At 35.2% G+C, this 57,671-nt stretch carries 46 protein-coding genes and 1 tRNA gene (2 of these 47 cut by a window edge); 30 read left to right on the top strand and 17 right to left on the bottom strand.

Features of this window, described 5'->3' with window-relative positions:
• From IEW45_RS08235 to IEW45_RS08190, 10 genes are all read left to right on the top strand, one after another.
• Positions 1-1,677 carry the 3' portion of a tetratricopeptide repeat-containing sensor histidine kinase gene (locus IEW45_RS08235; RefSeq protein WP_188620748.1) on the top strand. Its footprint begins 354 nt before the window's first position, so the window shows 1,677 of its 2,031 coding nt (coding positions 355-2,031); the start codon falls outside the window, past its left edge; the stop codon is at positions 1,675-1,677.
• Positions 1,678-1,952: 275 nt separating this feature from the next.
• Positions 1,953-3,179, top strand: a complete 1,227-nt coding sequence (locus IEW45_RS08230) for a Glu/Leu/Phe/Val dehydrogenase dimerization domain-containing protein (protein ID WP_188620747.1) — start codon at positions 1,953-1,955, stop codon at positions 3,177-3,179.
• A 72-nt stretch (positions 3,180-3,251) separates the two neighbouring features.
• Positions 3,252-4,466 (top strand): bifunctional folylpolyglutamate synthase/dihydrofolate synthase, encoded by a 1,215-nt coding sequence (locus IEW45_RS08225; protein WP_188620746.1) that lies wholly within the window; start codon positions 3,252-3,254, stop codon positions 4,464-4,466.
• A gap of 94 nt (positions 4,467-4,560) precedes the next feature.
• A tRNA-Val gene (locus IEW45_RS08220) sits at positions 4,561-4,635 on the top strand.
• Between the two features lie 837 nt (positions 4,636-5,472).
• Entirely contained in the window at positions 5,473-6,243 is a 771-nt protein-coding gene (locus IEW45_RS08215; protein WP_188620745.1) for a response regulator transcription factor, read from the top strand.
• Positions 6,244-6,426: 183 nt separating this feature from the next.
• A complete protein-coding gene (locus IEW45_RS08210) occupies positions 6,427-6,636 on the top strand; it encodes an Fjoh_0651 family PID-CTERM protein (protein WP_188620744.1) in 210 nt (69 codons plus the stop codon).
• 10 nt (positions 6,637-6,646) lie between these two features.
• A complete protein-coding gene (locus tag IEW45_RS08205; protein ID WP_188620743.1) occupies positions 6,647-9,031 on the top strand; it encodes a RemA C-terminal-like gliding motility protein in 2,385 nt (794 codons plus the stop codon).
• A 32-nt stretch (positions 9,032-9,063) separates the two neighbouring features.
• Positions 9,064-11,031 (top strand): phage tail-like protein, encoded by a 1,968-nt coding sequence (locus IEW45_RS08200; RefSeq protein ID WP_188620742.1) that lies wholly within the window; start codon positions 9,064-9,066, stop codon positions 11,029-11,031.
• A gap of 451 nt (positions 11,032-11,482) precedes the next feature.
• Positions 11,483-11,911, top strand: coding sequence for a hypothetical protein (locus IEW45_RS08195; RefSeq protein WP_188620741.1), 429 nt, complete (start codon positions 11,483-11,485; stop codon positions 11,909-11,911).
• A 31-nt stretch (positions 11,912-11,942) separates the two neighbouring features.
• Positions 11,943-12,950, top strand: a complete 1,008-nt coding sequence (locus IEW45_RS08190; RefSeq protein WP_188620740.1) for an acyl-CoA dehydrogenase family protein — start codon at positions 11,943-11,945, stop codon at positions 12,948-12,950.
• Position 12,951: 1 nt separating this feature from the next.
• Here IEW45_RS08190 and IEW45_RS08185 read toward each other — a convergent pair whose 3' ends face one another.
• The 4 genes from IEW45_RS08185 to gldJ all read right to left on the bottom strand — a co-directional run bounded on the left by IEW45_RS08185 (position 12,952) and on the right by gldJ (position 19,579).
• The gene (locus tag IEW45_RS08185) at positions 12,952-14,643 is read right to left on the bottom strand and encodes an RluA family pseudouridine synthase (protein WP_188620739.1); all 1,692 of its coding nucleotides are present in this window, start codon (positions 14,641-14,643) and stop codon (positions 12,952-12,954) included.
• A 62-nt stretch (positions 14,644-14,705) separates the two neighbouring features.
• Complete coding sequence (locus tag IEW45_RS08180; protein ID WP_188620738.1) at positions 14,706-16,448, bottom strand: APC family permease; 1,743 nt, start codon at positions 16,446-16,448, stop codon at positions 14,706-14,708.
• A gap of 99 nt (positions 16,449-16,547) precedes the next feature.
• The gene (locus IEW45_RS08175) at positions 16,548-17,837 is read right to left on the bottom strand and encodes a UDP-N-acetylmuramoyl-tripeptide--D-alanyl-D-alanine ligase (protein ID WP_188620737.1); all 1,290 of its coding nucleotides are present in this window, start codon (positions 17,835-17,837) and stop codon (positions 16,548-16,550) included.
• A 71-nt stretch (positions 17,838-17,908) separates the two neighbouring features.
• Entirely contained in the window at positions 17,909-19,579 is a 1,671-nt protein-coding gene (gene gldJ / locus IEW45_RS08170; protein WP_188620736.1) for a gliding motility lipoprotein GldJ, read from the bottom strand.
• A gap of 218 nt (positions 19,580-19,797) precedes the next feature.
• Here gldJ and porU point away from each other — a divergent pair, with 218 nt between their 5' ends.
• The 10 genes from porU (at position 19,798) to IEW45_RS08120 (ending at position 35,913) form a co-directional block, all read left to right on the top strand.
• Positions 19,798-23,631: a type IX secretion system sortase PorU gene (gene porU / locus IEW45_RS08165; protein ID WP_188620735.1), complete on the top strand. Its 3,834-nt coding sequence runs from the start codon at positions 19,798-19,800 to the stop codon at positions 23,629-23,631.
• Between the two features lie 42 nt (positions 23,632-23,673).
• On the top strand, positions 23,674-24,894 hold the full coding sequence (porV, locus tag IEW45_RS08160; protein ID WP_188620734.1) for a type IX secretion system outer membrane channel protein PorV: 1,221 nt from the start codon (positions 23,674-23,676) through the stop codon (positions 24,892-24,894).
• Positions 24,895-24,897: 3 nt separating this feature from the next.
• A complete protein-coding gene (gene cdd / locus IEW45_RS08155; protein WP_188620733.1) occupies positions 24,898-25,380 on the top strand; it encodes a cytidine deaminase in 483 nt (160 codons plus the stop codon).
• 200 nt (positions 25,381-25,580) lie between these two features.
• Positions 25,581-26,582: a pyruvate dehydrogenase (acetyl-transferring) E1 component subunit alpha gene (pdhA, locus tag IEW45_RS08150; RefSeq protein WP_188620732.1), complete on the top strand. Its 1,002-nt coding sequence runs from the start codon at positions 25,581-25,583 to the stop codon at positions 26,580-26,582.
• A 9-nt stretch (positions 26,583-26,591) separates the two neighbouring features.
• Positions 26,592-28,271: a pyruvate dehydrogenase complex dihydrolipoamide acetyltransferase gene (locus IEW45_RS08145; RefSeq protein WP_188620731.1), complete on the top strand. Its 1,680-nt coding sequence runs from the start codon at positions 26,592-26,594 to the stop codon at positions 28,269-28,271.
• Between the two features lie 96 nt (positions 28,272-28,367).
• Complete coding sequence (locus tag IEW45_RS08140) at positions 28,368-28,994, top strand: alpha-ketoglutarate-dependent dioxygenase AlkB family protein (protein ID WP_188620730.1); 627 nt, start codon at positions 28,368-28,370, stop codon at positions 28,992-28,994.
• Positions 28,995-29,043: 49 nt separating this feature from the next.
• Positions 29,044-29,721, top strand: a complete 678-nt coding sequence (locus IEW45_RS08135; RefSeq protein ID WP_188620729.1) for an SDR family NAD(P)-dependent oxidoreductase — start codon at positions 29,044-29,046, stop codon at positions 29,719-29,721.
• Between the two features lie 27 nt (positions 29,722-29,748).
• Positions 29,749-30,345, top strand: coding sequence for a SprT-like domain-containing protein (locus IEW45_RS08130; protein WP_188620728.1), 597 nt, complete (start codon positions 29,749-29,751; stop codon positions 30,343-30,345).
• 79 nt (positions 30,346-30,424) lie between these two features.
• Positions 30,425-31,498, top strand: a complete 1,074-nt coding sequence (locus IEW45_RS08125) for a mannose-1-phosphate guanylyltransferase (RefSeq protein WP_188620727.1) — start codon at positions 30,425-30,427, stop codon at positions 31,496-31,498.
• Positions 31,499-31,638: 140 nt separating this feature from the next.
• The gene (locus tag IEW45_RS08120) at positions 31,639-35,913 is read left to right on the top strand and encodes a T9SS type B sorting domain-containing protein (protein ID WP_188620726.1); all 4,275 of its coding nucleotides are present in this window, start codon (positions 31,639-31,641) and stop codon (positions 35,911-35,913) included.
• A 63-nt stretch (positions 35,914-35,976) separates the two neighbouring features.
• Here IEW45_RS08120 and IEW45_RS08115 read toward each other — a convergent pair whose 3' ends face one another.
• The 3 genes from IEW45_RS08115 to IEW45_RS08105 all read right to left on the bottom strand — a co-directional run bounded on the left by IEW45_RS08115 (position 35,977) and on the right by IEW45_RS08105 (position 38,428).
• Positions 35,977-36,759: an ABC transporter ATP-binding protein gene (locus tag IEW45_RS08115; RefSeq protein WP_188620725.1), complete on the bottom strand. Its 783-nt coding sequence runs from the start codon at positions 36,757-36,759 to the stop codon at positions 35,977-35,979.
• On the bottom strand, positions 36,759-37,499 hold the full coding sequence (locus tag IEW45_RS08110) for an MlaE family ABC transporter permease (RefSeq protein WP_188620724.1): 741 nt from the start codon (positions 37,497-37,499) through the stop codon (positions 36,759-36,761). The genes IEW45_RS08115 and IEW45_RS08110 overlap by 1 nt, the downstream gene beginning before the upstream one ends.
• An 80-nt stretch (positions 37,500-37,579) precedes the next feature.
• The gene (locus IEW45_RS08105) at positions 37,580-38,428 is read right to left on the bottom strand and encodes a glycosyltransferase family 2 protein (protein WP_188620723.1); all 849 of its coding nucleotides are present in this window, start codon (positions 38,426-38,428) and stop codon (positions 37,580-37,582) included.
• 60 nt (positions 38,429-38,488) lie between these two features.
• Here IEW45_RS08105 and IEW45_RS08100 point away from each other — a divergent pair, with 60 nt between their 5' ends.
• From IEW45_RS08100 to IEW45_RS08090, 3 genes are read left to right on the top strand one after another with little or no spacing between them, the layout of a single operon-like run.
• Positions 38,489-39,364: a glycosyltransferase family 2 protein gene (locus tag IEW45_RS08100; RefSeq protein WP_188620722.1), complete on the top strand. Its 876-nt coding sequence runs from the start codon at positions 38,489-38,491 to the stop codon at positions 39,362-39,364.
• Between the two features lie 9 nt (positions 39,365-39,373).
• Entirely contained in the window at positions 39,374-40,825 is a 1,452-nt protein-coding gene (locus IEW45_RS08095) for a lipopolysaccharide biosynthesis protein (protein WP_188620721.1), read from the top strand.
• A 20-nt stretch (positions 40,826-40,845) separates the two neighbouring features.
• On the top strand, positions 40,846-41,391 hold the full coding sequence (locus IEW45_RS08090; RefSeq protein WP_188620720.1) for a hypothetical protein: 546 nt from the start codon (positions 40,846-40,848) through the stop codon (positions 41,389-41,391).
• A 43-nt stretch (positions 41,392-41,434) separates the two neighbouring features.
• Here IEW45_RS08090 and IEW45_RS08085 read toward each other — a convergent pair whose 3' ends face one another.
• From IEW45_RS08085 to gcvP, 3 genes are all read right to left on the bottom strand, one after another.
• A complete protein-coding gene (locus tag IEW45_RS08085; RefSeq protein ID WP_188620719.1) occupies positions 41,435-42,496 on the bottom strand; it encodes a 3-oxoacyl-ACP synthase III family protein in 1,062 nt (353 codons plus the stop codon).
• Positions 42,497-42,624: 128 nt separating this feature from the next.
• Positions 42,625-42,993: a group III truncated hemoglobin gene (locus tag IEW45_RS08080; protein WP_188620718.1), complete on the bottom strand. Its 369-nt coding sequence runs from the start codon at positions 42,991-42,993 to the stop codon at positions 42,625-42,627.
• Positions 42,994-43,084: 91 nt separating this feature from the next.
• The gene (gene gcvP / locus IEW45_RS08075; RefSeq protein ID WP_188620717.1) at positions 43,085-45,934 is read right to left on the bottom strand and encodes an aminomethyl-transferring glycine dehydrogenase; all 2,850 of its coding nucleotides are present in this window, start codon (positions 45,932-45,934) and stop codon (positions 43,085-43,087) included.
• A 134-nt stretch (positions 45,935-46,068) separates the two neighbouring features.
• On the opposite strand from gcvP, the gene IEW45_RS08070 reads away from it, so the two are divergent.
• Complete coding sequence (locus IEW45_RS08070) at positions 46,069-46,887, top strand: UbiA prenyltransferase family protein (RefSeq protein ID WP_188620716.1); 819 nt, start codon at positions 46,069-46,071, stop codon at positions 46,885-46,887.
• On the opposite strand, the gene IEW45_RS08065 is transcribed toward IEW45_RS08070, so the two are convergent.
• The 4 genes from IEW45_RS08065 to IEW45_RS08050 form a co-directional block, all read right to left on the bottom strand.
• Positions 46,882-47,784, bottom strand: a complete 903-nt coding sequence (locus tag IEW45_RS08065; RefSeq protein ID WP_188620715.1) for a TIGR01777 family oxidoreductase — start codon at positions 47,782-47,784, stop codon at positions 46,882-46,884. The two genes, IEW45_RS08070 and IEW45_RS08065, sit on opposite strands and share 6 nt — an antisense overlap.
• A gap of 352 nt (positions 47,785-48,136) precedes the next feature.
• Positions 48,137-48,955: a thiol-disulfide oxidoreductase DCC family protein gene (locus IEW45_RS08060; RefSeq protein ID WP_188620714.1), complete on the bottom strand. Its 819-nt coding sequence runs from the start codon at positions 48,953-48,955 to the stop codon at positions 48,137-48,139.
• On the bottom strand, positions 48,952-49,272 hold the full coding sequence (locus IEW45_RS08055; RefSeq protein ID WP_188620713.1) for a hypothetical protein: 321 nt from the start codon (positions 49,270-49,272) through the stop codon (positions 48,952-48,954). Before IEW45_RS08055 ends, IEW45_RS08060 begins: the two co-directional genes overlap by 4 nt.
• Positions 49,273-49,342: 70 nt before the next feature.
• Positions 49,343-49,849 carry a GbsR/MarR family transcriptional regulator gene (locus tag IEW45_RS08050; protein ID WP_188620712.1) on the bottom strand — a complete coding sequence of 169 codons (507 nt, stop codon included), beginning with the start codon at positions 49,847-49,849 and terminating at the stop codon, positions 49,343-49,345.
• Positions 49,850-49,950: 101 nt separating this feature from the next.
• Here IEW45_RS08050 and IEW45_RS08045 point away from each other — a divergent pair, with 101 nt between their 5' ends.
• A complete protein-coding gene (locus IEW45_RS08045) occupies positions 49,951-50,478 on the top strand; it encodes a hypothetical protein (RefSeq protein WP_188620711.1) in 528 nt (175 codons plus the stop codon).
• On the opposite strand, the gene IEW45_RS08040 is transcribed toward IEW45_RS08045, so the two are convergent.
• The 3 genes from IEW45_RS08040 to alaS all read right to left on the bottom strand — a co-directional run bounded on the left by IEW45_RS08040 (position 50,475) and on the right by alaS (position 55,011).
• A complete protein-coding gene (locus tag IEW45_RS08040; RefSeq protein WP_188620710.1) occupies positions 50,475-51,431 on the bottom strand; it encodes a GSCFA domain-containing protein in 957 nt (318 codons plus the stop codon). The genes IEW45_RS08045 and IEW45_RS08040 overlap by 4 nt on opposite strands.
• A 75-nt stretch (positions 51,432-51,506) precedes the next feature.
• A complete protein-coding gene (locus tag IEW45_RS08035) occupies positions 51,507-52,262 on the bottom strand; it encodes a hypothetical protein (protein ID WP_188620709.1) in 756 nt (251 codons plus the stop codon).
• A 121-nt stretch (positions 52,263-52,383) separates the two neighbouring features.
• The gene (alaS, locus tag IEW45_RS08030; RefSeq protein WP_188620708.1) at positions 52,384-55,011 is read right to left on the bottom strand and encodes an alanine--tRNA ligase; all 2,628 of its coding nucleotides are present in this window, start codon (positions 55,009-55,011) and stop codon (positions 52,384-52,386) included.
• A 155-nt stretch (positions 55,012-55,166) separates the two neighbouring features.
• On the opposite strand from alaS, the gene IEW45_RS08025 reads away from it, so the two are divergent.
• The 5 genes in view from IEW45_RS08025 to IEW45_RS08005 are tightly spaced (at most 12 nt apart) and all read left to right on the top strand, a layout consistent with a single transcriptional unit that may run on beyond the window.
• Positions 55,167-56,144 (top strand): M23 family metallopeptidase, encoded by a 978-nt coding sequence (locus IEW45_RS08025; protein WP_188620707.1) that lies wholly within the window; start codon positions 55,167-55,169, stop codon positions 56,142-56,144.
• Positions 56,144-56,473: a MerR family transcriptional regulator gene (locus tag IEW45_RS08020; protein WP_188620706.1), complete on the top strand. Its 330-nt coding sequence runs from the start codon at positions 56,144-56,146 to the stop codon at positions 56,471-56,473. The genes IEW45_RS08025 and IEW45_RS08020 overlap by 1 nt, the downstream gene beginning before the upstream one ends.
• Before the next feature lie 12 nt (positions 56,474-56,485).
• Complete coding sequence (locus tag IEW45_RS08015; RefSeq protein ID WP_188620705.1) at positions 56,486-57,079, top strand: LemA family protein; 594 nt, start codon at positions 56,486-56,488, stop codon at positions 57,077-57,079.
• Between the two features lies 1 nt (position 57,080).
• Positions 57,081-57,521 carry a TPM domain-containing protein gene (locus tag IEW45_RS08010; RefSeq protein ID WP_188620704.1) on the top strand — a complete coding sequence of 147 codons (441 nt, stop codon included), beginning with the start codon at positions 57,081-57,083 and terminating at the stop codon, positions 57,519-57,521.
• Between the two features lie 11 nt (positions 57,522-57,532).
• A protein-coding gene (locus IEW45_RS08005; RefSeq protein ID WP_188620703.1) for a TPM domain-containing protein crosses the window boundary here: on the top strand, positions 57,533-57,671 show its 5' end (the start). The gene runs 632 nt beyond the window's last position; 139 of the gene's 771 nt are visible here — the first part of the coding sequence; it begins with the start codon at positions 57,533-57,535; the stop codon falls past the right edge of the window.

The raw sequence follows: 57,671 nt of genomic DNA, 5'->3' as shown, positions 1-57,671 counted from the left end.
ACATTTTATGCAAAATCTAAAATAGATACTGCCTTTTATTATTACGATCAGGCTCAAAAATTTTATGAAAAGATTAATGAACCCGGAGACTTGGGAGAGGTTATTCTGTATAAAGCCTATATCTATTATAATATAGGAGAATATGTGTTTGCGGAAGTAGAAGGTATTAAGGCTTTATCAAAGTTACAAAACAGCAATAAACCCACTCAGGTATATAATTGTTATAACCTCATAGCTTCAGCTTTAGATGGGCAAAATAGTAATACACAAGCTATTAATTATTACAGGAAAGCTTTAAATCAAGTTGATAAACTTAGGGAAGAAGGTTATGGAGAAGGTATGATTAGGTATAACAAGGCTGCCTGTTATAATAATATGGGTGGAGTTTATGTTAAAGAAGGGAAACATAAAGAAGCTATTTCTCTTTATAGGAAAGCTTTAAATTTTCCTAATATCAGAAAAGATTACCCTTCTTTATATGCTAAGCTTCTTAATAATATGGCATATGCTAAGTTTAAAGCAAACGATGAAAGAGAACTTCCGGAGCTGTTTTATGAGTCTTTGGAGATAAGGGACAGCTTAGAAAACCAGTCAGGAATAGTAGCCAGTAATATACATTTAGGTGAATATTTTGCCAGTAAGAAGGATACTGCAAAAGCAATTTCCTATTTAAAATCAGCCTACCGTACAGCAAAGAAAATAAGAAGCCATTATGATATATTAAATAGTTTAAAACTATTGTCGGAATTGGATAAAGAAAATGGGATTTATTTTTCTAACAGATATATTAAAGTAAATGATAGTTTACAAGATATTGCCAGAGCAAATAAAGAAAAATATGCAAGGATAGAATATGAAACAGACAGGCTTATTGACGAGAAAGAAGAATTAGTTAAAAAGAACAGTTTTATAATAGGAGTTTCGGCAGTAATACTGTTGTTTATAGCAGCCATATTTATAATTTATTATCTAAACTCCCGTAACAAAGAGCTTCTTCTAATTCAGGAGCAGCAGGCTGCAAATGAAGAGATTTATTTATTAATGCAGGAGCAGCAAGCTAAAATAGATACTGCCCGTAAAGATGAAAAAGACCGTATTGCTATGGAACTGCACGATGGAATATTAAATAATATTTATGCAGTAAGACTTAACTTGGAATTTTCTAATAAAAAAGTTGATGAAGAGTCTATAGCAAAAAGAAAAGAGTTTATTAAAGAACTGCAAACAGTAGAAACAGAAATAAGGGCAATATCTCATGACCTGAGCAGAAATGCTATGTTACAACAAGAAAAAAGCTTTGAATATGCGTTGGAGTATATGATAACATCTCAAAAGAATGATTATGATACTTTGTTTGAAGCAGAAATAGATAAAGGTATAGACTGGGAAAACCTGCCAAGTACGTGTAAGGTAAATATTTACAGAATTATTCAGGAAGCATTGCAAAATATTAATAAATACTCTAAAGCCAATTATGCAAAAGCTGATATTAAACAGGTAAATAATCATATGGAGGTTACGGTTACTGATGATGGAATAGGTTTTGATGCTAAAACTGTTAAGGGAGGAATAGGAATTAAAAATCTTAAAAAGCGTGCAGCCGCATTAAACGGTAGTATAGAAATAGATTCTGAACCGGGAGAAGGAACAACTATAAAAGTTACTTTTCCTATTTAATAATAGAGATAAATTTTAAAGATGGAAAAATTTGTAAATGATTTTAGTATAGGTTTATTTTTATGGCAATTAATGGTATTGTTAATGGCAGTAGGTTTTATAATTACTATGGTTTTTCTTATAAGAAGAATTTTTAGAGCAACAAGAAAAATGTAGTACTAAAAACAATTAAAACAGTATTCTTCATTACAATATAAAACACCATATAATCCTACAGCTTTTTGTGGGGGTAATTTTTATATCTTTGTCACGCACAATTAACAAAACAACAAAAAATGAAAGATTTACTTAGTAAATTCGAAAATAAACAACCTGAAATAGTATTTAACTGGAAAGATAGCGAAACAGAAGCCGAAGGATGGACGGTTATCAACTCACTTCGTGGCGGTGCTGCCGGTGGTGGTACACGCATGAGAAAAGGGCTTGATATGAACGAAGTGCTTTCTCTTGCTAAAACTATGGAAGTGAAATTTACAGTTTCAGGACCTGCAATTGGAGGAGCTAAGTCAGGAATTAATTTTGATCCGGCAGACCCTCGTAAAAAAGGCGTTTTGGAACGTTGGTACAAAGCAGTATCTCCACTATTAAAAAATTACTACGGTACAGGGGGAGACTTAAATGTAGACGAAATACACGAAGTAATCCCAATGACCGAAGATTGTGGTGTATGGCATCCGCAAGAAGGTGTATTTACTGGACACTTTAAGCCAACAGAAGCTGATAAAATTAACAGAATAGGTCAACTACGTCAGGGAGTAATAAAAGTGATAGAAAACCCTTCTTTCTCTCCTGATGTAAACAGAAAATATACAGTAGCCGATATGATTACCGGTTATGGAGTTGCTGAAGCAGTACGACATTTCTATGATATATATGGTGGTAATGTTGAAGGTAAAAAAGCAATAGTACAAGGTTTTGGTAACGTAGGTTCGGCAGCAGCTTTCTATTTAGCAAAAATGGGTGCTAAAGTTGTAGGTATTATAGACAGAGATGGTGGTGTTTTAAACAAAGACGGTTTTAGCTTTGAAGAAATTAAAAACCTTTTCCTTAATAAAAATGGTAACCAACTGGTAGCAGATAATATGGTTCCGTTTGAAACTATTAACGAGGAAATATGGAAAATAGGAGCGGAAATATTTGCACCATGTGCAGCATCTCGTTTAGTAACTAAAGAGCAGGTTGAAAACCTAATTGATTCAGGTCTGGAAGTAATATCATGCGGTGCTAATGTTCCGTTTGCAGATAAAGAAATATTCTTTGGTCCTATTATGGAAGCTACAGACAGTAAAGTAAGTTTAATTCCTGACTTTATTTCAAACTGTGGTATGGCAAGAGTATTTGCATACTTTATGGAGAAAAAAGTAAGCATGACAGATGAAGCAGTATTCCAGGATACTTCAGATGTAATACAAAAAGCAATACAAAATGTACATGCACATAACGGAAGCAAAACAAACATAAGCAGTACAGCTTTCGAAATTGCATTAAAACAATTAGTGTAAGCATACATTAGCAGAAAAAACAATAAATTTAATGGCAGAATAATTTCTGCCATTTTTTTGTTATCATATTTTATGAATTATAAAGAAACTACCGAGTGGATGTTCAGCCGATTGCCAATGTATCAGCAACAGGGAGCATCTGCCTATAAAGTAGACCTTACTAATACCATACAGTTAACTAAACACCTAAATAACCCTGAACAAAAAATAAAAACAGTACACATTGCAGGTACTAACGGCAAAGGTTCAGTATCAAGCATGATAGCTTCTATATTACAGGAGGCAGGTTATAAAGTAGGTTTGTATACTTCCCCTCATTTGAAAGATTTTAGGGAGCGTATAAAAATAAACGGTAAGGATATATCTGAAGCATTTGTTTGTAACTTTATAGCAGAGAATAAGCCGTTTTTTGAAGCACAGCAACTTAGCTTTTTTGAAATGACCGTAGGCTTAGCGTTTGATTATTTTGCAAAAGAACAAGTTGATATTGCTGTTATAGAAACCGGTATGGGTGGCAGGTTAGATTCAACTAATATAATAACACCACTTGTTTCGGTTATTACTAATATAGGGCTGGATCACACTCAGTTTTTAGGCGATACTGAAGCCAAAATAGCTAAAGAAAAAGCCGGAATTATTAAAAAAGACATTACTGTAGTAATAGGAGAATATACCAGTCAAACAAAGCCTGTTTTTACTGACACAGCACAATCAGTGGGTGCCCCTGTTTATTTTGTGCAGGATAAAGACTGGCAAGTACCTCCGTCTGATTTGTTAGGAGAGTACCAGCAGCAAAATATAAAAACAGTACTACAAACGGTTGAATTACTAAAAAAACACTTTACAATTACTGATGGTATAGTAAAACAAGGTTTATTACATGTAAATAGTAATACAGGCTTCACAGGCAGGTGGTATAAAGTAAATAATAATCCCATAGCGATATGTGATACTGCCCATAATCCTCATGGGTTGAAATTAGTACTCAATCAGGTTTTAAAACAACCGTTTGAGACTTTGAGAATAGTTTTTGGCGTAGTGAATGATAAAAAACTCGATGAGGTTTTACCATTATTACCTAAAAATGCAAAATATTATTTTTGTAAGCCAGATGTTCCTCGCGGACTTGATGCAAAGGTGCTACAGGAGGAAGCAGCTAAGTTTAATATAGTAGGAGAGGTATTTAGTTCTGTATCAAAAGCCTACGAAGAGGCTTTGAAAGAAGCAGCTAAAAATGACTTTATTTATATAGGCGGAAGTACTTTTGTTGTGGCAGAAATTTTATAATTTTTTAAAATTATGTTTGCAAATAACAAAAACTAACCTATATTTGCACTCGCAATAACAAACAAGACAAGCCTTGAGAGTTAAAGCAACATAAGGGCGATTAGCTCAGTTGGTTCAGAGCATCTCGTTTACACCGAGAGGGTCGGGGGTTCGAATCCCTCATCGCCCACTTAAAAAATTCAAAGCCTGCAAGGAATTACCTTGCAGGCTTTTTCTTTGGTACAACATTCCCAATCAAATGATTTTTATAATATAGTCAATAATAAAGGTACTTTCAGGTTACCTTAATTCTTGTTTTCCCTAGTAATAATATTGATAAATATTTGAGTAATTATATTTTATTTTTTCTCTAACATAAGTTTCATTTTGATAAGCTTAAGCAGTATCAATATAGAAAAAAGGATAAGCATTTTCATCATTAAAACATATAGCCTAAAACCTAACTTTAATATTGTCTACTTGTTTTGCTAATTTAATAAGTGTTTAAAATGTATTAATAAGTTAGATGATTATTTGTTTTATGCTTTTTTTAGCTTTGTGTTATCTAATATACGAGGAAAATAAGGTTATATAGTCATTAAAAATAGAAATCTATAATAGATACGTAAATTTTAGATTATTGATAATCAAAATTATAATAATACAAAATATAGATATACTATAGACGTGTTACAGATATGCCGTATTTAAAAGCAAAACCTAAATAAAGGTTTTTAATTTGCGACTTAGAAACAACTACCCCTCTAAATAAAATAAATAATGTCTATTCTACTTAGTTTCCAAGTTTCAAATCAGTATATGTCTATCTGGTTAAAAATAAAACGGAGAATTAAATTGAACCGTGCCATAGTACTCACAAAAAAATTCTCAATAAAAAGTTTTTAGAAGCATTCATAAAATTGAATGCGAAGTCTCCGTAAATATATTTAATACTCTTCGGATACGCTTTTTCGTGTACTCCAATCACTTTAAATGTATCCAAACTACTTTCTAAAAAGCATAACTATTGAAAATTATAAAGGTACTTACAATTGAGGATAACTCAATAACAGCTAAATTACTTAGGGGAATTTTAGAAAAAGAAAACTACTTTGTTTTTGAGAACCTTTCTTCTGCAGAAGAAGCTATAGCTTTTCTTAAAGTTCATGAGCCAGAATTAGTAATTATAGACATAATGCTTAACGGAAAAGACGATGGTATTAAAATTGGTGAATACCTGTTGAAAAAAGATACCGTCCCATACATTTACGTTACATCATACAACCAAAAAGAAATTATGGCTAAGATAAAGCGCACACGCCCTCATGGCTTTATCGCTAAACCTTTTAAGCCTATAGATATTAAAACAACTGTTGATATAGTACTTAATAATTTTCAGTTTAAAAAAATTGATATTACCCGTTCAGACGATAATCAACAGCAGCTTACTACGAATGCACCTTTACGAATTAAAAAAGTTATTGCTTACATCGAAGAAAACTTAGAAGAAAAAATCGAAATCGAAAAATTGGCACGTATTACAGGATGGAACAAACACCATTTTATAAGAATGTTTAACAAATACATTGGTTTAACACCTTATAAATACATTGTAAAAAAACGCATTGATGTCGCAAAAACACTGTTGACTTCAACAGAACTTAATATTTCAAGTATTTCTATTGACCTGGGTTTTTCAAGTACCGCTAATTTTTGTACTTCATTCAAAGATAATACGGGAATCTCACCTATAAAATACAGAATAAAACAAAAAAACCTTAAGTCTTTAGGTTATTGATTATTGGATGTTATCTATCAGCACTAAACACGTAATTTAAATAATGGCTGTATTTTATGTAAATAATGTCACTTTTCTAAAATGCGGGTATATTTTAAGAAACCCATTTGCATACGGTTATGTTAGATTTACCCCAAAAATATAAACAATCTATTCTGTAAACTTAATTTAAAATTTAATGTGATGGGAAAAATATTTAAGCACCTTACTACTATGTGCATGTTTATAGCGCCTTTTATAGTATTCGCACAAGATGAAGAGGATCCGGATGGTCCACCTTTACCACCGGCTTCTATTGATAATTATATATATGGTTTAATCATCATAGCTATAACAATAGCCCTTTTTTACTATATGAAAAAAGGAATTCAATTTAAAACCAGCAACCAGTAAACTATTACTCATGGGGAAAAATTACATTATAAAAAAAATATTAAGTATTGCGTTTTTACTAATTGTCCTCTGTACAAATAATGTATTTGCGCAAATACATAATAATGGGTCTTTATATATTTCTGATAATGCGGAAATGTATATTGCATCAGGTAATATAAGCTTTGGCAGTAGCTCTGATATTACAACTTCCCGTACCGCTTCAACAAATGGAAAACTTTCTATTGGAGAAAATGTTGCCTTTGATAGTGCCTCGTTAACAAGCAATGTGGACGGTTATATTAAAATGTACGGAACTACCGATAAACTACTACCTACGGCACAACTTACTACTTATGCACCTGTTAAGGTAGCTCCCGGAACAGGAAGTAGTTTTGAAGTAGCATATTATGAAGCCAGCCCTGTTAGTGCTTTTGGTTCTGATGTGCAAAGCCCAATATTACAAGTCTCTGCTACACAGTACTGGGATATAAGTAGTAGTTCAGGCGATGCAGTAATAAGCGTAGGATGGAATAGCTCTAATAATGCTGAGTTAGTATCTACATTTGTGCTGTCTAGTGACTTGTCAGAACTAACAATAGTGGGATGGAATGGTTCGCAATGGATAGAAATACCATCTCAAGTAGATACTACGAATTTATTTTCAGGTACAGGAACTACACTCGTATCCGGCTCAATATCCACTAACGAAGCTGTTGATACCAGCACTTATAGATATTTTACTTTAGGTGTAAGAGATGATTGTGCACCAATAATTACAAGTTCAGGTAATACAAAAACATGGGACGGTAGTGCCTGGTCTCCTTCTGAGCCAACACTTGAAGATCCTGTAGTAATAAACGGACCTTTTTCAGGTACACTTCAATGTAACTCAATAGTATTAAATAACGATTTAACATTAGTAGATGATGATTATTTAGAAATTGTTCGTGGTGCAAGTGGTACAGGTACAGTTTATATGTCCAGTAATGCTGCCTTAGTGCAACGTGATGCATCAGCAGATGCACCTACAGTAGAAATTACAAAAACTACACGTACAATTAGAAAGGTAAATGATTACGTTTATTGGGGTACACCAATTGAAGGTGATTTTAAAACACAAATGAGTACAGCCTCTGCTCAGGGGTATGATACAGATGGAGCCTTTGATGCTTATTATAATTGGGTAGCCGGGTCATCCCCTTCAAATAGCGGTTTCGGTTGGCAGGTAATGTCATCTACAGAAACCGGTATAGGTTTTTTAAGTCGCGTAAAAGATCAAATCCCTTTCGTTACAGATGGCTCTTTTTCAGGAAAAATAGATGTTACACTTACAGGTGTTGCCAATAATGGAGATGTTACAGTTTCTGTTGCTCAAAACGGTGCATGTACTACTTGTGGTTCATCGTATAATTTACTTGCAAATCCTTACCCTTCAGCAATTAATGCTGCCTTATTTTTACGTACTAATACTAACTTAGATGGTGCAATATACATTTGGTCTAAATCTGAAACCGGAGAAAACACTCAGGCTGATTACGCTGTTTGGAATCTTGCAGGTAGTGTTAATACTTCGCCGGTTACATATTCTATTGATGGTAAGATACCAAGCGCACAAGGATTTATGGTAAGAGCATTAAATAATGGCGATGTTACTTTTACAAACTGTATGAGACTTGTTGAAGATAATAATAATTTTTTCAGAATGTCTAATGATTTACCTGATGTAGCAGACAAATACAAGCTTAATTTATATAATAATGAAGATGTATTTAGCCAAATATTGATAGCATACACCCCGGAGGCAACAATGGAATACGATCGTTTATTTGATGCAGGGAGAAACTCGGTAAGCAGTACACAATTTTATTCTGTATTTGAGGGTGACGGTCGCAAACTTGCCATAAATAGCCGTCCTGAATTTGAGATAACAGACCAAGTTCAACTGGGTATATCTAAAACAAATGCAGACCAAGCTAATTACACTATAGCACTTGATGAAAGAAATGGAATATTTGCAGGTGAAGAGGTAATAGTTTACCTATACGACCAGCAGGAGGAAGTATACCATAACCTTAATTTATCTCCATATAATTTTACTGTTTTTGGAAACCTTACCAACGACAGGTTTAAAATTGTTTATGAAAATCAGGCATTGCAAAATGATGATTTTATAAACCACAAAAATACTGCAGTAATTACAAATGGTACTTTAAAAGTAACTGCCAGCACTACAATACAAGATATAGAAGTTTATGACCTTACGGGAAGACTGATAGCAACATATTACAATGTTGGCAAAACAGAATTATCAGAAGCCTTTAATCATCAGGAAGCCGTGTATATTGCTAAAATAAAACTTTCTAATGGCATGGTAACAAGTGTAAAACTTGTAAACACAAAACAACAACAATAAAATATTTAAAAAAATCTAAACATTAGAATAAAATGAAACAGAACAAACATTTTTTACTAATATTACTTGTACTGGTAGGCTATTCAGCTTTTGCACAGGTAAAAATAGGGGATAACCCAACAACTGTTGGTGAAAGCTCGTTACTGGAGCTTGAAAGTACTAATAAAGCACTTGTATTGCCAAGAGTTACAAGTACAGATGCAATTACCACTCCGGTTGAAGGTATGATTTTATATGACCTTTCTTCGGGCTGTGTAAAAGTTTATGAAAACGGAGCATGGTCTAATTGCCTTAGCGCAGCTTCTAACTCTTTGTCTGATACTAGTAACGGAACTGCTATTGTAGCATCATACAGTTGTTCAGGAGCCTCTGTAGGTACAATGACAGAAGGCGAAGAAGTATCAGGTACAACTCAAACTATTACAGCAAATGTTACCGCAGCAGGTAGTTATAATATTTCAGCTACTTATGATGGTGTGACTTTTTCTAAATCAGGCATATTTAATGCGGAAGGTGATCAAGATATAGTTTTAGAAGCAACAGGTACGCCAAACACGGCAGGTGAGGGGACATACACCTTAAACACTACACCAAACTGTAGTTTTACGCGAAGTATTGGAGAGCCATTTAACACTACTGCTTGTACTACAACGTACGGGAATAATTATCCTGCTACAGTTACGGTTGATGGACAAAGTGTTACAGTAACAAAATCAGGAACTTCAAGCGGAACTTCCAGTACAATTACTCATTGTGGAGTATCATCATCATCAGGCTTTCAAAACACTGACTTAAACCAGTTTGCAACTTATACCTTTACTGTTCCTTTGAAAAATGTACAAGTGTATAGTGTAAATAATGAGGAGAGTGAGAGTCAAGAAGGATATACGGTAAGTGCAAGCTTAAATGGTGCAGCTGTACCTGTACAATTAGTAGTTGCTGGCGGTACCTGCCAAGATAGATTTAGTACATCACAAGCTGGTAATGAAGCTTCTATACGAAATACGGTATCCGCTGGATTTATAGGAGGTATAATATTTAACATTAGTTCTGCAAGTGCTTACGATGAAATTACAATAACCAGGCTATCCACTGCATCAGGAAGTAATGCACATGCCCTTGCATTTTGTAATGCTGAAGCAGTACCTGACAATTCATCAGGAGGCTCTGCAATAATAGCATCATACGATTGTGAAAGCGGTACAGCAACAGGTACGCTTACTGTAGGTACAGCAGCATCGGGCGTTACACAAACTATTACAGTTGATGTTACAGCTGTAGGAGGCTACAACATTTCTACTTCTGAGGTAAATGGCATTACTTGGTCAGCATCAGGTACTTTCTCCAGTACAGGAGAGCAAGCTATTACACTAACTGCTAGTGGTACACCTACTAATGCAGAGGTTAGTACATTTACTGTAGGGAGTTCGCCATCGTGTACTTTTAATAGAACTATAGGGGCTGCTTATACAACTGCAACGTGTGGAACAAGTGAAATATATGGCGGCAATAATTTCCCTATAACAGTATCAATAGATGGTACAGACGTTAATGTTACCCGAACCGGAAATTCAACAACAACAACTAATAATAGTACATATTGTGGTAATATATCAGGAAATGGTACATGGCAAAGTACAGCCACGAATGCTTTTGCAACTTATACTTTTGATGTACCGTTAAACAACGTACAAGTAATAGGAATTGGTAACGAAAATACTGAAGGTGATGAAGGGTACACTATATCAGCATCTTTAGATGGCGTTTCTGTACCTGTACTAGCTGTGGGTATTGCGGGTAACTGTTTGGATAGTTTCGATTTTACTCAGGATGGAAATGAAGCAAGTGCACGTAATTCAGGAATTGCAAGTGGAGGACTAATTTTGAATATTAGCTCAACTAATGCTTACGATACAATTACAATTACCAGAACTGCTGATTCCGGAGGTAGTAACAGGCATGCACTTATATTTTGTAATGCCGAAGTTGTATCAAACTAACACGTTTAAACTAGCTTATCTGTTTTAAATTGTAGAAAATAATATTTTATTTTTTAGTTAATAGCAATTTGTTTTTTTAGGTATCCTTAAAGGAGTGTATGTTAAAACATACGCTCCTTTATATTTTATATAAGTAATAAATATTTGTATTAATTATACAATGAATGTAAACTATGTTTTATATAAAGTTATAATCTATATAAGCAGAAACTCATTCATCAATACCAAAACCTGTATTAAAACAAAATATAGTTAGGCTCGAACTCCTCATCGTCCACAGATTAAGGGTTTTAGTGAAAACTGGAGCTTTTTTTGTTCGTATAAATCACCTAATTCTCTAATGTGAATGAGAGGGGATAGCGAAAAATATTCTTTCTGGAAATGCACCTATTATATATACTTTTGTAAAACCAAATAAGCGGGATAATATAATAAGAAATATAATTAATTTATGGGAGTTGAAACATATAACTTTACAAAAGGGGAAGTTTATTGTTTGGAGACAAATAATATGTTTGTTTCAGATATTATATTAAGCAATGATGCTTTTGATTCGGAAAAGACAGTTGTTATCAATAGTTTATCAAGAAATACAAAAGTTTATTTGTTGCCTCCTTACAGGGATAAAAATAAACGGGGTCTAAAAAAAGTAGGTTTACATCCTAAAATTGGGACTTGCGAATTAGATTTTCTTAAGTTTGTTATAGATAGGGAAATTGATGATTATCAATTTATAATTTTTGGATTAGCAGCTATGACTTTTGAAGGAGTAGATTTTTTAAAAGATTATTTACGTTTAAAAATAAAGGGGAAAGATAAGGTAGCTGTCTTGATAGATTATGATCCAAAATACAGAGAAAAAGTTATATTACTCAAATAATACATTAAATACCTACCAACATAATAATTTCATGCTTACTACAGAAGAACTGCAAAAACGTTTGTTTTTAGCTAAAGAATTTGACCAAGAAGTTTTACAAACCATTCACGATAAAAAATGGCTGCAAATTTGGGTTCCGAAAGAGTATGGCGGTTTGGATTGTTCTTTACCCGAAGGATTAAAAACATTACAGGATTTAGCGCGTATAGATGGTAGTTTCGGGTGGTTTATAACCCTGTGTAGCGGAGCTAACTATTTTGCACGTAACCTGAAAAAAGAAACAGCCTCAAAACTATTTAATAAACCTGATATTTGTTTTGGAGGTAGCGGAATGTTAAGCGGTACAGCAGAGAAAGTAGGGGGTAAGTATGTAATAAATGGTTTTTGGAGCTATGCCACAGGAGCGCCATATCTTTCTCATTTTACGTTAAATGCACATATAGTAGAAGATGGTAAACCTTTACTTACTGATGACGGGCAGCCAAAGTTTCTTTCCTTTGTTTTAGAGCCTTCACAGGTTGAAATTATTCCTGAATGGAATACTATGGGAATGGTAGCTACAGCATCACATAGTTTTAAGGTGGATAATCAATATGTACCCGAAGAGCAGAGCTTTGTGTATAATGAATTTTACAGTGATGGCTATTTAAGCCAGGTACCATTTCAGACTTTTGCTGATTTAACGTTGTTGGTAAATTACATAGGTATGGCTGAGCACTTTCTAATAGAAAGCGAAAAGATTAAAACCGTAAACGGTCAGGCTGAATTACGTAACTATTTGAATACAGTTACAGAGAAAGTAAACCAGTATGCAGAAGGTATAGAGAAAACTCTTTTAGAAACATCTGCTTTAGAGGAAGAATTGATTACTGAAATTCATCAGTTTGGTGAGGATGTCGTTGAAAAGCTAATGATTTTTATAATTAAACTACACCAATCAACAGGTATTAAATCTTCAGCAAATGATGAGGTGATTAATCAAATATTTAAGGACTTTTTTACAGCTACGCAGCATGCTAATTTCAGACCAAAAGTTTAGATTAAAACTCCTCTTTTACTTCAAACTTTAAAAGTTTTTTTGTTACCGGATGAACAAAGGAAAGGAAAGCTGCATGCAGGTGCAACCTGCTGTCGTTGGTGCCATAAAGGTCATCGCCAACAATAGGTGCATTAAGTCCCATTTCGTGTGCGGCATGCATTCGCAGCTGATGCGTTCTTCCTGTAAGTGGCCAGAAATGTACTTTGGCAGTATTTTCATTTCTTTCTACTACTTTCCATTTTGTAATGGCTTTTTTTCCATGTTCAAAACAAACAAGCTGCCTCGGTCTGTCATCTATATCACCGCGTAATGGCAGGTTTATTTCGCCTTCGTTTTCTTCAATAGGTTTAGAAAGTAATGCGGTATAACGTTTGTTTACAGTACGTTTTAAAAACTGCATTTGTATATGCTTGTGCGCCTCCTTGGTTTTAGCTACCACTAAAAGCCCTGAGGTTGCCATATCCAAACGATGTATAATAAGTGGCTCTATGGTTTTAAAAGTTACTTTTAATCGTGTATATACAGAGTCTTTAATATTAATTCCCGGTACTGAGAGTAATTCAGCAGGTTTGTTTACTATAATAAAACTATCATCTTCATAAACGGTTTCCAGTTCTTTGTTTTCTCCCGGGTTGTGTAAAAGTGGGTCTTCATCCGTAGGGATGTCCTCCAGCATGTGTTTTAATATAGGTTTGCATCTACCTGTGCAGGCAGGATAAAACTGCTTGTGTTTTCGTATATCTGATTTTGGCGATGCTCCCCACCAAAATTCTGCCATAGCAATAGGCTTCAGCCCGTTTAAAAAAGCATATTGTAATAGCTTGGGCGTAGCACACTCTCCGGCAGCTACAGGCGGTTTCCCGAAAACAGTTTCGCTGAAAATAGTGTATAAACTTTTTTCTACTCCGTGTTTATTCAGGAAAGTATATTGTTCAAAAAGCTGTTGCTGTAATGCAGCCGATTTTTCTTTTCGCTCTTTTTTTAAAGCATTAATAGTATCTTCAAATTCATTTATTTGAGATTGCTTTCCCGCTAAACGTTCATCCCATTTACCGGATAGTACATTTAAAATGTGTTTATCTCGTAAACTTTGTTTTATTAAGTCCGCTTCAAAAGCGGAGTACTCTTCTTCGGTTAAAAGCGGTTTCTGTGTTTTTCTGAGTTCCTTTCTGTCAGCCTTATTAGCTTTTAATTCCTTTTTTGAAGTACTGATTTCTTCATCAGACTGTTTAGAAAGCTCTTCAAATTCCTGCTTTAAATTTATGTAGGTTTCATTCTTTTCCAGTTCTTTAACCTGCCTATTAATGCTGCTAAGTATTTTTTCGCCTTGTAGAAAGAAGCTGTTGTCAGTTAGCATATCAAATACAGGAGGAACAAATTTAATATGGTTGTTTGTGCCTGCCATTTTTCCTGAAAATGCTGAAAGGTAACCTAGCTTGCCATTAGTATCTTCAATAACTAAAATACCAAACATTTTACCTATGGCAGTATCTTCTTTGTTCTCTGTAGTTCCGAAATTATGGTCTAACTCCTCAGATTTTTTTTCTAAATAATCTTGTAGCTCAGTAGCAGCAATTTCAGCCAAAGGGTGTGGCTTGTAATAAAATGGATAGGTAAATTTTTCGGGAGGATTGATTCCATTTATGGTATTCTCAGAAAAATATGTAATCTTATTTTGGTAATCGTTTGTCACGAAACAGGCTAATTTAAAAGGTGTTTATAAACAAGTATGTTTAAATAGAGTAGGGTGTTGTATTACATGATAAGTCTTACTCCGCCCAGTTCTGATACTTTATAAGGGAATTTATCTCCCGGTGAGCCAATAAACATAAAGTTTTTAGGTATTTCCCATTCTTCAGAAAGCTGGTCTATCAATTCAGGACCAAACACTCCCGAAAGTTCTATAAACTCAACATTTATATCAGGATAAGCTCTGTCAAGCACCTTTAAGTCTTTCTTTAATTCCTTGTTCTGCTGGTCATCGCTAAGTATGTTTACAATCTTTAGGTTCTTGGTAGTTTCATTTTGTTGCACATACTGCATTACTTTGTTTAGTATAGCTACGTCATCACCTTTGGTAAAGAATACAAAAGCCTGTGCATTTATCTTGTATTGTATTTTTTGTAAATACCTGTTACTTACAATTACAAAGCGCCTTACAGGTTTATAAAAATATTCAAGAACATCAAGACTCAATTGTATAATTGCTGCTCTGTTAAGCATTACAATTACAAAAATTAGTGCAGGTATAAAGTATTTTATAAAGGTTGTAAATGCATCTTTGTTAAGTATGATATTTCCGTAAAATGCAATAACTATAAAGGTAATTGCTATTACCACAGATATACCTTTTGCTCGTTCAGGGCGTGGTAATCTTTTCCTCTTTATTTTTAATAATAAGTTACCTATACCAAAAAGGCACATTACTGCAAGGAATGAAAATGTATATACCCCTGCGAGTGATTCTAAATCGCCATGGGTAACTAACAATACAGAAACACACAGAATCAGAAAGCTAATGATGATACGATAGCTGGCTCCTCTTTTATTTTCTTTTAAAAAGAAGTTAGTTAGTATTCGGTCAAGTGTCATTCGTCGTAAAAGCCCTGAAACACCTACAAAAGAAGTAAGTACAGCACCGCATAGCACCAATACAGCATCTATAGAGATTAACCATGATAGCCACGAACCGCCTGTAGTGTGACCCAAGTAAGAAAGTAATGATTCTTTATGTTCTCCCATTTGTGCAAATGGTATAATGGCTATTAATAATATTGCCATTACAGGATTAAAGAAACTTACAATTCCCCACATATTTTTTAGTGTTTTTGGGAAAACACCGCTTTCCTGTTCTTCAACAAAATTGGCGGAACTTTCAAAACCTGATATACCCAACATTGCTGCTGAAAAACCTAAAAATAGAGTGTACATGATACTTTTTCCTGTGACGGGCATCTCCCAGTTGAGATGAAAAGTATCTAAGCCATTTGTTAAAAGGAAGTAGCCGGATACTGCTACTAAGAGTGTGAGTGATATGAGGTGAAAGATAAATATAAATACTGCTACAATGGCAGACTCTCCTATACCGAGTATTGATAATATGCTGAAAATTAATAGTACTACAACAGTGGCAATTTCTATATTAATGTCACTAAAAATAGTTTGTAAGTAATGCATTGCTTCTGAGGCTGATATTACCGCAGTTGCCATATAGGATAATACCGTTAATATTGCAGCTATAGAGGCTACCCTTTTAGTTGAGGTATTTAGTAATACATTATATGCTCCTCCGTTTAACGGTAGGGCACCTACTACTTCACCATATATTTTTCGGAATAAAAAAAGTACAAACGCGACTATTAAAAGTGATATCCATGCATATTGACCGGCATAACCTATAGTTAATGCAGAAACATAAAGACATGAAGAACTTATGTCGTTCCCACAAATTGCTGTAGCTTGTAGCTCATTAAGTTTGCGGGTAATTTTATTTTCCATTACTTATATCCATTAGCATTTAAAAATTGCCCTTTTGTAGTGTTTAGTTATATCTAAGGTACACATCTTTTTTTAATTATGCTTTTAAGAGTAAGTTAATTACAAAACCTCCAGTGTTCTTTCTAAAGCCATACCACGTGACCCTTTTATTAAAATAGTATTTTTCCCTGGAAGTGGGTGCTTTTTTAAATGGTAAGCAAAGGTATCGTAATCTCTGAAAAAATAAATATTTTCTTTTTCTGTTTTACAATCAAAAAAATGTCTTCCTACAAAGTAAACTGTTGTTTTTTCTTCAGATAATAGCTTTTCTACTATTTTTTGGTGCTCATCATAACTTTCTTCTCCAAGTTCAAACATATCCCCTAAAATAGCAACCTTATTACTGTCGTTAAGCTGAAAGAAATTATTTAACGCGACATCCATGCTGCTTGGGTTAGCATTATAAGCATCCATGATTACTTTATTTCCCTTATGCTCTAATACCTGAGAGCGGTTATTGCTTGGAAAATAATTTTCTACAGCCTGTTTTATTTTTGTGTCGCTTACTTTAAAATAGTTGCCTATAGTAATGGCAGCAGCAATATTAGTACCGTTATATTCTCCTATAAGGTTACTTTGTATTGTTATACCATTATATATAATCTTAACCATAGGGTTAGCTTCAATTGCCTCTATACGAACATCAGTATTATAATTGTCAACGGCAAAAGTAACTCTCGAGATACTTTCAGTTTTTTCTACTTGTATAGGGTCGTCCAGATTTACAAAAGCAGTTCGGGTATTTGCAGTTAAATAATTATAAAGCTCGCTTTTACCTTTTATAACGCCTTCAATTCCTCCAAAACCTTCTAAGTGTGCTTTCCCGAAGTTAGTAATATAGCCAAAGTTAGGCTCGGCGATGCTGCATAAAAATTCAATCTCTTTTTGATGATTGGCCCCCATTTCTACAATACCTATTTCTGTTTCTTTAGTAAAAGAGAGTAGAGTAAGTGGTACACCTATATGGTTATTTAGATTTCCTAATGTAGCTTTAGTATTATACTCTGAAGATAAAACAGCATTTATAAGCTCTTTAGTAGTAGTTTTTCCGTTACTGCCTGTTAACGCAATTATAGGTAAACCAAGTTCTTTACGGTGATGGTTAGCTAACTGCTGTAAAGCTTTAAGGCTGTCATTAACTAATAGCAGGCTATCTTTTGTTTTATACTCAGCGTTGTCAATAATTGCATACTTCGCACCTTTAGTTAAGGCTTCTTCTGCAAATTTATTCGCATCAAATTTTTCGCCTTTAAGTGCTACAAACAAACAATCAGGTTTAATGTTACGGGTGTCTGTACAAACACCGCTACATTTTAAAAAGTGATTATATAATACCGAAATACTTTCCATATAACTATATAAAAAAATAAAGCCCTAAATATAGGGCTTTATTATATAAATTGTATGTAAGTAAACTATTATTAGTTTCTTGCAGTTTTTCTGCTTGATTTAGGACCTACTTTAGACATTGCACATCTGAATCCGATGTAGTCTGTAGCCATATCCTGAGGGAAGTATCTTCTCTGTGCAGGATCTAACCAGTAAGCTCTGTCTCTCCACGAACCACCTTTGTAAACTCTTACATTGTCATTTACAAGTGTTGTTCTTGAGTCTGAAGAGTCCCAAGTACGGTCTAAATTACCCATACTATCAACCTCTACAGTGTGCTTAGGAGAATCATACATTCTTTGGTTTTCATCAAGACCGGTTTCTTCAGATGCTCCATAGTTAAAGTAACGAGAAGATTGTACATCACCATCACGGTAATTTCTGTTGTCACTTCGTGTATAGTTTTGTCTTAAGAATACGTCTTCTTGAGTAATCGGCTCCTGAGCGATTTGACCTGGTAAGTTTCTGTACTGTATACGACCATTACTTAATGTATCATATTCAATAGTTTCAGCAGTTACAAGCTCAGCTCTTCCGTCTTCACCAATTTTATTTTTCATATATACGTTACCTCTGTAGTAGTTAAAGTCATTAGCTTCATCATCTACTATAGGGCGGTATACATCGGCAACCCATTCTGCTACGTTACCTGCCATGTCGTAAAGACCAAAGTCGTTTGGTGGATATGTTTTTACAGGAGCTGTAATATCAGCATTGTCATCAGACCATCCTGCAATTCCTCCGTAGTCACCTTTACCTTGCTTAAAGTTTGCAAGTTGGTCACCTTTACTTTGTCTTCTTCCGTTACGAGTATATTGACCTTTCCAAGGGTATTTTTTGTTACCTCTGTATAAATTGTACTCACGGTTACCCACAAGAGCAATAGCAGCATATTCCCACTCCGCTTCCGTTGGTAATCTGTATTCAGGTAAAATTAAGCCTGATGTTCTTTGTGCATAAACGTTTTTAGCTTCTTCATCACCAGCCATTTTGTTTCTAGGTCCCCTGTAAACAATTTCTTCGTTACCTCCGTAACTTTTGTTTGGACTTTCAAGGTAAGCTTCTGTGCTGAATGTGCTTTCTGCAGAAACATCAGTTATTTTAGCATCTTTTTTAAGATAACCTTCTCTTTCAAGAACTGATTCGTTTACACGGTCTGTTCTCCATTTACTAAACTCAACAGCCTGAATCCAGTTAACACCAACTACAGGGTAGTTACCGTAAGCAGGGTGTCTCAGGTAGTTATTAGTCATAGTTTCGTTGTAACCTAATGCTGCTCTCCATACAAGTGTATCAGGCAGAGCACCAACGTATATGTTTCTGTAGTTTTCCTCACTTGGTGGGTAAACCCTTTTTAACCAGTCAAGGTATTCCATATACATAACATTTGTTACTTCCGTTTCATCCATGTAGAAAGATTGAACGTGTTGTTGAGTAGGTGTATTATTCCAATCATGCATTACATCATCGGCAACTCTACCCATAGTAAAAGTACCACCTTCTACTTCAACAAGTCCTGGAGCAGTTTCCTGCTTTTTGTAATTTGAGTTGTGCTGAAATCCTCCTTTTTTGTCATTAATCTTCCAGCCGGTAGCCGTAGAAACATTCCCGCTACCGGATCCATTTTTACTACAACCAGTAAAACCAACCGTTACTGCAATTGCTAATAACGATTTTAAAGCAGTGATCTTGTTAATTCTCATCTTTGTTGGTAATAATTTTGTGGCGCAATATAATAATTAACCATTAAACCGCAACACGATTTTATAATTTTTAATAAAAATCTAAATTTATGTTACATCTCTCTTTCTAAAACGGTCATTTTAAAGTAATATTGCATCAGTTGGGTGTAAAATATAATTTACCCTAAATAATATGTCCTTATTGTAATATATTCTTCCTCTTTACGTTTTCTGATGTAATGAAAAAACAATTGCTTTCATATATATTATTGTTGAGTTTTCTGGCGCTTCCTGTATTAGGGCAGCAGTCGGGCAGTATAACTCTTAACTGGAAAGATAATGTAAAAACTTCGGTTGGTAATTATCCCGTTACTTTACCCGAATTTCAAGCAGAGTATATGCAGTATGATGCAACTAGCAGTAAATTATACTTTGCCTTTAATATTCCGGTAAATGCAAGCGTAAATTCAGCTACCCTAAATATAACTAATGTATTATACGAGGATATAACGAGTAGTCAGTTGGGAGACTTAAATTCTGAAAATTTAGATAACGATATAAAAGCAACAGTTACTCCTGTTAAAGCACGCAGTAATTGGTATGCATCTTTAAAGTTATCTCCTGTTATTAAGAAAGGTAACAGTTATAAAAGGATTAAATCATTCAACTATTCTTTTAATTTTAATACTGCTGAAAGAATAGCTAAAAGCACAAACGATTTTAACTCAGTATATAATTCTGTTTTAGCCTCAGGAGAATGGTATAGGTTTTATGTAAGAGAATCCGGAGTTTATAAAATCTCAAAAAACTTTTTACGACAAATAGGTCTAAAAGTAGATGTTGACCCAAGAAGAATAAAAATATATGGTAATGGCGGACGTATGCTGCCTTTAATTAATTCAGTAGAATATCCTGCCGACCTTAAGGAAAATGCAATAATGTTTGTAGGTGAGGAGGACGGCGTGTTTGATAATCAGGATTATATTTTATTTTATGCAGAAGGAGTAGACAATTGGAATGAGGAAAGTGGTACGCATAATAACCTGTATGGAGACAAGGCATATTACTACGTAACCTCTATAGGTGGTACAGGGAAGCGTATTCAAACAATGCCACAACCTTCGGGTGCTGCTACAGTTGTTACAAGTTCTTTTGATGAGTATGTTTACCATGAAGAGGATAGGGTTAATATAGCTCGTTTGGGTAGAAAGTGGCATGGAGAGCAGTTTAATATAGAAAACAATCAGGAGTTTGATTTTGAAATTCCTGATATTTTAAATGAAGAAGCTACTATAAAGGTTAGCGCGGCAGCAAACGCTGTAACACCAACTTCAATGGCTGTTAATGTTAATGGTGCTGATCTTGGTAATGTATCATTTACACCTCCGGGGCAGTACGATGAAGCCAGAGATGGTTATTTAAGTGCAACTTTTACACCTAATGATGATGATATTACGGTAACGCTTGATTATAATAACGGAGGGGTGCCAACCTCTAAAGCTTGGTTAGACTATATAATAATAGAGTGCAAAAGAGCGCTTAAAGGAGGGAATGGACAGTATAGATTTACTTATAACGATGCTGCTAATGATGTAGGGGTTATAGAGTATCAGTTTACAGAAGCTTCAAGTATTGATGCGGTTTGGGATATTACCAATATATATGATGTAGCTCAGGTAACAGAAAATGAAGAAAATCAATTTTCATTTAAAGCAAATATGGGCGAAGCCAGAAAGTATATTACACTGGTTTCTTCTGATTATTATACGCCATTAAGAGAATCAAACTCTAAAATAGCGAACCAAAACTTAAAAGGAACTATACTTAAAAACAGCCAGGGGCAATTTCAGGATTTAGATTACCTTATAGTAACTCCTGAGTTTTTGAAAACAAAAGCAGAGTCACTAGCGGATTTTCATCGTACTAATTCAGATCTTACCGTTAAAGTAATTACACTTGAAGCTATATACAGAGAGTTTTCATCAGGACAGCAGGATATAGCTGCTATACGTAATTTTGTTAAGTACATATATAATAATGCTTCATCTGAAGCAGATAGGTTAAAATATGTAAATATGTTTGGTGATGCTTCTTTTGATTATAAGGATAGGATACCTAATAATACCAATATAGTACCTATTTATCATTATTATAGCACCAACCAAACAGGTACTGCTAATTATAGTATTGTACGTACCTACGCATCTGATGATTTCTTTGTAATGCTGGATCCTAATGAGGGACATGGAGATGTGGGGCTTGCCGATGTAGCTATTGGGCGCATGCTGGTAAGCAGTACTACACAGGCAGAAGAAATGATTAATAAAATACGTGAATACGGTGGTGAAGAGTCGTATGGCAGATGGCGTAACGAATATACTATTATGGCAGATGATGCTGATGAATCATCGGATAACTTTGTACCGACACAAGAAAGTATAGTGGCGCTTATAAATCAGAATAAGCCATTTATAAACGTAAGAAAAATATATGCTGACTCTTATGTGCAGGAGGTTTCCTCAGGAGGGGAGCGTTATCCTGATGCGAAAGATCAACTCATACGATCAATTAATTACGGCACGCTCGTATTAAATTATTTAGGGCACGGTAGCGAAAAAGGTATGGCTAGCGAAAGGCTTTTAGAAGAGTCTGACGCAAAAGCATTTACCAATAGGTATAAATATCCGTTATTTATTACGGCAACCTGTGATTTAACCAAGTTTGATAACCCTTACCTTACTACTACCGGAGAGGAGATTTACTGGAATCCTTCAGGGGGTGCAATAGCCATGATAACTACTACAAGGGCTATTTTTATATCTACTGCAAATCAGTTTAACAGAGACCTTACTGCTGAGTTGTATGCTTTGGGAGGAGGAGACTACCCTACCATGGCAGAGGCTTTAAGACGAGCAAAAGAAGCTGGGTTTGATTATCAGGTTATCGCTTTTGTGGGCGATCCTGCTTTAAAATTGGCTATACCGAAACCTAAAATTGTACTTACAAAAATAAATGATGTTCCGCTAGATGAGGTTACCGAGCCTATGCAGTCCCTTTCTCATGTAAAATTATCAGGTATGGTAACAAGTGAAGGGGGGAGTATTATAAATAACTATAATGGAGATTTGGCTGTAACAGTATTTGATAAAAATATTCAAAGACAAACTTTAGATAATGATGGGACGCTTGGCATAAATATAGAATTTGAAACACTGGGAGAAACAATATTTAGGGGTAATGCCTCAATAGTTAACGGGCAGTTTAATGTTGATTTTGTAGTCCCGCGAGATATACGTATACCTGTGGGTAACGGTAGAGTAAGTTTTTATGCGAACAGAAATATAATTCTGGAAGACCAGACAGGTTATGATAATGATATATTAATAGGTGGGGTAAATGAAAATGCTGCTGAAGATAACATTGCACCAACCGTACGGCTTTACATGAATGATGAAAGTTTTGTTTCGGGTGGTTTAACCAATAGCTCACCTATACTGTTAGCTTTTTTAGAAGATGAACACGGTATAAATACCGCTAGCGGTATTGGGCATGATATAATAGGTATACTGGATGGCGATGAAACCAACCCGTTTTTAATGAATGACTATTATGAAGCTGATTCGGATAATTACCAAAGAGGAAAAGTACGATTCCCATTCACTGATTTAGAGGAAGGTTTACACACCTTGACTTTTAAAGCGTGGGATGTATATAATAACCTGGTTACAGCAGAAATTCAATTTGTGGTAGCGGGAGACAATGAATTAAAGTTAGAAAGAGTATTAAACTATCCTAACCCGTTTGTAAGTTATACCGAGTTTTGGTTTAACCATAACAGACCTTTTGAGCCGCTTGATGTACAGGTGCAGATATTTACCGTAACCGGAAAAGTGGTAAAAACTATAAACCAATCTGTGGTAACAGATGGTTTTTTATGTAGGGATATAAAGTGGGACGGTCGTGACGATTTTGGTGATAAAATCGGTAAAGGAGTCTATATATATAAATTAACAGTAAAATCATCTATAAGTAATAAAACAGCACATAAAATTGAAAAACTTGTGTTGCTGTAAAAAATACTATATTTGTGACCTTTTAAATTCTTAAAAAACGAAATGAGAAAGATTGTTTTATTTGCCGTATGCTTACTGGCAGTGCAGATGGTAAAAGCCCAAAACGAGAGAGTAATTACTACAGGTGTGCCTTTTTTACTAATAGCTGCTGATGCAAGAGCTGCTGGTATGGCAGACCAAGGGGTGGCAACATCTACCGATACGTATTCACAACAATGGAACCCTGCTAAGTATGCATTTGCATTAGACGGACAGGGTGTGGGTGTAAGTTATACACCATACTTAACACAAATTGCAGGAGACATATCGTTAGCGCAATTAAACTATTATAACAGATATAGCGAACGTAGTGCCTTTGCAGGTAGTCTTCGTTATTTCGGTTTAGGAGATATAGAATTAAGACAAAGCCCTGATGATCCCGGGATTATAAGAAGCCCGAACGAATTAGCACTTGATGTGTCTTACGCATTAAAGTTGAGTGAGCGATTCTCTATGTCGGTAGCAGGACGCTTTATTAGCTCTAACTTAAGAATTCCTGAAGCGGCAGGTGGAGCTGATGCCAGTGCGGCGACTACATTTGCTTTTGACGTAGCAGGTTTCTACCAGTCGGAAGAAGTAGCATATACTGATTTTAACGGTCGTTGGAGAGCTGGTTTTAACTTCCAGAATATGGGACCTAAAATCAACTATAATAACGATGAGGATACAAACAGTAGTAACTCTAACTATTTACCTGCTAACCTAAGAGTAGGTGGTGGTTTCGATTTTATATTTGATGAGTATAATAAAATAGGTGTAAATGTTGAGTTTACTAAACTGTTAGTACCAACACCACCGGCACTTGTAGAGCCTGTGGACAGCAATGGAAACGGAGAGATTGATGATGATGAAGTTGATGCTGCTGATGCACAATATGATCAGGATTTATTGGACTATAATAAAACAAGCTGGGTTTCAGGAATATTCGAATCTTTCGGAGATGCGCCTGATGGCTTTAGCGAAGAATTAAAAGAAATAACATACTCTGTAGGTGCAGAATATATGTATCAGGATGCTTTTGCATTTCGTTTAGGTTACTTTAATGAGAGTGAAGTAAAAGGAGCACGTAAATTCTTTTCACTGGGTGCAGGTTTTAAGTATACAGTAGTAAAAATTGATGTATCTTATCTGTTCTCAGCATCTAAAGTAAGAAACCCGTTAGAGAATACACTTCGTTTCTCACTTACATTTAACTTTGGAGACAGAACATACGACGAGTGGTAGTAGATGAAAGAAATAAGTATAATTTCAAAATATACAGTATATAATACTGTAGAGGAACTTCCTCAGGATGTTAAAAAGCTAATGGAGGAAGCGGTTAAAGTACGTAAAAGTTCTTATGCACCCTATTCCCACTTTCATGTAGGGGCAGCACTCCTGTTAGATAATAATGAAATTGTACTTGGCTCAAATCAGGAAAACGCAGCATACCCTTCAGGTTTATGTGCTGAGCGTGTAGCGGTTTTTCATGCCAATGCTGTTTACCCCGACGCTAAAATTTTAAAAATAGCAATATCGGCAGCGGCAGAAACTAAAAAAGTAACTGAGCCTATACCGCCTTGCGGGGCATGCAGGCAATCTATTGCTGAATATGAAGTGAAACAAGATACCCCTATCGAAATTTATTTTATGGGAGAAGAAGGGGAGATATATAAGTCTGATTCACTTAAAAATCTCTTACCTCTTGTGTTTGAAAACAGACATTTATAATAAACAAATATGTTAACTAAAAGGATTTCGTTGAAATCCTTTTTTTATTTTTAAGTAATTTGTAGAAAATAACACATATTATTTCTTTTAGTTATAAAAGGGAAGTGCTATTTTTGCTTTTCGCAAATTTGTGTGAGGAAACTTTTTGCGAGTATTTATAGTTAAGTTTTTTAAAGTCACATTTAGCAAATATTTCAGGGATGGAAGAAATTACAAAAGAAGTTTATCTGAAGTGGTACGAGGATATGCAGTTTTGGAGAAAGTTTGAAGACAAGCTTGGAGCATTGTATATTCAGCAAAAAGTTAGAGGTTTCCTTCACTTATACAACGGTCAGGAAGCAGTACTTGCAGGTGCGCTTCATGCAATGGACCTTTCTAAAGATAAAATGATAACAGCTTACCGTAACCATGTACAGCCAATAGGTATGGGTGTAGACCCGCGTAAGGTTATGGCAGAGCTATTAGGTAAAGCAACAGGTACATCTCAGGGATTAGGTGGTTCTATGCACATTTTTTCAAAAGAGCATGGTTTCTACGGTGGTCACGGTATAGTAGGTGGTCAGATACCTTTAGGTGCAGGTCTTGCATTTGCTGATAAATATTTTGAAACCGGTGGTGTTACCCTAACCTATTTTGGTGATGGTGCAGCACGTCAGGGCTCACTACACGAAGCATTTAACATGGCTATGCTATGGAAGCTTCCTGTAGTATTTATAGTTGAAAATAACGGTTATGCAATGGGTACCTCGGTAGAGCGTACTGCAAACCATACGGATATATACAAACTTGGTTTAGGGTACGAAATGCCTAGCGAGCCGGTAGACGGGATGAACCCTGTAAAAGTAGCGGAAGCTGTTTACGAAGCAATGGAGAGAGCAAGAAAAGGAGAAGGCCCTACTTTCCTTGAAATGAAAACGTACCGATACAGAGGTCACTCAATGAGTGACGCACAGCATTACCGTACTAAGGATGAGGTTAAAGAATACCAGAAAATAGACCCAATTACTCAGGTACGGGATATAATTAAAGAAAATAACTACGCTACAGACGAAGAGATTGAAGCTATTGATAAGCGTGTGAAAGATAAAGTGAAAGAATGCGAAAAATATGCAGAAGAATCACCATATCCGGACAAAAGTGTTATGTATGACGTAGTTTACGAACAAGAAGATTATCCATTTTTACCTCATAAATTAAAATAAAACATCACCATGGCAAAAGTTATAAACATGCCCAGACTGAGCGATACCATGACTGAAGGTACCGTTGCTACCTGGCTGAAAAAAGTGGGCGATAAAGTAGAGGAAGGCGATATACTTGCTGAGATAGAAACAGATAAGGCAACTATGGAGTTTGAGGCTTTTGATGCCGGAACTCTTTTATATATAGGCGTTGAAGAAGGAGATACTGCTCCTGTAGATAGTGTTCTTGCTATAATAGGTGAAGAAGGAGAAGACTATAAAGCTGCTCTTGAAGGTGCAGACGAAGGTTCTTCTGACGATGATAAAAAAGAAGCAGAAGATAAAGAAGATAGCAAAACAGAAGACGCTGAAGAAAATACTAAAGAAGAAAGTAGTAACGATTCAGCATCCGGAAGTACTGAATTACCTGAAGGTGTAAAAGTAGTGACAATGCCTCGCCTTAGTGATACTATGACGGAGGGTACTGTAGCTACTTGGTTGAAAAAAGAAGGCGATAAAGTAGAAGAAGGTGATATACTTGCTGAAATAGAGACAGATAAAGCTACAATGGAGTTTGAAGCTTTTGATGCCGGTACATTATTATATGTAGGTATTCAGGAAGGCGAATCTGCTCCTGTAGATAGCGTTTTAGCAATTATAGGTCCTGAAGGAACTGATGTTTCGGGTATTGCTGAAAACTATAAAAAAGGAGGTGATGCTACGCCCTCTGAAAATAAAAAGTCTGACGACAAAAAAGAAGAAAAGAAAGAATCTTCAAGCGAAGCTAAAAAAGAAGCACCTAAAGCAGAAAGCAATAAAGCTAATGATGGCGGTAGGATTTTTGCCTCGCCGTTAGCAAGAAAAATGGCTGATGAAAAAGGTATTGAACTTAGCAACGTAAAAGGTTCCGGTGAGAACGGAAGAATTGTAAGAAAAGATATTGAGAACTATAAGCCGGAAGCAGCACCTGCACAACAGCAGAAACAAGCTGAAACGGCAGCGCCTCAGGTATATACTCCTGTGGGAGAAGTAAGTACAGAGGAGGTTAAGAACTCTCAAATGCGTAAAACTATTGCGCGTCGTCTTTCTGAATCTAAATTTACAGCTCCGGAATATAGCCTTACAGTAGAACTTGATATGGATGCAGCAATAGCATCAAGAGGTGTTATAAATGCATTACCTGATACTAAAGTATCGTTTAACGATATGGTTATTAAGGCAAGTGCAATGGCTTTAAGAAAGCATCCGCAAATAAATACACAGTGGAAAGATGATGTAACAGTTTACAACAAGCATATTAGTATTGGTGTTGCTGTAGCAGTAGATGAAGGACTGGTTGTACCGGTACTTAAATTTGCTGACCAAATGAGTCTTTCTCAAATAGGTGCAGGAGTTAAAGATCTTGCAGGTAAAGCAAGAAACAAAAGATTACAACCTGCCGAAATGGAAGGAAGTACATTTACAGTTTCTAACCTTGGTATGTTTGGTATAACAGAATTTACTTCTATTATTAACCAGCCAAACTCAGCTATCCTTTCAGTAGGTGCTATAGTACAAAAACCGGTTGTTAAAGACGGGCAAATTGTTGTAGGTAATACTATGACAGTAACCCTTACTTGCGATCACCGTACTGTAGATGGTGCAACAGGAGCACAGTTCCTGCAAACACTAAAACAATACATTGAAAATCCTGTAACAATGCTTGCATAAGCACTTCGTTATAATCTTAAATAAATTTAATACCCGTTCTGTTTTTCAGGGCGGGTATTATTTTTGTTATAGAGTAAAGAGTAGTAATTTTGAGTAATGAAATTATTTAATGATACCGACTTATTTACCAACAGCAAACCCAATAAAACTATATTGGATTTGCCTGATGCGGAGTTGATGCTGTACAAAGGTTTCTTCTCTAAGCAGGAGTCGGATTATTACTATACTACTTTACTAAATAATACTCCCTGGCGGGAATCAGAGCTTACGGTTTATGACAAAACGCATACCATTCCGAGAATGATTGCCTGGTATGAAGATAAAAGTAATTTTGGTGCAGACCTTAGCGCACCTTTCTGGACGCCTGAATTACTGGCTATAAAAAAGAAAGTAGAACAGGAGTGTGGTGTTACATTTAACAGTGTGTTACTTAATTTATACAGAGACGGAAAAGATGGTGTGGGCTGGCATAGCGATAAAGAGGAGCGTTACGATAAAAACCAAATAATAGCTTCGGTTACGTTTGGGGAAACGCGTCCTTTTAAATTACGACACAAAACAAAAAAGGATATGCCTGTACAGGAGTTACTCTTAACACATGGTACTTTGCTTTTAATGGCAGGAACCACTCAGGAGTATTGGGAACATACCATCCCTAAACGCTCAAAAGATACACTTCCCCGTATAAACCTTACTTTCCGTCGTATCAATAGAAAGAAGTAGTTTTAAATTATTATTTTAGCGGAAGAAGCAAAGAAACAGTAATAAAACAATGAAAAATGTAATTGTTACCGGTACGAGTCGGGGCATTGGCTACAAATTAGCACTGAAATATGCTAATGAAGGACATAATGTTTTGGCACTTTCCAGAAAAACGGCAAAAGAGCTACTGGAACATAAAAATATAACCTGCCTTTCTGTAGACCTTTCTAATTCAGACGGGTTAAATCAGACAGAAAAATACATTAAAGAAAACTTTAAGTATGTTGATATTGTAGTGCACAATGCAGGTGCTTTATTATTAAAACCATTTGCAGAAATAACTGCTGAAGAGTTCGAGTATATTTATAAAGTAAATGTGTTTGGTGTAGCAGCTTTAAACAGGCTGGTGTTGCCGTATATGCAAAAAGGTTCCCATGTAGTAACTATAAGTAGTATGGGCGGTATACAAGGCAGTATGAAGTTTGCAGGCTTATCAGCTTATAGTTCCAGTAAAGGCGCTGTTATAACACTTTCAGAACTTTTAGCTGAAGAATACAAAGAGCAGGGAGTGTCATTTAATGTGTTGGCATTAGGAGCTGTAAATACCGAAATGCTGCAAGAAGCATTCCCAGGGTATGAGGCACCTTTAAAGCCGGAAGAAATGGCAGATTATATTTATGAATTTTCATTAACAGGTAATAAATTTTATAACGGAAAAGTGTTGCAGGTATCAAGCACTACACCGTAAGTACGTAAAAGTATATAGTATAGCATTTTGAAACATATTATAGCACCATACTTACCGCAGCAGGCAACAGACCCCGTTTTTGAGTTGATTAAACTGTATGGGGTTAACCTTAAAATTGTTAATGAAAGGGTTACCAGGCATGGCGATTACCGTAAGGGCACTGATGGCAGACATCAGATAACCATAAATGCTAACCTTAATAAGTATAGGTTTTTAATGACCTTGGTACATGAAATTGCGCATTTGGTAGCTTTTGAAAAGTATGGCAGGAATATAAAACCGCATGGAGTGGAGTGGAAGCTTACCTTCCAGCAACTTATGGTTCCGTTTATACGTCCGGAAATTTTCCCTAACCAGTTATTACCCTTGTTAGCACGTCATTTCAGGAACCCGAAAGCCAGTAGCGACACCGATGCTACGCTGTCTATTGCACTAAAGCAGTTTGATGAAAAATCAGAAAAGAATTATATATTTGAGATTCCATACGGGAGTAATTTCAGGATACATAACGGTAAAATATTCAGTAAAGGTGCTCAACGGGTAAAACGTTTTGAATGCCAGGAGGTTGCTACGGGTAAGGTTTACTTGTTTAGCCCAAATGCGGAAGTGGAATTATTACCGTAGGATTTGTTAAAAAAAACTAAAAGAATTTTGAACTGGATGAAAATATCAGAAACTTTATTAATAAGTAACCATCTGGAAAATGAAAAACAGTAATTATTATGCAGTATTAATGGCAGGAGGTGTAGGTTCACGCTTTTGGCCTGTTAGTACAACAGAGTTTCCGAAACAGTTTCACGATATGTTGGGTACGGGCGAAACCCTTATCCAGAAAACGTTTGCAAGGCTATCTAAAATAATACCTGAAGAGAATATACTAATTCTTACCAATGCAGCGTATAATGATTTGGTGTTACAGCAATTACCACAGGTAAAACCGGAACAAATTGTTTTAGAGCCTGCTATGCGTAATACAGCACCCTGTATATTATATGCTTCATTAAAAATTAAAAAACAAAACCCTGACGGCGTTATGGTTGTTGCGCCCAGCGACCATTGGATTGAAAATGAAGATGAGTTTATAGGGAATTTGCAAACAGCTTTTAATTACGCTGAAAGGGATGATGTTTTAATGACGCTTGGTATACAGCCTACTTTTCCAAACACAGGGTATGGTTATATAGAGTATGATAAAAAGGATGAGGCACCTATAAAAAAAGTTTCTCATTTTAGAGAGAAACCTGATTATACCACAGCCCGTACATTTTTTGATAGCGGGAACTTTTTATGGAATGCAGGTATATTTATATGGAGTGTAAAATCTATTACCGAAGCATTTAAAAAGTTTCAGCCTGTAATGTACGCTTTATTTGATTCCGGTTTTAGTGTGTATAATACCGAAGGTGAGAAAACTTTTATTACAGATAACTATATAAAATCTACCAATATATCTATTGATTATGCGGTAATGGAAAATGCCGAAAATGTGTATGTATTACCTGCTACCTTCAGTTGGAACGATTTAGGAACCTGGGGTTCATTACATGAAAAGCTTACTAAAGACCCTAATGATAATACTGTGGTAAACGCTACAGTATTTATAGAAAATGCAAAAAATAATATTATCCGTACTGATAAGGATAAGATAGTTGTTTTGGATGGTTTAGAGGATTTTATTGTAGTAGATAAAGAAAATATACTGCTCATTTATCCTAAAAATAAAGAACAAGAGATTAAAAAATTCACGGAATTAGTAGCTCCGAAATCTAAGTCATAAATTTCTTTTAAAAATATTTTAAATATTCAGGTAGGGTTTTTATCAGGTAAAGTGTTTACTTTTAAATGAGTTCTAGCCAAATAACTCCATTTTTATTATAAATTTGGAAAGTTTAGAATTTTAAAAACACACACCAACGCATGTCCACCTACTCATTAACTAAAAGAATTATACCTACTTTTGTATTATTCTTATTCACATTTTGTGCTTATGCGCAATTACCAGACTTTACACTAACTGTTACACCAACTCCGCAAACCTGTTTCGGTAATGGTGCGCTTAATTTCTCGGTATCAGGAACTAATAGCTCTGCCTCAATAGACTATTCTGTGTACCTTTTGCCTAATACAACAACTGCTATAACTGTTACTACCGATAATGTTGCTACGGGACTGGGAGCAGGAAACTATCTTGTTATAGCAACCCAGTCATTAGGTACAGAATCTAACACCAGCTCAGCAGAGGTGACAATAGAAAATCAGGTAACCCCATTGTCTTATACGCTTACGCCAACCCATGTTCGTTGTGGTAATGACGGTGCCATAACTGTAAATGTAAATTCAGGTAACCCTGTTTCTTATGAAATAATAGACGGACCTGTTACAGTTCCGCTACAATCAGATAATGTGTTTAATAATCTTCCCGAAGGTATTTACGTTGTAAGAGCGTACGATGATTGTGGTGAAGGTGTAGTAGTAACAATACAGCTGGTACAAATAAATACTAATGTTATTTTAGGAGATGTAACTTTTCCTGTAGCAGAATTACCGGATTGTAATACCATATCTGTAGGTAATACCTATGCTATGAGTTCAAATAACGAAGAAATATTCTGGCCGCTTACTTATGAGTATACAGTATACCCTCCTGGTGGCGGTACTCCTACTATTGTAACAGAGGTATTGCCTTCAGGAGATGAAACAGTAGCACCAACTAATTTTATAGCAAATATTCCTTTTTATCATGATCAGGAATATTATTATGATTTAGAAGTAACAGATGTTTGCGGTAATGTATTTACGAGAGAGAATAATATAGTAAACCAACACTTAGGTTTTTCAGCAACCTCCAGTATCGAAAACTGTACTTTTTTATCTTTTAAAATAGCCCCCTTTATATATGTAGGGCCTATAAATGTTAATTTTATTTCTGCACCTGCGGGTTTCAACCCTTCTGATTTTAGTGCATCTCATCCTACGTTTGCTTCTATGGCAGAATATGCTTCAACAACAGCTTCAGTGCCTGAAGGAGTTTATACTGTTGAAATAACGGATGCTTGCGGAAGAAGTTATACAGATACTTTTGATGTTCAGCAACCTGAAAACCAAACACAGGTAATAACAGATGCAGTATGCGGAAGTGATTTGGGCAGTATTCAGATTTGGATACAGGGGAGGACTATTGATACTGTAACCATGATTAGTGCACCTGCGGAATATACCGGAACACTTCCCGAAGATGTTTCTGCATATGTAGGAGATCAGGAAGGTTTTTTAATGGATGGATTGCCTATAGGTACTTATGAGTTTCTTCTTGTTGATACTTGTGGAGAAGAATATAACGAGATTGTAGAACTTGAACCTACTACATCAGGAGGAACGTTTGACATGAACGTATTACAAAGACCGGGGTGTGAAGAGGGGTACGGCTCAATAAGACTTACCAGTGAAGCAGATTTGGAATCGATGATTGTTACCTCCGGTCCTGCTGAATTTAGTGATACTTATCCTGTAGATGTATCGTATAACATTGCGGATAATGGTAATTTTTATATGAATTCTTTCCCGGCGGGAGATTATACTTTTGACGCAATAGACGCCTGTGGTGCTATAGGAACAAAGGATGTAACAGTAGAAGGTTATACCATAACACAAAACGATATTAATGTTATACCATACTGTGGTTCTTTTCAGCTAAGTATACAACACCAAAGTAACGGTAATTATATAAGGTCATTTTGGGTACAGTACTATGATGAAGCTACAGGTACATGGGGACACCCTGAGACAGGTGAAGCTTATACAGATGGCTTACCTACAGAAGTCAATTCGATATATGTAGACCCTCCTTACGATAGTAATCCTACTTTTTATTTTGCTGTAGGTGATTACAGGGTTATAAAAACATTTTATTATTTAGATAACGGTACAACAACTAATGTGCTTTGCTTTAATGTAATTAGTGAATTTACATTTACAGGCGGACCTGAAATTACAGAGGTGTATAGTTTTCCTTGTGCTGATGGCTTAACAGAAGCAGCTGTTGAGGTAGATGGTGTACCGCCATTCTCCTATAAAATTACTACTAAAGATGGGGAGCCTTTCCTGATTGATAATGCAGGTTCAAATATATTCTCAGGTTTGGAATCAGGGTACTATAATTTCCAGGTTACAGATGCTTGCCAAAATATAGTAAATGCACAGTTTAATATAAATGCTACAGACCCTTTAGCTATAACAGCAACAGATTTTTGTGAAGGGGAAGAAGGTACACTTTCGGTACAGCCTCTTTCTTTTTTAAGTTATGAGTGGTACTCGGCAAATGACCCTGATACCGTATTGAGTAATAATAATATTTTAATCTTCACTGCTTTTGATTCAGATACACAAGCAGGAGTATATTATGTGGATATTATTGCTGAGAACCCAACATCATGTATGAATACCACACTGGAGTATGAAATAGAACCTAATGCAATGCCAAATGCAGGTAATGATGATAGCGTAGCACTATGTAATGAAGGAAATACAATTGATTTAACAGCATATTTAAGTAGCCCTCATGATGCAGGTGGTACTTGGGAAGACGTAGATGCAAGTGGTATGTTATCAGGGAATATGCTTGATACAGATGGACTGGCTGAAGGAACATATAATTTCCGCTATACTGTAATGGATGTATGTGGGGTAATATCTGACGAAGCAGTTATAACACTAACCTTTACTGATACGCCTGAAGTTCCTGATGCAGATACTGTGGCGCCTATTTGTGAAGGTGATGATATTGAACTGGGTGTTACTACAATTGCAGGTGCATCATACCAATGGACAGGACCAAACAATTTTACTTCAACCGAAGAATCTCCTGTTATTACTAATGCAGCAATTTCAGCTTCGGGTACTTATAGTGTTACAGCTACAATAAACGGTTGTACTTCGCAACCTGCAACAGTAGAGGTAATAGTAAATACAAATCCTAATGCAGGAGATGACGACACTATTACATTATGTAATGAAGGTAGTACGGTTGATTTAACAGCATATTTAAGTGCACCACACGATGCGGGCGGTACTTGGGAAGATGTAGATTCAAGCGGTATGCTTTCAGGAAATATGCTTGATACTAACGGACTGGCTGAAGGAACATATAACTTCCGTTATACAGTAGTAGGGTGCGATAATGTAACCGATGAAGCAGTTATAACAATAACACTTAATGATACGCCTCAAGCACCTGTGCCTACCGCTGTAAATGCTGTTTGCGAAGGAGAAGATATTCAATTGTCAGTTAATAATGTTACAGGAGCATCTTACCAATGGACAGGCCCTGATAATTTTAGTTCAACAGAACAAAACCCTTTTATAACAGGTGTAGCAGTTTCAGCATCGGGTACGTATAGTGTAACAGCCACAGTAAATGGTTGTACATCGCAACCGTCTACAGTAAATGTTACAATAAACCCGTTACCTGATTTTACTATTGGAGGAGATGCATCATTATGTGAAGGACAAAGTACTATGCTGGATATTAACCCTCAAAACTTCGATATTAATAATGCTAGTCTTGCCTGGTATCATGACGGAGAAGAGTTAGTAGGCGTTAATAGCCAAACTATTGAAGTATTTGAAATAGGGCAGTATGATGCAGTTATAAATACAAATGGCTGTGAAACACAACAGTCAATTGAAGTAACTCCAAAAACAGTTGATTTTGATATAGTACTGGATGGAGGGTGTGTTAATTTTGAATATATACTATCTATAGATAATATTGAAGAAGTGACAGGTTCAACCTTTGTGTGGACAGGTCCTGATGGATACTACTATGTAGGGGAGGAAGCAAATATTAGTGATTTAACTCCCGGAGAGTATATGGTTACTATTACTACCGCTGACGGCTGTAGTGAGCAGGATATTATAATAGTAGAAAATACATCATGTGAGATACCAAGAGGTATATCGCCAAATGATGATGAGTATAATCAGTCATTTGATCTTTCTAACCTTGATGTTATAGATTTACAGATATTTAACCGATATGGCTTGCAGGTATATGAAAGAAGAAATTATGTGAATGAATGGCACGGGCAAAGTGACAAGGGAGAACTTCCGGCAGGAACGTACTTTTATGTCGCTACCCTTTCAGCAGGTAAAAAAGTAACAGGCTGGGTGTACCTGCAACGACAGGTAAATTAATAGCAAGTAAAAACTCCTACTGAAAAGTAGGAGTTTTTTTTTATATTCTATATAGTAAGTATTTTATTTGTTATCTTCTTCCTCTTCTTCAGCAAGTAGATTTTCTCTTACCTTTTTAAATAAATCAGAAGAGTACACAAACTCTATAATTGATTTATTACGGGTTTCCAGTATTTCCTCTTTATCACCCTCCCATTCTTTTTTACCGTTTTTAAGAAAGATAATATTTTCACCTATTTGCAGTACAGAGTTCATATCATGCGTATTAATTACAGTAGTAATGTCATACTCTTTTGTTATCTCGTGTATCAACTCATCAATAACTATAGAGGTTTCCGGGTCAAGCCCTGAGTTAGGTTCATCACAAAACAGATACTTAGGGTTGTTTACTATAGCTCTTGCTATTGCTACCCTCTTTTGCATCCCTCCTGAAATTTCAGCAGGGAACTTTTTGTTTGATCCTTCAAGGTTTACTCTTTGTAAAACTTCGTTTACACGATCTCTTATTTCACGATTTCTTTTAGAAGTAAACATTTTTAAAGGGAAACCCACATTTTCTTCAACAGTCATAGAGTCAAAAAGCGCGCTACCCTGAAATACCATTCCTATTTCGGTTCGCAATGTTCTTTTTTCATCAGGTGTCATTTTAGAGTATATCCTTCCGTCAAAAGATATAGTTCCTACCTCAGGCGTATGTATACCAAGCAATGACTTAATCATAACTGTTTTTCCCGAACCACTTTGCCCAATTATAAGGTTGGTCTTACCTGTTTCAAAAACAGCAGAAATACCCTTTAATACTTTTGTGTCTCCAAACGACTTCTCTATGTTCTTAATCTCTATCATTAGCTTAAAAGTAATTGAGTAATAATGTAGTTTAGAAGTATAATTACCACACTGGTCCAAACAAATGATGTGGTGCTGGCTTTACCAACTTCCAGTGCACCACCTTTCATGTAAAATCCATGGAAAGAAGGTATAGTGGCAAGTATAAATCCGAAGATAAAAGTTTTAAAGAAGGCGTAAAATATATGATAGGGTATAAAATCGGTTTGTATACCTTGTAAAAATTCTGCCTGACCAATAAACCCTCCGTATACTCCTGCTACCATTCCTCCAAGAATACCAAGAAACATTGCTATAGCAATAACAAATGGGTATAAACTGAAAGCTATAATTTTAGGGAATATAAGGTAGTTTACAGCATTAACCCCCATTACTTCAAGAGCATCTATTTGCTCGGTTACACGCATCGTACCAATACTGGATGTAATGTATGAACCGGCCCGTCCTGCCATAATTATTGATATGAAGGTAGGAGCAAACTCCAGTATTACCGATTGTCTTGTTGCAAAAGCAATAAGTGATTTTGGTATTAACGGGTTAGTAAGGTTAAGTGCTGTTTGTATTGCTACAACACCACCAATAAAGAAAGAAATAAAGGCAACGATACCCATCGAACCAATAATAAGATCATCTATTTCTTTAAATATCAGTGTTTTCATTACCTTCCATTTCACAGGTTTGTAAAACACTTCTCCTATCATCAGGAAGTAACGTCCTATTTGGTTTAAAGCTTTTATCATTTATAACTAAAATATCCGCTAAAGTACCTAATTGTAGTCACTTTTCGCTAGTAGTTAATAGTTTTTTAATACTTTATAGTTTAAAAGAGTTTATCTTTTATTTTTTTCCATCTGTATGCCTTAATATACTTTGCTTGTTCTTGTGTTACAAGTAGAGGCTTTTTATTGTTTTTAGCGTTATAGTACCCTTTAATATAATCTGCAAAGAGAAGGGGTTTTTTCTTTTTCATTGCAAGTTTTATACTTGCTATTGTAGTTATAAGTAAACCGTAGCCCAAGCTATAAAAAGCTTCGCCTTGTTTGTAGCGTGCCTGCTTGGTGTAACTTGCTCCGGTAGGTTTTAAGTGTTTTACCTTTAAGTTTGGTACAGTAACTATTTTCCAGTTATAAAATCTGGCGAGTAACTCATCTACAGTGTCCCAACCCATAGCCGGTTTTAGCTTGCCTATTTGTAAAAAGCATTCTTTTCGATAGGCCTTAAAAGCACCTCTTATATGGTCTTTGTCAGTAAGGCTTTCTATTGTCCACTCATTATTCTTTTCTATATAGGCAAAACCACCTGCCATACCTACTTTGTCGTCCTTTTTAAATACCTCTAGTATAGTTTCAAAGTAGTTAACAGGAAGTATTAAGTCGGCATCAAGTTTTACAATAATGTCGTAATCTTCATCAATAACTTCATATCCAGTATTGAATGCCTGTATTACTTTGCTGCCCGGCATGTGTGCTGCATCAGACTTTCTGTTTACAACCGTTAGCCAGTTATTGTTTGCAGCAAATTCCTCTGCAATAGCAGCAGTTTCATCGGTAGAATTATCATTTACCACAATAGCTTTAGTGGGGAAAACGGTTTGCAATGTTAATGATTGCAGCATTTTACCTATATAATCAGCTTCGTTATAAGCGGGAATGATTACGTAATATTTCATTAGTGCGGGAAATGAATACAAATATGGCTATTTTTGTGTGATTAGAAAAGTATCAGGAGTTTGGATAAGAAAGTTTTTGTGGTTATTGTAACATACAACGGGGCAAAGTGGATTGATAAAAATATCACTTCGCTACTTGAGTCTGAATATCCTGTAAATACTATAGTTATTGATAATTGTTCTACGGATGACTCTGTGGTATTATTATCTAAATACCTGGAGGTTCAGCTTATACAATCAGAGACTAATCTTGGTTTTGGTAAAGCGAATAACATCGGTATTAAAAAAGCACTGGATAACGGAGCTGATTACATTTTTCTTTTAAATCAAGATGCTTGGGTTTTCCCGAAAACTATTTCAAGTCTGGTAAATAGTATGGAGACTAATGCTGATTACGGTATTATTAGTCCTATACATTTTTCAGGAGATGAAACTACTTGGGATGAAAGTTTTAAAACATACTATAACAGGAAAACAGCAAGCTCAGGTAATTTGGTAACTGTTCCTTTTGTAAATGCCGCTGCATGGATGATGAGTAGGGCATGTATAGAAAAAGTAGGTTTGTTTGAACCAATGTTCAGCCATTATGGAGAGGATAGAAATTATTGTGACCGGGTAAAATACCATAGGTTTTTAATAGGTATAGACGAAAATGCTTCCATTGTACACGACAGGGTTATAAAGCGTAACTTTAAAAAGGATGTTATACAATCGCAATATAAAATTCTAACCACTTTACTGAATATAAATAATAGCCTGGACAAAAGTTATCGTTTGGCTTTTAAAGAAGTTTTAGGGCTGCCAAAATATTTTAGTAAGTATTATGGTGTGGGTAAAGTAGCAAATTTATTTTTTAAGCTGTTTAGTTATTACATAAAGCAGGTGAGAGCTAAACAGAGTATAGAACAAGTCCGACAAAAATCAGTAAGCAGTTAGTTATCAATAATGGATAAGCAGGCATCATCAAAACAAGTAGTATTATTTTCCTTTATTAATTATATAGGGACTGCTATTGGTGTGCTTTCCGTTTTATTTGTTTATCCGTATGATAAAGAGTTTTTGGGTTTAGTACGGTATATAGATGTTATTGCTCAGGTGCTATACCCTATAATGGTAATGGGGGCTTCTCAGGCATTAATTAAGTTTTACCCTTCATTGAGCAATCAGTACCAAAAGCGACTTTTTAATTATAGTGTAGCCTCTATTTTAGTTATTGCTTTTATAATACTGATAGGTATTACTATTTATACGAAAGCAGGACAGCGTACCGATAGTTATATATTTTATTTTGCTTTTACCATAGCAGTTGCTTTAGCGTATGTAGAGTTGCTTAAAAAACAGGCTCAGGATATGCAAAAAATAGCAATACCTACACTTTATGAAAAGCTGATACCTAAAATAGTACTGCCTATTATATTCCTACTGCTATTAAATAATATTTTTAATATATACGAGTCGCTTTATGTACTTACAGCGGGATATATTCTGGTTTTCTTGCTAACAGCTATTTATCTTTTTAAGCGTTTTAAACCGGGCTTTAACTATAAGTTTAAACCTTTATTTGAAAAAATAAGCCGAAAAAACTATACACAATATAGCTTGTTTGCTTTTGCAGGAAGTTTAGGCTCTTTATTAGCTTTCAGGATTGACGGGATAATTATTCCTGAGCTTATTTCACTGGAAGCAAATGGTACGTTTACCATTGGAGTAACTTTAGCCTCAACTTTGCAAATACCGGCAGTAGGAATGTTTGCTATATATGCACCTATAGTATCCCGTTATCTTGAAAAAGGGAACACAGTTGAGTTAGGCAGGGATTATAAGCGGGTTGCTAATCTATTATTTTTTATAGGGACAGTATTATACAGTTGTATTTTTCTGGGAATAAATAACCTTTTTGCAGTATTACCTACTGGTGATAACCTCATAGCCTCTGTACCAATTATTTTAATACTGGGTGCAAGTGTAGTGTTTAATATGGCTACAAGTTTTAATTCGGAAGTGATTACTTTTTCTAAATACTATAGGTTTAATTTAATTGCAATATTATTACTTACCATACTGAATATATCTTTAAACCTATATTTTATTTATTATACTAGTTTGGGTATAGTAGGAGTAGCTTACGCCTCGCTGATAGCAATGGTGTTATTTAATTGCTCAAAACTGTGGTTTATATATAAGAAGTTTGGCTTACTACCTTTTGATGCTGCTTTCTTAAAACTTGCAGTTATATTTATAGTGTCAGGCTTGGGGATTTATCTTTTACCTGAAGCCAATTCTAATAGTATAAACCTTTTTTATAAAGTAGGACTTTCTCTTATAGTAAATATAGTGGCGGTTTATAAAATGAAGTTAGTTCCTCAATTAAATGAGAGAATCAATTCTCTTTTCTAAAGATTATAATAGTTCACAAAATGAATAAAATATCTAAAGTATTAGGTTTAGTGTTTTTTGTTCTGCTAACTGGATGCCATGCTACAAATTTTCATAGAGCTACTCTACAGTTAGATAAAGAAAAATCAACAGTATTAAAAAATGATACCCATGAAAATGTATTTCTTTTATTAGAAGATGAACTTGAAAATACTAACCATATAATTTATCTATATCTCCCTAACTATATAGCAGTAAGCAAGGTTACAGTATGTTTGCTATATGATGTTGATAACAATAATTATTATAGAGTTTTTATTAGCCCTGAAGAGGAGATAACTACTGAAAAAATCGAGAATGTTAGTAGTAAGTATGAGTTTTTTGTATTAGGGGAATATCTTGACAAAAAGTATGATTATCTGCAAAACCTAAATAAAAAATATTATACATCTCTTGGTTCTACAGAAAATAGAATTTATGAAATCGATTTAAAAAGAAAAAAGTACTCCTTTTTTAGGTTTTTTAATTTTCCTTTCGCTAATGGAAAACCATATGACGGAAAAGAGGTTATAGATGACTGGTTATAAGTAAAGTAAATAACCTATTTAACTATTGTACGATGATAATTCATTACACCTGGTATGCAAAAGCATTAATATTCATGCCTGCACCTACTGAGGCAAACAGTAAAACATCACCTTTTTCTAGCTTTTGGTTTTCTATATTTCCCTTTATTAATAAATCATATAACGTAGGTATGGTAGCCACACTGCTGTTACCCAGATAATGAATACTCATTGGCATAATGCCTTCAGGCGGGGTTCTGTCATATAGTTTAAAGAAACGGTGTATAATAGCTTCATCCATTTTTTCGTTGGCTTGGTGTATTAATATCTTTTTTAATTTATCAATAGGAATATTAGCCTTATCAAGACAAGTTTTCATTGCATCCGGTACATTGCTTAAAGCAAATTCATATATCTTTCTGCCATACATTTTTATATAACGTACATCTTTATCATGTTTCTCGTTATAAGACTTGCCAAAATGTAAGTAATAGGCTTCATCATAAGTAAAAGAAGCGCTTTCATGAGCCAGTATACCACCTTCCTCATTAGTAGCTTCTATAATTGTAGCTCCTGCACCATCAGAATATATCATGCTATCCCTGTCATGTGGGTCTACTACCCGTGATAGTGTTTCAGCACCAATAACAAGACATTTTTTTGCCATTCCTGCTTTTATAAAAGCCTGAGCTTGTATTACACCTTCAATCCACCCGGGACAGCCAAATAAAATATCATAGGCTACACATTTAGGATTTTTAATTTTTAAGCGGTTTTTTACTCTGGCAGCAAGACTGGGTAAAATATCCGATTGTATCGTGCCTTCTTTTACATCGCCAAAATTGTGTGCCAGTATTATATAATCTATAGTTTCTTTATCTATTTCGGCATCTGCTATTGCCTTTTCGGCAGCAAGAAATGCTATATCTGAAGATTGAAGGTTTTTATCAACATAACGACGCTCCTCAATTCCTGTAATTTTTTTGAATTTACCAGTAACCATTTCATTGTTATATTGAAGTGGTTTTCCGTCTGCTTCAAGGAAAAGGTGCTCCGCAAAATCTTTATTGCTTATAACACGAGTTGGTATATAACTTCCGCAACCTGTAATTTTAATGTTCTGCATATTCACCGCTTTTTGGTAGTACTAAGTTAGTTAATATAATGTCAGAAGAAGTAATCAAATGCTATGTGTGCATAATATTTAATGAATATAAATTATATACCGGGTTTTGTTGCTGAATATATTTTTTATCAGTTATAAATTTTAATTTTCATAACGGAGGCAACTGATAACGCTCTTGTTTTCATTCGTTCAGCATTAGGACCTGAAAAATTATTGTCAATACTATCATTAAAATGTCTTAGCCATACCTCAAAGTGTAAATCTGTAAATGTTACTTTGTTATTTAAGTCTTGATGTATTTGCAGTACATTTTTGCGGTAACTGCCTTTATACAAAACAGATTGTTCCCAAAAATCGGTAAGATGAGGTAAATGGCTTTCTAAATCTATTTTAGCTACATCAGTAAAAATATAGTTTATAGCAGGGTCGGTGAGTAACTTAGAGTAGAAGTCACGCATTAAAAACTCAATATCATTTCGGGTTTCTATATCTTTCATTTAACAAAATAATAATATGTGAAAGTGAGAAGTAGTAAAATATAATAGTAAATAAAAATGGCTGCTTTTTAAAAGCAGCCATTTTATATTTTTAATGTTCCATATATGCCTCTATAGGAGCGCAGGAACATATAAGATTTCTGTCTCCGTAAGCTTCGTCAACTCTTCTTACAGCAGGCCAGAATTTATTATCAGCAATATAGTCAATCGGGAAAGCTGCTTTCTCTCTACTGTATGGTAAAGTCCATTCATCAGTAGTAAGCATTGCCAGAGTGTGCGGTGCATTTTTAAGCACATTGTTTTTATCATCAGCACTTACTTCCTCTATTTCTTTTCTGATTGAAATCATAGCATCACAGAAACGGTCTAATTCCTCTACATTTTCACTCTCAGTAGGTTCTATCATTAAAGTACCTGCTACAGGGAATGATACAGTAGGAGCATGGAAACCATAATCCATAAGACGCTTAGCAATATCAGCTACCTCAATACCATTATCTTTAAACGGACGGCAGTCTATAATCATTTCGTGAGCTGCTCTTCCCATTTCTCCGGTATATAGTGTTTCGTAATGCCCTTTCAGCTTTTCTTTAATATAGTTAGCATTAAGAATTGCATTTTTGGTAGAGCTGGTTAAGCCTTCCTCTCCAAGCATAGTAATATACCCGTAAGAGATAAGGCAAACTAAAGCCGAACCATAAGGTGCTGCTGATATAGCAGTAATAGCATTTGTACCACCGGTTGGCACTATAGGGTTAGTTGGCAAGAATGGTACTAAGTGTTCTGCAACACAGATAGGACCAACACCAGGACCACCACCACCGTGAGGTATAGCAAATGTTTTGTGCAGGTTAAGGTGGCATACGTCAGCACCAATAGCAGCAGGGTTAGTTAAACCAACCTGTGCATTCATGTTAGCACCATCCATATAAACCTGTCCGCCGTTATCGTGTATTATTTGTGTAATTTCTTTAATAGAAGCCTCGTACACCCCGTGTGTAGAAGGGTAAGTTACCATAAGGCACGAAAGGTTATCCTTATACTTTTCAGCTTTAGCTTTTAAATCCTCTACATCAATATTACCATTTTCAGATGTTTTGGTAACAACCACTTCCATACCTGCCATAATAGCTGATGCAGGATTAGTACCGTGTGCTGATGCCGGGATTAGGGCAATATTTCTGTGACCTTCGTTATTATCCTGATGGTAAGCACGTATTACCATTAGTCCTGCATACTCGCCCTGAGCACCTGAGTTTGGTTGTAGAGTAGTGCCTGCAAAACCTGTAATTACGTTAAGCTGCTCTTCCAGTTTTTTAAGCATTAACTGGTACCCTTCAACCTGCTCTATAGGAGCAAACGGGTGAATAGCGTGCCAGTTAGGCATGCTTAACGGAAGCATTTCAGCGGCTGCGTTTAGTTTCATAGTACATGAACCTAATGATATCATAGAGTGTGTAAGTGATAAATCACGACGCTCTAATTTTTTAATGTAACGCATTAGCGCTGTTTCCGAATGGTATTTGTTAAATACTTCATTTGTCAGGAATTCGCTTGTACGTTGTAGCTTATCTTCAATAGTAGTATCGCTAACTAACTCTGTTATTGGTTCAAACTCTTTCCCTGCTGCTTCAGAGAATATTTCTATAATATCGTTAATATCTTTTAATGAAGTAGTTTCATTGAAAGAGATAGAAACAGTTTCTCTATCTACATAATAAAAATTAATTGCTTTAGCATAAGCAGCTGCTTGTACTTTAGCAACATCGGCTCTTACTACAATAGTATCGAAGAAAGATGTATTTGCTTGATATACACCAATTTGATTTAAAGCATCGGCTGTTGTTACTGCCGAACGATGTACTTTATCAGCTATATACTTAAGCCCTTTAGGGCCATGATATACAGCATACATACCTGCCATAACAGCAAGTAATACCTGTGCAGTACAAATATTAGAAGTTGCTTTTTCTCTTTTTATATGTTGCTCACGGGTTTGCAATGCCATACGTAGTGCACGGTTTCCGTTTGCATCTACAGTTACACCAATAATTCTTCCCGGTATGCTTCTTTTATATTTTTCCTTAGTTGCAAAGTATGCAGCGTGAGGACCACCATAACCCATTGGTATACCAAAACGTTGAGTAGTACCTACTACAACATCAGCACCCATTTCGCCCGGTGATTTAAGTTTAACAAGGCTTAATATATCTGCTGCTACAGCTACTTTAATATCTTTCTCTGTTGCGGTAGCTATAAAACTTTCATAGTCATAAACCTGCCCGTATTTACCTGGGTATTGTAATATAGCTCCGAAGTATTCTTCTGAAAAATCAAACTCTTCGTGGTTTCCTACTACCAATTCAACACCTATAGGCTCAGAACGTGTTTCCAGTACTGAAAGGGTTTGTGGTAGTATCTCTTCTGAAACAAAGAATTTATTTGCATTATTTTTTTTCTGGTCGCGGGTGCGTACATCAAAAAGTAATGCCATAGCTTCAGCAGCGGCAGTACCTTCATCAAGCAGCGAAGCATTTGCTATTTCCATACCGGTAAGTTCTATCACCATAGTCTGGAAGTTTAATAGTGCCTCAAGTCGCCCTTGGGCAATCTCTGCCTGATACGGAGTATAAGCGGTGTACCATCCCGGGTTTTCAAAGATGTTTCTTTGTATAGAAGGCGGTACTATTGTAGAGTGGTAGCCCAGCCCTATATATGATTTGTAAATTTGGTTTTTGCTTCCCAGCTCGCGAATATGGTTTAGGTATTCATATTCTGTCATTGCAGGCTCTAAGTCCAGTGGTTCTTTAAGGCGAATATCATCCGGTATTGTTTCATATATCAGCTGATCCAGTGATTCTGTTCCTATGGTATCAAGCATATGTTGCAGATCATTCTCCCTTGGGCCAATGTGTCTTAAAGCAAAAGCATCTGTTTTCATGTATATTTACTGCGTTGTTTTTAGTGGCACAAAAGTAACTATTTCTATCTAATTTTAAGTGTTTTTGTAAGCTGGATTTTGTGAAATTGTTATTATATAGCTTTTACTATTAACAGATTAATTATTTTTACGCGATGAAGTGGTTAAAGCAGTTATTTAGTATTTATATACATGGCAGTGTTCATGTAGCCTTCGCTGTTTTGGCATTAACTTTAATGACGCTTCATACTTTTAAACTGCCGTTCTCTTTACCTGTGGCAGGTTTTGCTTTTTTCGGGACTATAGCAGGATATAACTTTGTGAAATACGAAAGTTATTTTCGTTATAAAAAGCCTATAGGTACTCAACTTAAAATTATAACAGGGCTTAGTGTTTTAGCTATACTAGTTTCAGGAATATGTTTTTTACTGCTTGAACGCCGTACCCAAGTTTGGAGTATTGTGTTTTTTGCGCTTACCCTGTTATATACCGTTCCTTTTTTTCCGAATAAGAAAAATATGCGAAACTGGACAGGCATAAAAATATATATGGTTGCTCTATGCTGGGCGGGTATTACAACCTTATTACCATTGTTAAATGCAGATGTTGCTATAGGCGCAGATGTGCTACTAAAATTTTTTCAGCGGTTTTTACTGGTAATAATATTGATATTAATTTTTGAAATTATTGATTCAAAAGATGATGACCCGCTGTTAATGACCGTTCCGCAAAAAATAGGGGTTAAAAAGACTAAGTTTTTAAACCTTATACTTTTAGCTGTTTTTTATTGCTTAGAATTTTTTAAAACTGAAGTAGATATAAAACAGCTAATGGTTAATGTAATTTTAATTACTGTTACAGCTTTGTTTACCATTTTTGCCACCCCTGAACGCCCTAAATATTACACTTTGTTTTGGGTAGAAAGCATACCTGTTTTTTGGTTAGTGTTGGTGTTTTTCTCAGACAAACTATAGGTCCACGAGTGCTTTTTGTACAGTGTTATACTTAAACTCAAACCCTTCGTTTTGTAGTCGTGCCGGGATTACATTTCGGCTTTTTAAAACCAATTCGGTTTCTGTACCTATAATTTTAGCACCTATCTCTAATAGTGTTTTGCTTATAGGAATACCAAAAGGTATTTTTACACGATGTTGTATTGTTTTCATAAATTCACGATTACGAACAGGAGTAGGGGATACTACATTTATAACACCCTCGATTTTTTGATTAATTATAAATGCTACAGCACGAGCAAAGTCATATTCATGAATCCAGCTTACATATTGGTTGCCGCTGCCCTGTTTACCACCAAACCCCAGTTGAGTCAGTTTTTTAATCATAGGGTAAGCTCCTCCGTTTTTGCCTAAAACAATTGAAGTTCGTAAAGCAGTTTTAAGCGTGTCAGGCGTTTTGGTCTGGAAAAAAGTACGTTCCCAAACCTTAGCAACATTCATAGAGAAGTCGTGACCTATTTCGCCGTTTACTTCATCCATTTGTTTGTCCTCGCTATGACGGTATATTGTGGCTGTAGATGAGTTAAGCCAATGTTTTGGTGGTGTGCTACACTGCAAAACAGCTTTATTTAATATAGAAGTACTATTTACCCGCGAAGCCATTATTTCACTTTTATTACGCTCGTTATACCTACAATCTACAGATTTACCTGCGAGATTAATAAGTACATCAGCACCTTCCAGTTCTTTTTCCCAACCTGTTAAACTTTGGGCATCCCAATATATATAGCGAATAGTATCGTAGTTATTCTTTTTGCTTCTTGTAAGCACTACAATCTCACTCGCTTTTTCTTTAAAGTAATTGATGAGTACTTCACCTAAAAACCCTGTTCCTCCTGCTATGATTAGTTTTTTCATTTCGATGATGTAATTAAATATTGCGTAATTTTATAGGTTAGGTAAGCAAAATAGCATGCTATTAACATTGGTATCACAAACAGAGTGACTATTAAAAAGTCATTATATTTAAAATAAGTCCAAAATATATATGCCATAACTAAACTGGTGCCTACTAATATCCAGTATATTTTTATGTTCTTTTTCAGTTTTTGACTTAATCTGTCTGAATAATAAAGACTTATTATAGAAGCGATTACTAATTGTATGACACCTAGTAAAACTTGTGCGCACATGCCTAGGTATACAGTGAAGTATAGTAGTAAAGTAATCGCTAAAGCAACAATGTTGATTTTATGTAGTGCTTTCATAGTCATAAATTTAAGATTAGAGGTAAGGCCAGTAGGCGGTAAGCTACCCATGTAAAGCATAAGTAACCGGGTAGTTGTAGCACTTTAACCCTGCGATAGTGTTCGGTAAACATTATTAGTACTGTTATGCCAAACCAAACTAAATTGATTACTTCGGGTAATATCATAAAGCTATTAATTAATAAAACAGGCAATAGTATTAATGAACCTATAAGTGAAACCGTTATTACATTGCCCAAATAGTTTAGTATGGTTTTATTGTCGTGCTTTATCAGGAATATTGCCTGAAAAGCCATTTGTCCTACAGCTAAAATTACTTCCCTGCTAAAATTGCCTTTAGGAACTATTGGTAATAATGTACTGTAATAGAAAAGCGTTACTGCTGTTACCATAGTAGCAAAAAGCATGTATATAAATCTGTAACGATAATTAAAACTGGGAGTGCACTGCAATTCGCTATTATTACTCTTCCCAGGCACAATAACTTTACGATTGTAAGAAACAAGTGAGTACAGTTTTTTAAGTAAATACTTTACAGGTTTTATATTACCAATTTTGCTTATTGTCGGGAAAGAATAACCAATAACTTTTAACAGACTGTCAACCCCATACGTAACAGTGTTATTTTCTCTGTCGATCAAGGCTATTTCGTTGACTGCATTTTCCTTGTTAACAAAAGTGAGTTCATTTTCGTTTAAATCAGCGTAAGGCTTTCTTCCTTTTTCATCAAGCATTCCGGTTTTTACAAAAGCATCTGTATATGCCTGGCATAAAGGACAGTCTTCATCATATAATAGTGTTTGGTTGGCGAGTGTTTTCATGATTCGTCTATTTTTATGTAATGAAGGATTATTGTAAAATATATAGCAAGAAATGAGGGTAGGAACCATATCCACCACCAGTTTGTTAAGTGCCACATAACAAAGAATAGTATTGTTAGAATCCAGTAAATTATTAAAGGAGTATTTTTAAAACTTTTAATAATGGTGCAAGCTATAGCTGCGATTACCTGAAACCCTCCCGTTAATATTGTAAATACCGCAGCAATTCCCCATAGTTGGGGGAATGCAAAGCCTAATATTCCGAGAAGTATTGGGAAACCTACAAAAAATGTATTGGTACGTTCTAATGAGTTCATATTGCTTTTATTAAATAGTTTGTAATTATAAAACTTTCAAAAAATATTGAAATATATAATTAAAAAAATTTTACTTCATTATTTTCATAACTAAACGACTAATCCAGTTTTCTTTCATTTCAGTTACTTTTTCAATCATGTTATCCGCTTTTAGTACAAAGTCGTACAACTTAGAAGTTTGCTCTGCAAAATGTTTTGCTTCTTTCGATTTATCTTCTTTTACTCCTGTAGAAACATCTTTCAGGACTTTCAGCGCCGGTTTTATTTCTCTTTTACTGCGTTCCTGTGCGATTTTTACAGCGAGCTCGTCTAAGTCTTTTTCCGCAATAAAGAATTCCTTACGCTCTCCGGGTTTATACTCTTTATATATAATTCCCCAATCCATTAATGCACGAAGGTTCATGCTGGCATTACCTCTGGAAATTTGAAGCTCTTCCATAATGTCCTCCATAGAAAGTGGCTCGGGCGATACCATTAACAGCGCATGTATTTGCGCCATGGTTTTATTAATACCCCACTGCGAACCTAATGCTCCCCATGTTTGAACAAATTTATTTTTCGCTTCGTTAAATTCCATAGTTCAAATGTATAATAACTTTTTGAATTTTCAAATATTTTTGAAATATAATTTTGTTAGGGCTAGTTTCGTTAATAAATATATTTGATAAAATTTACTTTATGAAGTATTTATACTACTTAGTGTTACTACTGATTTGTTTTGGGTGTAAAAAGGAAGAACCTGTAATTGAAATTTACTTATTAAAAAGTAAAGTTAATGAGCTTTTAGAAGAAGACTTTAATGTTGAGTTTGAAGACTCAATGGATGAACCTTTTATAATTGATAGTGAAATAAAAGTACTGGACATAAGAAATAACCAACTCATTCTCGATTCTGCAGCAGTTAAAAAAGTTGACAATTTGGAAATAGACCTCAGTAATGGAGTTCCTTTTGTAATTATGGCAGATGATGAAATTGTTTTCAAAGGTAGATTCTGGTCAGTCCTTTCTTCATTCTATCCAAAATTTCCTGTTGTTTTTTATCCTCCGATGAATACTGAATATATGGAAGACTATATTTGGAATAGAAATGAAGTGTTAATACTCAAAGTTTTTTACGCTAATAATGATAAAAAGGATATATGTACCCAAGAATTAATAAGTGCTTTTAGAGAATCCAATAGACTTATAGAAAAAGAAACAGACTAAAAAGTAATATGCGGGTATTGTTTATTTAATTTATCTGCGCGTTCGTGTAGTTTTGAAAGAAATACTTTGTGTTGTTCCGAATCTGGGTTGAAAGACCTGTGTTGTAGTCCTTTTTGTATGGCATCAACCTCTTTCATAGTGCCGATTGCTTCCGGTGCTATATTTGTTTCAGTAAAGCGTTCCCAAATATAATTTATAGCTGTAGCATTCGGGTGAATCATATCTTCGGCATAAAACCTATAATCACGTAATTCATCCATCATAATTTCATACGAAGGGAAGTAAGAAGTATTATTTTTTACAGGAGAATTTGCTAAAACCTCATATACTGCACTTATAAGGTTAGCTTTACTCCATTGGTTTTCCGTAAAGCCGTCTTTAGTATGCCTTACAGGTGAAATAGTAAAAATAATCTGTGCATTAGTGTTAATACTGTTGATTTGAGAAAGTATGTTTTTCAGACTATTTTTTATAACCTCAACACTTAATAACTCTTTACTGAATTGCTTTTGTGGTACTTTATGGCAATTAGCTACCAGTTCTGTTGATTCATTATTGCGGTACACCCATGCTGTACCTAAAGTAATAGTGATATGACTGGCTTCTTTTAGTGTGGTGTTTAATGTTGCTGTAGCTTGGTTGAGGTTGTTAAGTAATACTTCTTTATTTGTATCACTTAAATCACTATGCACATCAAAACAATGCCATCTTTCATTATGGGAAAAAATATTGGCTTCGGTAAATGTTTTATTATTTACAGCAAAGCCAATAACTTTCTCTAAAGCTTTAGGGTTAAAAAGTATGCCAAATGGGTTGGTTACATTTTTGAATTTAAAATAATCAAATTTTTGCCCTATATTGACTGCAAAACAAGAACCCAAAGACACTATTTGAGAGTTGTACCCAATCGGGTTGTCATTCTTTTTAATAGGTATTTGGGTTGTGAATTGCATAATTATTTTTGAGTAAAGGTAAATAAAAAAGCCCCTTTTATAAAAGAGGCTTTTTCATGATAACTTATACTATTGTTATTCGTAGAAATACTGATAAGTTTCAGTTTCTTCACCATATGTCATTACTTCAGTTACAGGATAATTGTTACTATTGTATGTATAAACTGAAGTAGCCATATAGTCTACTACATCATTTATACTATATGTATCAGTCAGAATATTATTTACACCACCTTCTATAAAAGCAAGTGCCATATAATAGTTAGATGCTATATTTTTAGTTACTGAATTTTTATCATCAAATGTATATACTTCGTCATCAGAGTCACCCATATATGATACAAGGTTTCCATTGTTAAATGTAATTACACCTTGGTCATATATTATGTATTCTTCATTTCCTCCATTTGAATAATTGTGATACATAATTATTGATATAGTTCCGTCGGCATTATATGTATATTCATTTTTGCTAATAAAATCTATTGCTCCTTCTTCATCATATAAATACATCTTAAACATTGTAAGGTTATCCCCGTCGTATGTGTATACATCTCTTTGTTCAAGTGCTCCATTGTAAGATGTTTCACATTCTGTGATTTTATCTCCGCTGTAAGTATATTCTTGAAGCTCACCATCAGTAGAAACAGCAGATACTAATTTGTTACCATTGTAAGTGTAATCAGTAGTAACGGTTTCTCCATCAATTATGGTAACCATTTTTTTAGGAAGTACAAGATTACTATCCGGGTTAGTAGATGAACTATCGTCATCAGAGCATGAGGTCATCGTAAACAGCGCAATAGCTGCCATTGAGAAAATTTTTTTCATTGATTAGTTTTTTGAATTTTTTGAAAATTTAATGCGCAAATATAGACTATTCTTACAAATAAAAAAGCGCAATTTTAATTGCGCTTTTTTATTTTGATAAGATTTATCTACTAAAATAGTTTTATTTAATATAATCTTTAGCTGCATTTAATGCATTATCAATACCGTCAACATTTTTACCTCCTGCTGTAGCAAAGAAAGGTTGACCTCCGCCACCGCCTTGTATGTGTTTACCAAGTTCACGAACTACCTGCCCTGCATTTAAGCCTTTTTCTGCTACCAGTTCTTTAGATATGTAACAGGTAAGCATTGGTTTGTCATTATTTACAATTGCCAGTAAAATGAATAGGTTATCTCCTAAATTACCCAGTTCATAAACAAGGTCTTTTGCTCCGGCAGCATCAAGGTCTACTTGTTTAGCCAAGAATTTAACCCCGTTTATTTCTTTCATTTCATTAGCAAGTTCACCTTTCAGGTTTTTAGCTTTGTCTTTAAGTAAAGCCTCAACTTGCTTTTTCAGCTTAGCATTCTCATCTTGTAATGATGATACTGCTTTTAAAGTATCCTGCGGATTTTTAAGTGAAGCTTTAATTTCGTTAAGGGTATTTTCCTGAGTAGTGAAATACTCTTTTACAGCCTCATTTGTAATTGCTTCTATACGGCGAATACCCGATGCAACTGCACTCTCTCCGGTAATTTTAAAATACCAAATATCGGCAGTATTTTGTACGTGTATACCGCCGCAAAGCTCCATACTGTTGCCAAACTTAATTGCACGTACATTATCGCCATATTTCTCTCCGAAAAGTGCCATAGCACCTTCTTCAATAGCTTGTTTAAAAGGAATACTTCTGCGTTCTATTAGTGGAATATGTTCCTGTATTCTTGCATTTACAAAATCTTCTACCTGTTGTAATTCTTCATCTGTAACTTTAGAGAAGTGAGAAAAGTCAAAACGCAGGTAATTAGGTGCTACAAGTGAGCCTTTTTGTTCTACGTGAGTACCTAACACACTACGTAACGCCTGGTGTAATAGGTGAGTGGCACTGTGGTTTGCCGCAGTGTTACTGCGTAAACTATCGTTTACTTTTGCAGTAAATGTAGCACTTGTGTTCTCAGGTAGTTTTTTAGTGATATGTAATATAAGGTTGTTTTCCTTTTTAGTGTCTAAAACGTCAATAGTTTCGCTGGCAGATGATAAAGTACCTTTATCGCCAACCTGACCACCACCTTCCGGATAGAAAGGAGTGTTATCTAAAACTATTTGATAAAGTACTCCGTCTTTCTTCGATTCTACTTTGCGGTAACGCGTAATTTTAACCTCATTTTCCAATTGATCGTAGCCTACAAAAGTTTCGGTATTGCCGTCAACTATAATGTTCCAGTCGTCAGTAGACATTTCACCGGCAGCACGAGAACGGTCTTTTTGTTTTTTAAGTTCTGCGTCAAATTCAGTTTTATTATAACTGTATCCTTTTTCTTTTAAAATAAGAGCAGTAAGGTCTTCCGGGAAACCAAAAGTGTCATATAATTCAAATGCTTTAGCACCTGAAACTTCTGTGCCTTCGGTTGCTGCAACTACATTTTCCAGTAGTTGTAAGCCTTGTTCTAATGTTCTTAAAAATGAAATTTCCTCTTCTTTAATTACATTGGTAACTAAGCCTTGCTGCGATTTTATTTCAGGGAAAAATTCGCCCATTTGCTCGCTTAGTATAGAAACCAATTCGTAAATAAACGGTTCAGACTTATCAAGGAAAGTAAATCCGTAACGAATAGCTCTTCTTAATATTCTTCGGATAACATAGCCTGCTCCGTTGTTTGATGGTAACTGACCGTCAGCAATAGCAAAAGCAACTGCACGCACGTGGTCAGCTATTACACGGATAGCTATGTTTATTTTTTTTTCGGTTTCGTTACTCGCTTTTACGGTATATTTTTTACCCGTTAGTTTTTCAATTTTCTCTATTAACGGAGTAAATACATCAGTATCGTAATTAGACGTTACATTTTGTAATACCATACAAAGCCTTTCGAAGCCCATACCGGTATCAATATGTTTATTAGCTAATTTAACCAGCGATTTATCCGCCTTGCGGTTAAACTCCATAAATACAATGTTCCATATCTCAACTACTTGAGGGTGGTCTTCGTTAATAAGCTCTCTACCTGATTTTTGAGCTTTTTCTTCTGCAGAACGTATATCTACGTGAATTTCCGAACAAGGGCCGCATGGTCCCTGCTCGCCCATTTCCCAAAAGTTATCTTTTTTATTTCCTGACAGTATATGGCTTTCATCTATTAATTCTTTCCAAATATCATAAGCCTCTTGGTCAAAAGGAACACCTTCTTCTTCGCTGCCTTCAAAAACAGTTACATATAAAATATCTTTCGGTACTTTATATACTTCTGTTAATAGTTCCCAAGCCCAGTTAATAGCTTCTTTTTTAAAGTAGTCGCCAAAACTCCAGTTACCCAACATTTCAAACATAGTGTGGTGGTAGGTATCAAAACCTACATCTTCCAAATCATTATGTTTACCCGAAACACGAAGGCATTTTTGAGTATCGGCAATACGGTTGCTTTTCGGGGTGGCATTGCCAAGGAAATATTCTTTAAATTGTGCCATGCCCGAATTATTGAACATTAGCGTTGGGTCATCTTTTGTAACTATTGGAGCTGAAGGCACTATTAAGTGTTGCTTTTCAGTAAAAAAGTCCAGAAATTGTTTCCTTATATCCCTCGATTTCATATTTGGGTACAAATTTTGTTTAATGGTAATGTTAACTGGCTGTACACTAAACTGAAAAAAGGCGGGAAAAACTGTAACAATTGTTATATTTGCCTGTCTAATCAGTATAGGTTTGCAGCCTTATATAAGGTGCAAAAATAGAATAATTTAGCAAGATGTCGAAAGTAAAATATTATTATGACCCCGAAACTTTAGCTTACCGTAAAATAAAGGTTAAAAAAGGTAAGAAAGTAGGGTATGTATTCTTGTTTTTACTGGCTTCAGCCTTGTTTGGCTTTTTGTGTTTTGTAGCGTTGTTAAACACACCGTATTTTGAAACACCTAAAGACAAACTACAGGCAAGGGAAATTGAAAACATGAGGATTAGGTATGAAATACTTAATCATAAAATGGACCAGGTAGAAGGTGTTCTGGAAGATATAGCCGAGCGCGATAACAATTTATACAGGGCTTATTTTAATACATCACCAATACCGGATGAACAGCGTAAAGCAGGTTTTGGAGGGGTGAACCGTTATAAAGAACTGGAAGGGTATAATAATTCTGATATTATAGTGAGTACGTCAAAACGACTTGATATAATATCAAAAGAGTTAGTAGTACAATCCAAATCGTTAGAAGAAATAGCCAAATTGGCGAAAGATAAAGAAAAGCTTTTGGCAGCTATACCTGCTATTCAGCCTGTTAAAAATGAAGATTTACGAAGAGTGGCTTCGGGTTATGGTTACAGGAGCGATCCTTTTACCAAAATACGTAAGTTTCATGCCGGGATGGACTTTTCCGCTAAAACAGGTACACCAATATATGCCACAGGAGATGGTGTTGTAAGACGTGCTGATAACAGAGCATCGGGTTACGGTAATCATATTGTTATTAAACATGGTTATGGTTACGAAACGTTATATGCTCACCTTAGTAAGTATAAAGCCAGAGTAGGGCAAAAAGTTAAAAGAGGTGATATAATAGGTTATGTTGGTAGTACAGGGCGTTCGGAAGCACCGCACCTGCACTATGAAGTACACAAAAACGGACAGCCTGTTAACCCTATTAACTTTTACTACGGTAATATTTCAGCTAAAGAATACCTGCTGATTTCAGAAATGGCTAACCAAGAAAATCAATCGTTAGACTAATGCATTTAAACCTTCCCGAAAAGAGGTATTACAGTATAGGAGAACTGGCAAAAGCATTTGATGTTAATGCTTCACTTATCCGTTTTTGGGATAAAGAGTTTGATATACTTAAACCTAAAAAAAATGCGAAAGGTAACCGTATGTTTACCCCCGAGGATGTAAAGAACTTACAGTTAATATATCATTTAGTTAAAGAGCGTGGTTTTACACTGGAAGGGGCTAAAGTACACTTAAAAGAGGGTGAGAAAAACATACTTGACAAATTTGAGATTATTCGTAAATTAGAAAATATAAAAGCAACATTAATCAATATTAAAAACGAACTTTAAAACAAACAAAACATGAAAAAGTGGTTAATTCCTGTAATAATTATAGTAGGTGTAATTTTAATAGGTGTATTTTGGTCTGTAGGAATTCAGAACAGCGCAGTTGAAAAAAGCCAGGCAGTTTCAAAAGCATGGGGTAATGTAAATACCTCTTATCAAAGAAGAAATGATCTTATAGGGAACCTTGTAAGAACTGTAGAAGGAGCAGCTAATTTTGAAAAAAGTACTCTTACAGCTGTAACAGAAGCACGAGCTAAAGCAACTTCTGTACAAGTTGACCCTACTAATATAACGCCTGAACAATTAGAAAAATTTAATAGTGCACAAGGAGGCGTTTCATCTGCCCTGTCAAGGCTTCTTGTTTCTGTAGAGCGTTATCCTACTTTACAATCTAATCAGAACTTTTTGAGGTTACAAGATGAACTTGCCTCAACTGAAAATGAAATACGTACTGCAAGGGTTCGCTTTAACGAAAGCGTTGAAGCCTATAATAATCACATATTAAGATTTCCTAATAAAATGTTTTTAAGCGGGTATAAAGAGAAACCTTACTTTAATGCAGTTGAAGGAGCAGAAACACCTGAAAAAGTAGAATTTAACATTCAATAGTATGCATAAAACAGAAAAATTTCTTTCGAAGGACGATGAACAGAGTATAGTTGCAGCAATAAAAGAAGCAGAAACAAATACTTCAGGAGAAATAAGAGTGCATATAGAAAATCATACCGAAAAACCTCCGCTTGAAAGAGCTCAGGAGGTTTTTCAGTTTTTAGAAATGGATCAAACAGCAGCCCGCAACGGTGTGTTGTTTTATGTTGGCGTTGCCGATAAGGCATTTGCTATTATAGGTGATGAGGGTATTGATAAAGTAGTGGAAGATGATTTTTGGGAATGCACCAAGGATGAAGTGATTTCAAAATTTAAAGAAGGTAAGTTTAAAGAAGGTTTGGTAAACGGTATTTTAAGAGCGGGCGAGCGTTTAAAAAAATACTTTCCTTATGATGAAGAAGGAGATATTAATGAATTACCGGACACAATTTCCAGAGGATAATGAGATATAAAATGAAGAATATATACATACTGCTTTTTAGTTTACTATTTGTACAGTTAAGTTTTGCGCAATATAATATACCTGATAAACCTTCTACGCAAACAAGTGTATATGACTACGCCGATGTTTTAAGTAAGTATGAAGAGGAAA

This window comes from Flavobacterium suaedae, assembly GCF_014642915.1.
GTDB classification, from domain to species: Bacteria; Bacteroidota; Bacteroidia; order Flavobacteriales; family Flavobacteriaceae; genus Flavobacterium; species Flavobacterium suaedae.
The sequence above is the reverse complement of the archived record's forward strand: the minus strand, read 5'-3'. Positions and strand labels throughout refer to the sequence as shown.

Bases quoted from the DNA above. Each gene is read 5' to 3' on its own strand.
- IEW45_RS08060 (WP_188620714.1), bottom strand. From the start codon at position 48,955: ATGAAAACACTCGCCAACCAAACACTATTATATGATGAAGACTGTCCT.
- IEW45_RS08145 (WP_188620731.1), top strand. From the start codon at position 26,592: ATGGCAAAAGTTATAAACATGCCCAGACTGAGCGATACCATGACTGAA.
- IEW45_RS08210 (WP_188620744.1), top strand. From the start codon at position 6,427: ATGGGAAAAATATTTAAGCACCTTACTACTATGTGCATGTTTATAGCG.
- IEW45_RS08055 (WP_188620713.1), bottom strand. From the start codon at position 49,272: ATGAACTCATTAGAACGTACCAATACATTTTTTGTAGGTTTCCCAATA.
- IEW45_RS08175 (WP_188620737.1), bottom strand. From the start codon at position 17,837: ATGGAAAGTATTTCGGTATTATATAATCACTTTTTAAAATGTAGCGGT.
- porU (WP_188620735.1), top strand. From the start codon at position 19,798: ATGAAAAAACAATTGCTTTCATATATATTATTGTTGAGTTTTCTGGCG.
- gldJ (WP_188620736.1), bottom strand. From the start codon at position 19,579: ATGAGAATTAACAAGATCACTGCTTTAAAATCGTTATTAGCAATTGCA.
- IEW45_RS08020 (WP_188620706.1), top strand. From the start codon at position 56,144: ATGCATTTAAACCTTCCCGAAAAGAGGTATTACAGTATAGGAGAACTG.
- IEW45_RS08065 (WP_188620715.1), bottom strand. From the start codon at position 47,784: ATGAAAAAACTAATCATAGCAGGAGGAACAGGGTTTTTAGGTGAAGTA.
- IEW45_RS08200 (WP_188620742.1), top strand. From the start codon at position 9,064: ATGAAACAGAACAAACATTTTTTACTAATATTACTTGTACTGGTAGGC.
- IEW45_RS08040 (WP_188620710.1), bottom strand. From the start codon at position 51,431: ATGCAATTCACAACCCAAATACCTATTAAAAAGAATGACAACCCGATT.
- IEW45_RS08095 (WP_188620721.1), top strand. From the start codon at position 39,374: ATGGATAAGCAGGCATCATCAAAACAAGTAGTATTATTTTCCTTTATT.
- IEW45_RS08125 (WP_188620727.1), top strand. From the start codon at position 30,425: ATGAAAAACAGTAATTATTATGCAGTATTAATGGCAGGAGGTGTAGGT.
- IEW45_RS08080 (WP_188620718.1), bottom strand. From the start codon at position 42,993: ATGAAAGATATAGAAACCCGAAATGATATTGAGTTTTTAATGCGTGAC.
- IEW45_RS08050 (WP_188620712.1), bottom strand. From the start codon at position 49,849: ATGGAATTTAACGAAGCGAAAAATAAATTTGTTCAAACATGGGGAGCA.
- IEW45_RS08085 (WP_188620719.1), bottom strand. From the start codon at position 42,496: ATGCAGAACATTAAAATTACAGGTTGCGGAAGTTATATACCAACTCGT.
- IEW45_RS08180 (WP_188620738.1), bottom strand. From the start codon at position 16,448: ATGGAAAATAAAATTACCCGCAAACTTAATGAGCTACAAGCTACAGCA.
- IEW45_RS08035 (WP_188620709.1), bottom strand. From the start codon at position 52,262: ATGAAAAAAATTTTCTCAATGGCAGCTATTGCGCTGTTTACGATGACC.
- IEW45_RS08070 (WP_188620716.1), top strand. From the start codon at position 46,069: ATGAAGTGGTTAAAGCAGTTATTTAGTATTTATATACATGGCAGTGTT.
- IEW45_RS08135 (WP_188620729.1), top strand. From the start codon at position 29,044: ATGAAAAATGTAATTGTTACCGGTACGAGTCGGGGCATTGGCTACAAA.
- IEW45_RS08190 (WP_188620740.1), top strand. From the start codon at position 11,943: ATGCTTACTACAGAAGAACTGCAAAAACGTTTGTTTTTAGCTAAAGAA.
- IEW45_RS08230 (WP_188620747.1), top strand. From the start codon at position 1,953: ATGAAAGATTTACTTAGTAAATTCGAAAATAAACAACCTGAAATAGTA.
- IEW45_RS08110 (WP_188620724.1), bottom strand. From the start codon at position 37,499: ATGATAAAAGCTTTAAACCAAATAGGACGTTACTTCCTGATGATAGGA.
- IEW45_RS08195 (WP_188620741.1), top strand. From the start codon at position 11,483: ATGGGAGTTGAAACATATAACTTTACAAAAGGGGAAGTTTATTGTTTG.
- gcvP (WP_188620717.1), bottom strand. From the start codon at position 45,934: ATGAAAACAGATGCTTTTGCTTTAAGACACATTGGCCCAAGGGAGAAT.
- IEW45_RS08045 (WP_188620711.1), top strand. From the start codon at position 49,951: ATGAAGTATTTATACTACTTAGTGTTACTACTGATTTGTTTTGGGTGT.
- porV (WP_188620734.1), top strand. From the start codon at position 23,674: ATGAGAAAGATTGTTTTATTTGCCGTATGCTTACTGGCAGTGCAGATG.
- IEW45_RS08015 (WP_188620705.1), top strand. From the start codon at position 56,486: ATGAAAAAGTGGTTAATTCCTGTAATAATTATAGTAGGTGTAATTTTA.
- pdhA (WP_188620732.1), top strand. From the start codon at position 25,581: ATGGAAGAAATTACAAAAGAAGTTTATCTGAAGTGGTACGAGGATATG.
- IEW45_RS08115 (WP_188620725.1), bottom strand. From the start codon at position 36,759: ATGATAGAGATTAAGAACATAGAGAAGTCGTTTGGAGACACAAAAGTA.
- IEW45_RS08090 (WP_188620720.1), top strand. From the start codon at position 40,846: ATGAATAAAATATCTAAAGTATTAGGTTTAGTGTTTTTTGTTCTGCTA.
- alaS (WP_188620708.1), bottom strand. From the start codon at position 55,011: ATGAAATCGAGGGATATAAGGAAACAATTTCTGGACTTTTTTACTGAA.
- IEW45_RS08225 (WP_188620746.1), top strand. From the start codon at position 3,252: ATGAATTATAAAGAAACTACCGAGTGGATGTTCAGCCGATTGCCAATG.
- IEW45_RS08205 (WP_188620743.1), top strand. From the start codon at position 6,647: ATGGGGAAAAATTACATTATAAAAAAAATATTAAGTATTGCGTTTTTA.
- IEW45_RS08120 (WP_188620726.1), top strand. From the start codon at position 31,639: ATGTCCACCTACTCATTAACTAAAAGAATTATACCTACTTTTGTATTA.
- IEW45_RS08025 (WP_188620707.1), top strand. From the start codon at position 55,167: ATGTCGAAAGTAAAATATTATTATGACCCCGAAACTTTAGCTTACCGT.
- IEW45_RS08105 (WP_188620723.1), bottom strand. From the start codon at position 38,428: ATGAAATATTACGTAATCATTCCCGCTTATAACGAAGCTGATTATATA.
- cdd (WP_188620733.1), top strand. From the start codon at position 24,898: ATGAAAGAAATAAGTATAATTTCAAAATATACAGTATATAATACTGTA.
- IEW45_RS08140 (WP_188620730.1), top strand. From the start codon at position 28,368: ATGAAATTATTTAATGATACCGACTTATTTACCAACAGCAAACCCAAT.
- IEW45_RS08010 (WP_188620704.1), top strand. From the start codon at position 57,081: ATGCATAAAACAGAAAAATTTCTTTCGAAGGACGATGAACAGAGTATA.